The 57103-nt window shown below is 51.7% G+C and carries 56 protein-coding genes and 1 pseudogene (1 of these 57 cut by a window edge); 21 read left to right on the top strand and 36 right to left on the bottom strand.

What is annotated here, in order from left to right; translation table 11 throughout:
- From JFC11_RS11935 to JFC11_RS11910, 6 genes are all read left to right on the top strand, one after another.
- Nucleotides 1-609, top strand: partial view of an ABC transporter ATP-binding protein gene (locus JFC11_RS11935; RefSeq protein WP_198349611.1) — the 3' portion only. The gene continues 489 nt to the left of window position 1, outside the view; the window shows 609 of its 1098 coding nt (coding positions 490-1098); the start codon falls outside the window, past its left edge; it ends in the stop codon at nt 607-609.
- Nucleotides 606-1493 (top strand): carbohydrate ABC transporter permease, encoded by an 888-nt coding sequence (locus JFC11_RS11930; protein ID WP_198349610.1) that lies wholly within the window; start codon nt 606-608, stop codon nt 1491-1493. Before JFC11_RS11935 ends, JFC11_RS11930 begins: the two co-directional genes overlap by 4 nt.
- A gap of 1 nt (nt 1494) precedes the next feature.
- A complete protein-coding gene (locus JFC11_RS11925) occupies nt 1495-2391 on the top strand; it encodes a carbohydrate ABC transporter permease (protein WP_198349609.1) in 897 nt (298 codons plus the stop codon).
- Nucleotides 2392-2406: 15 nt separating this feature from the next.
- The gene (locus JFC11_RS11920; RefSeq protein WP_198349608.1) at nt 2407-2679 is read left to right on the top strand and encodes a DUF2160 domain-containing protein; all 273 of its coding nucleotides are present in this window, start codon (nt 2407-2409) and stop codon (nt 2677-2679) included.
- A 94-nt stretch (nt 2680-2773) separates the two neighbouring features.
- On the top strand, nt 2774-4513 hold the full coding sequence (locus JFC11_RS11915) for an ABC transporter substrate-binding protein (RefSeq protein ID WP_198349607.1): 1740 nt from the start codon (nt 2774-2776) through the stop codon (nt 4511-4513).
- Nucleotides 4514-4682: 169 nt separating this feature from the next.
- Nucleotides 4683-6338 (top strand): glycerol-3-phosphate dehydrogenase/oxidase, encoded by a 1656-nt coding sequence (locus tag JFC11_RS11910; RefSeq protein ID WP_038484953.1) that lies wholly within the window; start codon nt 4683-4685, stop codon nt 6336-6338.
- 76 nt (nt 6339-6414) lie between these two features.
- On the opposite strand, the gene glpK is transcribed toward JFC11_RS11910, so the two are convergent.
- The 4 genes from glpK to JFC11_RS11890 form a co-directional block, all read right to left on the bottom strand.
- Complete coding sequence (gene glpK, locus JFC11_RS11905) at nt 6415-7899, bottom strand: glycerol kinase GlpK (protein ID WP_198349606.1); 1485 nt, start codon at nt 7897-7899, stop codon at nt 6415-6417.
- A gap of 164 nt (nt 7900-8063) precedes the next feature.
- Nucleotides 8064-8822 carry a DeoR/GlpR family transcriptional regulator gene (locus JFC11_RS11900; RefSeq protein WP_193085225.1) on the bottom strand — a complete coding sequence of 253 codons (759 nt, stop codon included), beginning with the start codon at nt 8820-8822 and terminating at the stop codon, nt 8064-8066.
- A 129-nt stretch (nt 8823-8951) separates the two neighbouring features.
- Entirely contained in the window at nt 8952-10802 is a 1851-nt protein-coding gene (locus JFC11_RS11895; protein ID WP_198349605.1) for an SLC13 family permease, read from the bottom strand.
- A 250-nt stretch (nt 10803-11052) separates the two neighbouring features.
- Entirely contained in the window at nt 11053-12030 is a 978-nt protein-coding gene (locus JFC11_RS11890; RefSeq protein ID WP_198349604.1) for an NADPH:quinone reductase, read from the bottom strand.
- Between the two features lie 179 nt (nt 12031-12209).
- On the opposite strand from JFC11_RS11890, the gene JFC11_RS11885 reads away from it, so the two are divergent.
- Together JFC11_RS11885 and nfo are read left to right on the top strand one after the other, a co-directional pair.
- On the top strand, nt 12210-12977 hold the full coding sequence (locus JFC11_RS11885) for a glycerophosphodiester phosphodiesterase family protein (RefSeq protein WP_198349603.1): 768 nt from the start codon (nt 12210-12212) through the stop codon (nt 12975-12977).
- Nucleotides 12978-13012: 35 nt separating this feature from the next.
- The gene (nfo, locus tag JFC11_RS11880) at nt 13013-13903 is read left to right on the top strand and encodes a deoxyribonuclease IV (protein ID WP_198349602.1); all 891 of its coding nucleotides are present in this window, start codon (nt 13013-13015) and stop codon (nt 13901-13903) included.
- On the opposite strand, the gene JFC11_RS11875 is transcribed toward nfo, so the two are convergent.
- Nucleotides 13873-14460 carry a helix-turn-helix domain-containing protein gene (locus tag JFC11_RS11875; RefSeq protein WP_084183794.1) on the bottom strand — a complete coding sequence of 196 codons (588 nt, stop codon included), beginning with the start codon at nt 14458-14460 and terminating at the stop codon, nt 13873-13875. The two genes, nfo and JFC11_RS11875, sit on opposite strands and share 31 nt — an antisense overlap.
- Nucleotides 14461-14611: 151 nt before the next feature.
- On the opposite strand from JFC11_RS11875, the gene JFC11_RS11870 reads away from it, so the two are divergent.
- Nucleotides 14612-15820, top strand: a complete 1209-nt coding sequence (locus JFC11_RS11870) for a benzoate/H(+) symporter BenE family transporter (RefSeq protein WP_232482887.1) — start codon at nt 14612-14614, stop codon at nt 15818-15820.
- Nucleotides 15821-15954: 134 nt separating this feature from the next.
- Here the strand turns inward: JFC11_RS11870 and JFC11_RS11865 are convergent, their stop codons facing one another.
- On the bottom strand, nt 15955-16389 hold the full coding sequence (locus JFC11_RS11865) for a hypothetical protein (protein ID WP_095603072.1): 435 nt from the start codon (nt 16387-16389) through the stop codon (nt 15955-15957).
- A 243-nt stretch (nt 16390-16632) separates the two neighbouring features.
- Here JFC11_RS11865 and JFC11_RS11860 point away from each other — a divergent pair, with 243 nt between their 5' ends.
- Nucleotides 16633-18363, top strand: coding sequence for a proline--tRNA ligase (locus JFC11_RS11860; RefSeq protein WP_198349601.1), 1731 nt, complete (start codon nt 16633-16635; stop codon nt 18361-18363).
- A gap of 93 nt (nt 18364-18456) precedes the next feature.
- On the opposite strand, the gene JFC11_RS11855 is transcribed toward JFC11_RS11860, so the two are convergent.
- The 6 genes from JFC11_RS11855 to JFC11_RS11835 all read right to left on the bottom strand — a co-directional run bounded on the left by JFC11_RS11855 (nt 18457) and on the right by JFC11_RS11835 (nt 22902).
- On the bottom strand, nt 18457-19680 hold the full coding sequence (locus JFC11_RS11855) for a PqqD family peptide modification chaperone (RefSeq protein ID WP_198349600.1): 1224 nt from the start codon (nt 19678-19680) through the stop codon (nt 18457-18459).
- A gap of 50 nt (nt 19681-19730) precedes the next feature.
- Nucleotides 19731-19964 (bottom strand): hypothetical protein, encoded by a 234-nt coding sequence (locus JFC11_RS11850; protein ID WP_198349599.1) that lies wholly within the window; start codon nt 19962-19964, stop codon nt 19731-19733.
- 218 nt (nt 19965-20182) lie between these two features.
- Nucleotides 20183-21238: a GGDEF domain-containing protein gene (locus tag JFC11_RS11845; protein WP_198349598.1), complete on the bottom strand. Its 1056-nt coding sequence runs from the start codon at nt 21236-21238 to the stop codon at nt 20183-20185.
- Between the two features lie 98 nt (nt 21239-21336).
- On the bottom strand, nt 21337-21849 hold the full coding sequence (locus tag JFC11_RS11840) for a hypothetical protein (protein ID WP_198349597.1): 513 nt from the start codon (nt 21847-21849) through the stop codon (nt 21337-21339).
- Nucleotides 21850-22031: 182 nt separating this feature from the next.
- Complete coding sequence (gene ccoM, locus JFC11_RS19095; RefSeq protein WP_267900570.1) at nt 22032-22157, bottom strand: cytochrome c oxidase subunit CcoM; 126 nt, start codon at nt 22155-22157, stop codon at nt 22032-22034.
- 226 nt (nt 22158-22383) lie between these two features.
- The gene (locus JFC11_RS11835) at nt 22384-22902 is read right to left on the bottom strand and encodes an FKBP-type peptidyl-prolyl cis-trans isomerase (RefSeq protein WP_095603078.1); all 519 of its coding nucleotides are present in this window, start codon (nt 22900-22902) and stop codon (nt 22384-22386) included.
- A gap of 118 nt (nt 22903-23020) precedes the next feature.
- Here JFC11_RS11835 and JFC11_RS11830 point away from each other — a divergent pair, with 118 nt between their 5' ends.
- Nucleotides 23021-24391 (top strand): AmpG family muropeptide MFS transporter, encoded by a 1371-nt coding sequence (locus JFC11_RS11830; RefSeq protein ID WP_198349596.1) that lies wholly within the window; start codon nt 23021-23023, stop codon nt 24389-24391.
- 2 nt (nt 24392-24393) lie between these two features.
- Here the strand turns inward: JFC11_RS11830 and JFC11_RS11825 are convergent, their stop codons facing one another.
- Nucleotides 24394-26214, bottom strand: coding sequence for an SEC-C domain-containing protein (locus JFC11_RS11825; protein ID WP_198349595.1), 1821 nt, complete (start codon nt 26212-26214; stop codon nt 24394-24396).
- 82 nt (nt 26215-26296) lie between these two features.
- Nucleotides 26297-27544: an ABC1 kinase family protein gene (locus JFC11_RS11820; protein ID WP_038485007.1), complete on the bottom strand. Its 1248-nt coding sequence runs from the start codon at nt 27542-27544 to the stop codon at nt 26297-26299.
- A gap of 195 nt (nt 27545-27739) precedes the next feature.
- Here JFC11_RS11820 and JFC11_RS11815 point away from each other — a divergent pair, with 195 nt between their 5' ends.
- Nucleotides 27740-29656 carry a DNA topoisomerase III gene (locus JFC11_RS11815; protein WP_198349594.1) on the top strand — a complete coding sequence of 639 codons (1917 nt, stop codon included), beginning with the start codon at nt 27740-27742 and terminating at the stop codon, nt 29654-29656.
- Nucleotides 29657-29758: 102 nt separating this feature from the next.
- Here the strand turns inward: JFC11_RS11815 and JFC11_RS11810 are convergent, their stop codons facing one another.
- The 7 genes from JFC11_RS11810 to JFC11_RS11780 form a co-directional block, all read right to left on the bottom strand.
- Nucleotides 29759-30478, bottom strand: a complete 720-nt coding sequence (locus JFC11_RS11810) for a ZIP family metal transporter (RefSeq protein ID WP_095603081.1) — start codon at nt 30476-30478, stop codon at nt 29759-29761.
- A 53-nt stretch (nt 30479-30531) separates the two neighbouring features.
- Nucleotides 30532-32502 (bottom strand): M48 family metallopeptidase, encoded by a 1971-nt coding sequence (locus JFC11_RS11805; RefSeq protein ID WP_198349593.1) that lies wholly within the window; start codon nt 32500-32502, stop codon nt 30532-30534.
- Nucleotides 32503-32527: 25 nt separating this feature from the next.
- A complete protein-coding gene (locus JFC11_RS11800; protein ID WP_038485032.1) occupies nt 32528-33121 on the bottom strand; it encodes a LemA family protein in 594 nt (197 codons plus the stop codon).
- Nucleotides 33122-33262: 141 nt separating this feature from the next.
- Complete coding sequence (locus JFC11_RS11795; RefSeq protein ID WP_198349592.1) at nt 33263-33748, bottom strand: VOC family protein; 486 nt, start codon at nt 33746-33748, stop codon at nt 33263-33265.
- Between the two features lie 123 nt (nt 33749-33871).
- A complete protein-coding gene (map, locus tag JFC11_RS11790; RefSeq protein WP_198349591.1) occupies nt 33872-34663 on the bottom strand; it encodes a type I methionyl aminopeptidase in 792 nt (263 codons plus the stop codon).
- Entirely contained in the window at nt 34656-34862 is a 207-nt protein-coding gene (locus JFC11_RS11785) for a ParD-like family protein (RefSeq protein ID WP_038485042.1), read from the bottom strand. The genes map and JFC11_RS11785 overlap by 8 nt, the downstream gene beginning before the upstream one ends.
- 156 nt (nt 34863-35018) lie before the next feature.
- Nucleotides 35019-35429: a DUF2784 domain-containing protein gene (locus JFC11_RS11780; RefSeq protein ID WP_198349590.1), complete on the bottom strand. Its 411-nt coding sequence runs from the start codon at nt 35427-35429 to the stop codon at nt 35019-35021.
- 187 nt (nt 35430-35616) lie between these two features.
- Between JFC11_RS11780 and JFC11_RS11775 the strand changes: the two genes are divergently transcribed.
- Complete coding sequence (locus JFC11_RS11775; protein WP_120386837.1) at nt 35617-36216, top strand: cysteine hydrolase family protein; 600 nt, start codon at nt 35617-35619, stop codon at nt 36214-36216.
- A 62-nt stretch (nt 36217-36278) separates the two neighbouring features.
- Here the strand turns inward: JFC11_RS11775 and JFC11_RS11770 are convergent, their stop codons facing one another.
- The 4 genes from JFC11_RS11770 to JFC11_RS11755 all read right to left on the bottom strand — a co-directional run bounded on the left by JFC11_RS11770 (nt 36279) and on the right by JFC11_RS11755 (nt 39573).
- Nucleotides 36279-36971 carry a hypothetical protein gene (locus JFC11_RS11770; RefSeq protein ID WP_198349589.1) on the bottom strand — a complete coding sequence of 231 codons (693 nt, stop codon included), beginning with the start codon at nt 36969-36971 and terminating at the stop codon, nt 36279-36281.
- A 229-nt stretch (nt 36972-37200) separates the two neighbouring features.
- Nucleotides 37201-37800 (bottom strand): O-methyltransferase, encoded by a 600-nt coding sequence (locus JFC11_RS11765; RefSeq protein WP_198349588.1) that lies wholly within the window; start codon nt 37798-37800, stop codon nt 37201-37203.
- A gap of 254 nt (nt 37801-38054) precedes the next feature.
- Nucleotides 38055-38222, bottom strand: coding sequence for a hypothetical protein (locus tag JFC11_RS11760; protein WP_198349587.1), 168 nt, complete (start codon nt 38220-38222; stop codon nt 38055-38057).
- 388 nt (nt 38223-38610) lie between these two features.
- Nucleotides 38611-39573, bottom strand: coding sequence for a LysR family transcriptional regulator (locus JFC11_RS11755; RefSeq protein WP_479694291.1), 963 nt, complete (start codon nt 39571-39573; stop codon nt 38611-38613).
- Nucleotides 39574-39595: 22 nt separating this feature from the next.
- On the opposite strand from JFC11_RS11755, the gene JFC11_RS11750 reads away from it, so the two are divergent.
- From JFC11_RS11750 to dkgB, 4 genes are read left to right on the top strand one after another with little or no spacing between them, the layout of a single operon-like run.
- Nucleotides 39596-40768 carry an MFS transporter gene (locus JFC11_RS11750; protein ID WP_198349586.1) on the top strand — a complete coding sequence of 391 codons (1173 nt, stop codon included), beginning with the start codon at nt 39596-39598 and terminating at the stop codon, nt 40766-40768.
- 43 nt (nt 40769-40811) lie between these two features.
- Nucleotides 40812-41732: a TIGR03571 family LLM class oxidoreductase gene (locus tag JFC11_RS11745; protein ID WP_198349585.1), complete on the top strand. Its 921-nt coding sequence runs from the start codon at nt 40812-40814 to the stop codon at nt 41730-41732.
- Nucleotides 41674-42711 (top strand): alcohol dehydrogenase catalytic domain-containing protein, encoded by a 1038-nt coding sequence (locus tag JFC11_RS11740; RefSeq protein WP_332838106.1) that lies wholly within the window; start codon nt 41674-41676, stop codon nt 42709-42711. The genes JFC11_RS11745 and JFC11_RS11740 overlap by 59 nt, the downstream gene beginning before the upstream one ends.
- A 3-nt stretch (nt 42712-42714) precedes the next feature.
- Nucleotides 42715-43524, top strand: coding sequence for a 2,5-didehydrogluconate reductase DkgB (gene dkgB / locus JFC11_RS11735; protein ID WP_198349583.1), 810 nt, complete (start codon nt 42715-42717; stop codon nt 43522-43524).
- A 297-nt stretch (nt 43525-43821) separates the two neighbouring features.
- Here dkgB and JFC11_RS11730 read toward each other — a convergent pair whose 3' ends face one another.
- From JFC11_RS11730 to JFC11_RS11720, 3 genes are all read right to left on the bottom strand, one after another.
- Nucleotides 43822-44154 carry a tRNA-binding protein gene (locus JFC11_RS11730; RefSeq protein WP_198349582.1) on the bottom strand — a complete coding sequence of 111 codons (333 nt, stop codon included), beginning with the start codon at nt 44152-44154 and terminating at the stop codon, nt 43822-43824.
- Nucleotides 44155-44355: 201 nt separating this feature from the next.
- Complete coding sequence (gene yddG, locus JFC11_RS11725; RefSeq protein ID WP_319618604.1) at nt 44356-45075, bottom strand: aromatic amino acid exporter YddG; 720 nt, start codon at nt 45073-45075, stop codon at nt 44356-44358.
- Between the two features lie 84 nt (nt 45076-45159).
- Complete coding sequence (locus tag JFC11_RS11720) at nt 45160-45891, bottom strand: AraC family transcriptional regulator (RefSeq protein WP_198349581.1); 732 nt, start codon at nt 45889-45891, stop codon at nt 45160-45162.
- Between the two features lie 299 nt (nt 45892-46190).
- Between JFC11_RS11720 and JFC11_RS11715 the strand changes: the two genes are divergently transcribed.
- Nucleotides 46191-46817 (top strand): tyrosine-type recombinase/integrase, encoded by a 627-nt coding sequence (locus JFC11_RS11715; protein WP_198349580.1) that lies wholly within the window; start codon nt 46191-46193, stop codon nt 46815-46817.
- 181 nt (nt 46818-46998) lie between these two features.
- On the opposite strand, the gene JFC11_RS11710 is transcribed toward JFC11_RS11715, so the two are convergent.
- The 5 genes and pseudogenes from JFC11_RS11710 to JFC11_RS11690 all read right to left on the bottom strand — a co-directional run bounded on the left by JFC11_RS11710 (nt 46999) and on the right by JFC11_RS11690 (nt 51974).
- Nucleotides 46999-47631, bottom strand: coding sequence for a DUF6988 family protein (locus JFC11_RS11710; protein WP_198349579.1), 633 nt, complete (start codon nt 47629-47631; stop codon nt 46999-47001).
- Between the two features lie 126 nt (nt 47632-47757).
- The gene (locus tag JFC11_RS11705; protein ID WP_198349578.1) at nt 47758-48507 is read right to left on the bottom strand and encodes a hypothetical protein; all 750 of its coding nucleotides are present in this window, start codon (nt 48505-48507) and stop codon (nt 47758-47760) included.
- 105 nt (nt 48508-48612) lie between these two features.
- Complete coding sequence (locus JFC11_RS11700) at nt 48613-49044, bottom strand: acetyltransferase (protein ID WP_198349577.1); 432 nt, start codon at nt 49042-49044, stop codon at nt 48613-48615.
- 530 nt (nt 49045-49574) lie between these two features.
- Nucleotides 49575-51011 (bottom strand): annotated as a pseudogene (locus JFC11_RS11695) (IS1182 family transposase).
- A gap of 336 nt (nt 51012-51347) precedes the next feature.
- The gene (locus JFC11_RS11690) at nt 51348-51974 is read right to left on the bottom strand and encodes a LysE family translocator (protein ID WP_198349576.1); all 627 of its coding nucleotides are present in this window, start codon (nt 51972-51974) and stop codon (nt 51348-51350) included.
- Nucleotides 51975-52222: 248 nt separating this feature from the next.
- Between JFC11_RS11690 and glaH the strand changes: the two genes are divergently transcribed.
- Both glaH and lhgO read left to right on the top strand, forming a co-directional pair.
- Nucleotides 52223-53185: a glutarate dioxygenase GlaH gene (glaH, locus tag JFC11_RS11685; RefSeq protein WP_198349575.1), complete on the top strand. Its 963-nt coding sequence runs from the start codon at nt 52223-52225 to the stop codon at nt 53183-53185.
- A 64-nt stretch (nt 53186-53249) separates the two neighbouring features.
- On the top strand, nt 53250-54464 hold the full coding sequence (lhgO, locus tag JFC11_RS11680; RefSeq protein ID WP_198349574.1) for an L-2-hydroxyglutarate oxidase: 1215 nt from the start codon (nt 53250-53252) through the stop codon (nt 54462-54464).
- A 75-nt stretch (nt 54465-54539) separates the two neighbouring features.
- Here the strand turns inward: lhgO and JFC11_RS11675 are convergent, their stop codons facing one another.
- Together JFC11_RS11675 and JFC11_RS11670 are read right to left on the bottom strand one after the other, a co-directional pair.
- Nucleotides 54540-55055, bottom strand: a complete 516-nt coding sequence (locus tag JFC11_RS11675) for a GNAT family N-acetyltransferase (RefSeq protein WP_198349573.1) — start codon at nt 55053-55055, stop codon at nt 54540-54542.
- 164 nt (nt 55056-55219) lie between these two features.
- Complete coding sequence (locus JFC11_RS11670) at nt 55220-56089, bottom strand: LysR family transcriptional regulator (protein WP_198349572.1); 870 nt, start codon at nt 56087-56089, stop codon at nt 55220-55222.
- A 94-nt stretch (nt 56090-56183) separates the two neighbouring features.
- Here JFC11_RS11670 and JFC11_RS11665 point away from each other — a divergent pair, with 94 nt between their 5' ends.
- Nucleotides 56184-56684 carry a lactoylglutathione lyase family protein gene (locus JFC11_RS11665; protein WP_198349571.1) on the top strand — a complete coding sequence of 167 codons (501 nt, stop codon included), beginning with the start codon at nt 56184-56186 and terminating at the stop codon, nt 56682-56684.
- A 237-nt stretch (nt 56685-56921) separates the two neighbouring features.
- Here the strand turns inward: JFC11_RS11665 and JFC11_RS11660 are convergent, their stop codons facing one another.
- Nucleotides 56922-57068, bottom strand: coding sequence for a hypothetical protein (locus JFC11_RS11660; RefSeq protein ID WP_198349570.1), 147 nt, complete (start codon nt 57066-57068; stop codon nt 56922-56924).
- Between the last annotated feature and the right edge of the window lie 35 nt (nt 57069-57103).

Here is a 57103-nt window from a genome sequence, read left to right as displayed (position 1 = left end):
TTTGACGAGCCATTAACGGTTATCGACCCACAGCTCAAGTGGAAATTACGCCGCAAGCTGAAGGAGATTCACCAGCGCTTCAATATCACCATGATTTACGTCACCCATGACCAGCTGGAAGCGGCAACTTTTGCCGACAAAATCGCTGTGATGTATGAAGGTCAGGTGGTTCAGTTCGGCACTCCTCAAGAACTCTTTGAAACCCCCGCGCATACCTTTGTTGGCTATTTTATTGGCAGTCCCGGCATGAACATTTTGGATGTACGCCACCATGCGGGGGAAGTCATCTTTGCTGATATACCGCTCCCCATACCGCAGACGTTTGTTGACGCCATTGCCAATACCAAAAGTTCGAATATAAAAATCGGCATTCGCCCCGAGTTTGTAACTGTGCATGCCAGCAAACGTGAAGGTGCCCTGCCCGCTCGTAAACGGCAGGTGCAAGATCTAGGCACCTACTCAATTGTTACCTTTGAGTTGGGTGGTCAGGCGTTCAAGGCACGCTTGCCGGAAGGTCACCCTGAATTCGGAGACGATATTTATCTCACCTTCGACCACGATCAGTTAGGGCTGTTTGTGGACGAATACCGGGTGGAGGTTACCTCATGAATAATAAAGTCTATAACAACCGCGCTTGGTTATTAGTCCTACCAATGTTAGTGCTCGTGGCGTTTTCCGCCATTATCCCCTTGATGACAGTGGTCAACTACTCGGTACAGGACGTGCTAGGTCCCAACGCCAGCTTCTTTACCGGCACCGAGTGGTTTCGCACTATGCTCAACGATTCGGCGCTGCAAGCTGCATTTGGTCGGCAGATAATGTTTTCATTGATTATTCTGGCTATCCAGATCCCACTGGGAATAGGAATAGCGCTGATTATGCCAAAACAGGGCTGGCAGGCGTCCGCCGTACTAATTCTGATTACCCTGCCCCTGCTAATTCCTTGGAACGTCGTTGGCAGTATCTGGCAAATCTTTACCCGTGGCGATATTGGGTTAATGGGCTGGGGGCTGCGCGAGCTGGGTATTAATTACAATATTACCCGTAATGCCGGTGACGCCTGGGCGACCATTATTTTAATGGATGTTTGGCACTGGACACCGCTTGTCGCAATGCTCTGCTATAGCGGGCTGCGCTCTATTCCTGAAGCCTACTATCAAGCGGCAAGGATTGACCGTGCTTCTAAGTGGGCAGTGTTTCGCTATATTCAGCTGCCGAAGCTAACCAACGTTCTGGTCATCGCGGTACTGCTGCGCTTCATGCACTCCTTCATGATCTACGCCGAGCCCTTTGTGTTAACCGGAGGTGGACCTGGCAGTTCAACCACGTTCCTAACCCAATCGCTTGCCACCATGGCTATCGGCCAGCAAGATCTGGGGCCTTCTGCCGCCTTCTCGATCATCTACTTCCTCGTCATTCTGCTAGTCAGCTGGGTGTTCTATACCACCATCATGCATCTGCAGAAAGACAAGAATTCACAGGGAGGCGTGTAAGATGTCTTACCAACTTGAAAACACCCAGCAGGGTGAAAAATACAACACTATTTTCAGTAAGGTGCCAGCAGCTGAGCGACGCAAGCGCCACTCACGCTCTCGGCTGAGAAAGCGGCTTCTGCTTGGCACCTATATCGTGCTGCTGGTACTGCCCCTTTATTGGCTGCTCAATATGTCGCTGCAGACTAACAGCGAGATCCTCGGGTCGATGACGCTGTGGCCGCAAAACCTGACCTTTGACAACTACATCGGCATCTTCACTAACCCAAGCTGGTACATGGGGTACGTCAACTCCATCATGTATGTGGTGATGAATATGATCATCACCATGTTAGTGGCACTTCCGGCCGCCTATGCCTTCAGCCGTTACAAGTTCATCGGTGATAAGCACCTGTTCTTCTGGCTATTAACCAACTTGATGGCGCCACCCGCAGTATTTTTGCTGCCCTACTTCCAGCTTTATTACTCGGTCGGCTTATTCGATACGCACATCGCCGTAGCGCTAGCTCACTGCCTATTCAATATTCCGCTGGCCATCTGGATTCTGGAAGGTTTTATGAGCAGCGTGCCTAAGGAAATCGACGAAACTGCCTATATCGACGGCTACAGCTTTCCCAAGTTTTTCATCAAGATCTTCATTCCCATGATCAGTTCTGGCATTGGCGTGGTGCTTTTCTTCCTGTTCATGTTTTCCTGGGTTGAACTGCTGCTGGCACGCACACTGACGTCTACAGACGCTCAGCCGATCGGCATGATCATGACCAGGACCTCGACGGCATCAGGTATCGACTGGGGCACCCTTGCTGCCGCCGGTATGTTGACCATTGTTCCCGGCATTCTGGTGGTTTACTTCGTACGCAATCATATCGCCAAGGGCTTTGCCCTGGGCCGCACCTGAGTAGGAGGAAACCTTATGTCCTGGATGGTATGGACTTTACCGACGGCTATTTTCTTTTCTTCCATTGCGGCCATGCTCGCTGGCATGACGATCTGGGAACTACGCTCGCCAAGCATTGAAAGAAAGGGATTTTTACCCATTAGCACCACCCGCGGTGATCGGCTGTTTATCGGCTTGATGTCTGCCGCGTTTATTCACTTGGGCTTCATTGGGTTCACGTCGCTTTCAATTTGGATTGCACTAGCACTTTCAGCGGTATGGCTGCTGGTGTTAATGCGCTGGGGTTAGCCAATCAGCAATTCCAGGAAAACCCTGGCGTTAAGTACGGCAGTATCAAGGACGCTCAAGATATCAGGGAAGAGCACAACAAAACGAGGTCAATATGCGCAACAACAAGTTCAAACTTACTACCCTCGCCGCCAGCCTCATGCTCGCATCGGGGACACTGATGGCAGACGATCACGATGCGCGGGCAATCGCGGAGCGCTTGGTCGACGAACACTTCCAAAACTCTACCTTGAGTCGTGAAGAGCAAATCGAAGAACTTCTGTGGTTTGCAAAAGCAGCTGAGCCTTTCCGCGGTATGGATATTCAAACTGTCGCAGAAGGCTTGACCACTCACGTCTATGAAAGTGAAGTGCTCGCAGAAGCATTCAGTGAGTTAACCGGTATCAACCTTACTCATAATATTATCGGCGAAGGCGACGTCGTTGATACGATGCAAAATCAGATGCAATCAGGTAACAGCATCTACGACGGTTTTGTTAATGACACCGACGCTATCGGCACGCACATTCGTTACGGCACCACCATCAACCTCACCGAGGCGATGGAAAACGAATGGGCTGACTACACACTTCCAACGCTGGACCTAGACGACTTCATTGGCTTGCAGTACGGCACTGGCCCCGATGGCAGCCTATACCAACTACCCACTCAGCAGTTCGCCAACCTTTACTGGTTCCGTTATGACTGGTTCCAGCGCGAAGACCTGCAAGATCAGTTCCGTGAAATCTATGGCTATGATCTTGGGGTACCCACCAATTGGACGGCTTATCAAGATATTGCCGAGTTCTTTACCAAACATGTTGGTGAAATCGACGGCACTACCGTCTATGGCCACATGGACTACGGCCGTCGTGATCCGTCGCTTGGCTGGCGCTTCCACGACTCCTGGCTCTCAATGGCCGGCATGGGTAGCCCGGGCGTACCATCAGGTAATCCAGTCGATGACTGGGGTATTCGCGTTAACGAAGATAGCCAGCCGGTAGGTGCCAGCGTTAGTCGTGGCGGTGCAACCAACTCGCCAGCGTCTGTCTTTGCCATGCAAAAAGCCGTTGATTGGCTACGTGACTTCGCACCGCCTGAAGCACAGGGCATGACCTTTGGTGAAGCGGGTCCTGTGCCTGCTCAAGGTCATATTGCTCAGCAAATTTTCTGGTACACCGCCTTTACAGCAGACATGACCGATCCTGCTGTAGCAGTGACCGACGATGAAGGCAACCCACTTTGGCGCATGGCACCTTCCCCTACCGGCCCTTACTGGGAAGAAGGCATGAAAGTGGGTTATCAGGATGTAGGTGCATGGACGTTCTTTGACTCCACACCCGAAGACCGTCGAACCGCTGCTTGGCTATTTGCCCAGTTTACGGTAGCTAAAACTACCTCTCTTGAAAAACTGATGGCTGGCCTAACGCCGATTCGTGAATCTGACATTTTCTCTGAGCAGATGACCGAAATGGCACCCAAGCTTGGTGGTTTGGTTGAGTTCTACCGCAGCCCCAACGAATCCAACTGGACGCCTACCGGCACCAACGTACCCGATTATCCGCGTATGGCTCCGCTATGGTGGCAAAACCTAGCACCGGTAATGAGCGGCGAAGTTACCCCTCAAGAGGGCTTGGATAAGCTGGCGGCAGATATGGATAACACCATGTACCGCTTAGCTCGCGCAAACGTCTTCGATAGCTACGCCCCAGCGCTTAACGAAGAGCGCGACCCGCAATACTGGCTGGATCAAGAAGGCTCTCCTAAGCAAAAGCTTGATGATGAAATGCCGCAAGGAACGACCGTTCCTTACGATGAAATGATGGAAGCCTGGATGGAAGCGGGTACCCGCTAATCCAGTTGGGGCGGGCTTCGGCCCGCCCTGTTAAGGCTCAAAAACTAGGTTTCATCAGCGGCGAGCAGATAACAGCAAGGCTCGCTGGTCTACATAGGCTTATTGCTTTGTTGTCATGTTGAAACCGCTACCTAAACACGGGGCTTTTTCTTTGTTAATTGGAACCGCTATGAAACTGCGTAACCGGAATATCGAGAAATTGCACACTGACGACTTTGACGCACTAATCATCGGTGGCGGCATTAACGGCGCAGCAACTGCAGCCGCGCTTGCAGGCAAAGGCGCTAAAGTCGCCTTAATAGACCGCGGTGATTTTGCAGGAAGCACCAGTATGCACTCCTCCAACTTAGTTTGGGGAGGCATTAAGTATATGGAAAGCAAGGATTTCGCATTAGTACGCAAGTTGTGCAAAAGCCGTAATCACTTGATTAAAAGTTACCCATCTACCGTTCAGGAAATTCGCTTTCTTACTACCATCAGCAAAGGTTTCCGCCATTCACCCTGGTATTTGTGGGCAGGCACCTGGCTCTACTGGCTGATGGGAAACGGGTTTACTAAGCTGCCCCGCTTACTATCTCCCAAGAACATTAAGCAAGAAGAACCCATCATTGATATCGAAGGCTCAGTCGGTGGGTTTGAATACTCAGATGCCTACTTACACGATAACGATGCCCGATTTGTATTTAACTTTGTTCGCCATTCGCTTAACTATGGGGCGATTGCAGCCAATTATGTTGAGTCGCTTGGTGCTGAACGTGAAGGACAGCACTGGGTAACGAAAGCGCGCAATGTCATGGATGGCAGCACGTTTAATATCCGTTCCAAAGTATTGATTAATGCTGCTGGCCCCTGGGTAGACCAGCACAACGCACTTACCGGCGAGAAAACCACCCATCAACATCTTTACTCAAAAGGCATTCATCTGATCGTTCCGCAATTGACGGAAACTAAACGGGTACTGGCGTTTTTTGCCGACGATGGACGACTGTTTTTTGTTATTCCCATGGGGAATCGCACCTGCATCGGCACGACTGATACACATATGGAACATCCAGAGGTGGATGTCACCGCTGAAGATATTGAATTTGTATTGGAAAATATCAATAAGCGCCTAACATTAGAAAAGCCGCTTACCCAAGACGATATTATTTCAACACGCTGTGGTGTTCGGCCGCTGGCTATCAAAGCGGATCAAGGTAACGATCGCGATTTTCTCCAGCTGTCGCGTAAACATGTCATCGATACCAATGCGGATAGCGCCCACATTAGTATTTTTGGCGGTAAATTAACCGACTGCTTGAATGTAGGTGATGAAATCGCAGAAGAAGTGGTCCGCCTAGGTGTCAATCTCAGCGATATCAACTATCGCTGGTACGGAGAGCCACCAGAGCCTGTTAAACAGCAGTTTATGGACCAAGCTAAACGGATGAATCTAGATGCGATGACCGCACCGACGTCTACCGAGCCGCTCTCTTCCCGGCTGTGGCGGCGTTATGCAGAGCAGGCCATGCAAATGCTGGAAAAAATTCGTCAGGATCCTGCGGAAGCCGATATTCTCATTGAAGGTACCGAATATATTCGCTGCGAACTAGAGCATGCCCGAGACCACGAAATGATTACGCAACTGGAGGACTTCCTGCGCCGAAGAGCCAAAGTGTCACTGGTTGTTCACCATGAACAGCTGCGCCACTCTAAGGGGCTGAAAGAAGCTTGTCGTGTCCTATTCGGAGACCAAGCGGAAGAGCGCTTTGCTACCTACTTTGCTGAAAATCGTGACACCTCACAGCCCTTCGTTGCACAAGCAGAGCCACAGAACACTCACTGATTAACCATCAACAACATTAAAAAGCCGCTATCATCGGTAGCGGCTTTTGCCTATTGAAGTAGCCAATAAACGGTTGTTAATTACAACGCACGCGATTCACGGCATCTAGCCAACCCTGGTACAACTCCTCCCGAGTCGATTCTGGCATTTTAGGTGTAAAGCTCTTTTCGCAACGCCAGAGTTGCTCAATTTCTTCAAGTGTGTCATACCAACCCAAACGCAAGCCTGCCAAATAAGCAGCTCCAAGCGCTGTCGTTTCGAGAATAGTCGGCCTATCCACCTGGACATCGAGCATATCGGCTAAAAACTGCATCACCCAGCTGTTTTTCACCATGCCACCATCGACACGTAGGTTACCAGGCGTGGCTTCCATATCGTCGTTCATACAGTGCTGAAGGTCACGGGTCTGGTAACACACCGCCTGGAGCCCCGCCGCAACGATTTCGGCAATACCGGTATCCCGGGTGAGGCCAAAAATTGCCCCTCGCGCTTTAGGGTCCCAATGGGGCGCGCCCAAGCCAGTAAAGGCCGGTACCAAGTAAACGCTATGTCCGCTACGGGTTTCTTTAGCAAGCGCCTCTGTTTCTGACGCATCTGCAAACAGGTTCAACCCATCGCGTAGCCACTGCACAGTCGCTCCAGCAACAAAAATACTGCCTTCCATCGCATAGGTCGGCTTGCCATTAATTCGGTAACCAATGGTGGTTAGCAGGCGATTTCGTGATACCGAGGGTGTATCCCCGGTGTTAACGATCATAAAACATCCGGTGCCATAGGTGCTTTTACCCATTCCTGGCTGAAAGCACGCTTGCCCCACTAACGCGGCCTGCTGATCCCCTGCCACACCCGCAATAGGGATAGACGCCCCTAACCAATCTGCGTCAGTGGTGCCAAAATCATCGCTGGAATCTTTTACCTCGGGCAGCATGTTGGCAGGAACGTTAAACAACGCTAACAGCTCATCGTCCCATGTTTGATTATGGATATTAAAAATGGCTGTTCGCGATGCGTTGGTAGCATCAGTGACGTGTTGCTTGCCATTCGTTAATCGCCAAATCAAAAAGGTATCGATAGTGCCAAAGAGTAGCTCACCACGCTGCGCACGCTCGCGGGCCCCTGCTACATTATCGAGTATCCAGGCGAGCTTGGTGGCAGAAAAATAGGGGTCTATTAAGAGGCCTGTCTTCGCTTGTACTGCCTCTGTATGCCCTTCGTCACGGAGTGTTTGACAAAGTTCAGAGGTACGCCGATCCTGCCAGACAATCGCATTATAGAGCGGCTTACCCGTCACTCTATCCCACACCACCGTGGTTTCACGTTGGTTAGTAATGCCAATTCCATCAATCTGCTCTGGCGAAATATTCGCCTTTTCTAATACCTCACGACAGGTGGCGAGGACAGTCTCCCAAATATTTTCGGGATCATGCTCTATCCACCCATCCTGAGGGAAGTGCTGAGGAAATTCCTGTTGGGCAACCGCCTCTATTTGGCCTTGGCGGTCAAATAAAATGGCGCGCGAGCTGGTCGTACCTTGATCGATGGCGAGAATAAAGGAGGACATATCACGTTCACTTTGTTGTAGGTTCTTTCGGTTTTGTGTGTTTTGTTTCGCTTTATTATCATCCAAGGCTACTCTAGCCGCCCCAAATGCTCAAGTATGAAACTGCGCTCCTTCACTCCTAAACTCGTCGGTGGCCATCTTCTGCCTTAGCTTACGCATCATGCTTAAGCGATATGCAACGCGACACCGTGCTGCGATAACAGCTGCAGAATCGATTCAGGAGGCTTCCGATCAGTGAACAGAGCATCGAGCTGGGAAATATTCCCTTGGCGCACCACCGGATTACGATGAAATTTTGAGTAATCTGCGGCGAGATAAATGCGTCGCGAATTGGCAATGATCGCTTGAGCAACGCGTACTTCCTGGTAATCAAATTCAAGGAGCGAGCCATCCTCATCAATACCACTGATCCCGATGATTCCGTAATCCACTTTAAATTGATTGATAAAATCGATAGTGGCTTCGCCGATAATACCGCCATCGCGAGAGCGAACTTGCCCGCCAGCAATAATCACCGTGAAGTCCTCTTTGTGCTGAAGAATGGCGGCCACGTTAAGATTATTAGTAATGATTTCTAAGCCCTGGTGCTCAAGCAATGCCTGAGCGATCATCTCGTTACTGGTACCGATATTAATAAACAGTGAAGAGTGATGAGGAATTTGCTGCGCTAGGCAGTGAGCAATCCGCTCTTTCTCTTCTAAATGTAGCGTTTTACGCGTGCTGTAGGCGGTGTTAACAGTGCTCGACTCTATTCCTACACCGCCATGCACACGACGAACCCGCCCTTCGTTTGCTAGCGTATTTAAATCACGCCGAATGGTTTGTGGCGTCACTGCAAAGTGATCGGTCAGCTGCTCAATGCTCATATAGCCATGCTGGCGTACTAACTCGACGATAGCATCTTGGCGAAACTGTTGGTTCATAAGCCCGGCCTGTTCGTTATTTATTGGTGTATAAGTGCTGTTCTCTATGGGCTATAGAGTAGCAAATTTTCGAAATTCAATAATACGAACATTGGGCCTTCCCCATTTTCTCGCTAAGTACCTGCTCCATTAGAGCGGCCAGGCCCATAAAATGGCAGGAATAGCGACTACCATCACTACTAACGAAAGTGGAAGGCCGAGCTTCCAATAATCACCAAATTGATAGCCGCCCGGGCCTAACACTAGCGTATTGGACTGGTGTCCTATCGGCGTTAGAAAAGCACATGAGGCACTGACGGCCACTATCATTAAAAAGGGATCGAGTGATACATCAAAACCACTCGCAAGACTGGCGGCAATAGGCGCCATCAACAGCGCGGCTGCGGCGTTATTGACCACGTTGGAAAGTAACATTGAGAGCATAAATAGCCCTGCCAATGAAACAATAATGGGCCACTCAACGCCGAATCGTAGTAATGCATCAGCAATAATTTCAGCGCCACCGCTCGTTTCAAGCGCTTCTCCCACCGGCAGCATAGCCGCCAAGAGAACAATAACGGGACCATCAATGGCTTGGTAACCTTCTCTCAGCGGCAGTACACCAATCAGCAGTGATATCAACGCCGCGCTACTCATGGCAACAGCGGCAGGCAGAAGATCAAACAGCATTGCAATAATGGCGAGGGCAAAAATACCAATCGACAGCGCCAATTTTCGCGGTTGACCTAAGTGAAGCTCACGATTAGCCAGCGGCAAACAACCAAGGGTCGCTAAGCTATCGGCGATTTCATTTTCACTGCCTTGTAACAGCAGTACATCACCGGTTTGAAAACGAATGTCTCGAAGACGCTGCTTTAAACGCCCCCCATCCCGAGCTACCGCCACTAAATGCAGGCCGAACTGTTGATTTAACCTCAGCTGGCGTACGCTTCGATTGACCATCATTGAATCGTTACGCACCACCGCTTCAATCAGCTGCAGACCTTCCGTATCGACAGGCTGGCGCTCATCCGACGGTTGTGAAGCCCCATTCTCACTATCGGCCTCATCGCTATCTTTTTCATCTTCTTCTGGTTCCGCAATGGCGCTCAACCCTACTTTATCTTCCAGCAGCTTAAGCTCATCAGGCCCTGCTTCCAGCAGCAAAATGTCCCCCTCTCGAAGCACCCCATGAAATGAGTACCCTGCGCGGCGATTATCTTCCCGTACCACGGCAAGTACTGGGATGGTCTCTTCTAGCTCATCATGTAGTTGCTGGAGTGTCAGACCATTAGCCTTTGACTCTTCTGAGACCTTTAGCTCAACCAAATAATTAGCAGTATCAAACATTTCTTCGGTTGAAGCCTGCCCACTGCGCTTAGGCGTTAAGCGCCAGCCCACAAGCACAATAAACACCAGACCGGCTAACGCAACGGCAACCCCCACTGGGGTAAAGCTGAACATACCGAAGTTTTCACCGGTGATATTACCCCGGTATGTGGCAATAATGATGTTGGGTGGCGTGCCAATCAGCGTGGTTAAGCCTCCCAGCAATGAACCAAACGCCAACGGCATTAATAATAGCGACGGGGATGTGTTGTGCTCTCGAGCAAGCCGCATGGCAACGGGCAACAGTAACGCCAGTGCCCCTACGTTATTCATAACCCCAGAAAGCACCACGACCGTGCCGACCAACACGAGTAATTGTAGTAGCAGCCGTTCACCTACTTTGAGCACTTGATTGGCGATGATATCGACAACACCCGAGCGCTCAAACCCTCGGCTAATGACCAATACCGCGGCCACCGTAATCACGGCTGGATGCCCAAAGCCTTTAAAAGCCTCATCGCTAGGCACAAGCCCAAGCATTACCGAGCCAAGCAACGCCGCAAGCGCGACTAAGTCATAGCGAAATCGACCCCACATAAAAGCGGCAAGCGTTAATCCCAAAACGATAAAGACCAGCGTACTGGGCGCAAGCCCGATGCTTTCCATTGTCATGCGATGTCCATCTCCTTGTGTTGGGTACGCTCGGCTGATGTGCCAAATAACTAGCAACACATTAGATGATGACTATACGGCCGTATAGCCCTAGAAGAGCAGAGCAACAAAAGAACGTTAGGCCAATAAAATGCCTGGCCACGCCAGGCATTCATAAAAAGTGGTTAAAGGACCACTAAGCCACACAGCTCACTCTATGTTGCCAAAAATGGCGGCAAAGCGTGGCCATTTAACCAGGCGTGTAAACGTATTAAGGCAGTAGCACGGTCGAGCCAGTTGTTTTGCGGCTTTGCAGGGCATCTTGAGCCTTTCCTGCGTCCTGAAGCGGGTAGCGATTTGCTACGTCAATATGAAGCTTGCCGCTTTTGATCATGCCAAAAAAGTCATCGCACATCATTTCAAAGCGTTCACGGGTATCCGCATAGCCGTTCAAACTTGGGCGGGTTACAAAGAGCGCGCCTTTTTGGTTCAGAATACCTATATTAACCCCGTCTACTGGGCCAGACGCATTACCAAAGCTGACCATTAGCGAACGAGGCTTCAGGCAGTCTAACGACATTTCCCAGGTATCTTTTCCTACGGAGTCATAAACCACATCGCACATTTCGCCATTGGTTAGCTCACGTACCCGCTCTACCACATTCTCTTCGCTGTAGTTGATCGTTGCCCATGCACCGTTGGCCATCGCCAGGTCGGCTTTCTCTTTTGAGCTAACCGTTCCAATCAGTTTAACGCCTAGCGCTTTGGCCCACTGGCAGGCAATCGAGCCAACGCCTCCAGCAGCGGCATGAAAAAGAATGGTCTCACCGCCCTTTAGCGCATAAGTTTGACGCAGCAGATACTGCACGGTTAGCCCTTTCAGCATACTGGCCGCAGCGGTTTCAAAATCAATAAAGTCCGGCAGCTTAATCACCTTGGCCGCTGGCAAGGTATGCATCTCTGCATAGGCACCCAATGGCCCTTGTGCATACGCTACCCGGTCACCCTCTTTTAGATGGGTAACGCCTTCACCCACAGCGTCGACAACCCCTGCACCTTCAGTGCCTAATCCAGAAGGCATAGATGGCGCAGGATAGAGCCCTGTACGAAAGTAGATATCGATAAAATTCAGGCCCACCGCTTTATTAGCAATACGCACTTCACCGCTGCCGGGTGCCTTAGGCTCTGTGTCGACCCACTCCAATACACCTGAATCGCCCGTTTTTGAAAACTGAATACGTTTAGACATCTGGGCATACTCCCATTATTAATTACTGGACACACATTAGCAGGCTATCCAACCGCGTTGTGCGTCTCAAATCAAGCGATTAGCCAGCCATACAGGACATATTGCTGTCATGCACTCATGCTAGACTATCTGAAAATGTTGATAACAATGCTTATCGATTACTCTAAAACGGACAGACTATGACGCACCCAGCAATCTGTTTGCCTACGCTTATAGCCCATCGCGGATACTCAGCCGCCGCACCCGAAAACACCCTAACGGCAGTGCGCGCCGCTCATCAAGTGGGCACTACTTGGGTGGAATTAGACGTTCAACTACTGGGCGATGGTACCCCTGTCATCTGGCACGATAGCGATATTAGCCGCTGCTCCGATAGCCGTGGCGACCTTGCTAGCCTGACGTGGCAGCATGCACAACAGCTTGACGTCGGCAGTTGGTTTGGAGATTTGTTTGCAGGTGAAAAAATGGCCAGTCTAGAGGCCATGCTAGCGCTGTTGAACGAACTCAATATGGGGGTGAATTTAGAGATCAAGGTAAACAAAGGCCGTGACCCCATCGTCTTGGTGGATACCGTATTACCAATCGTATTAGCAACATTGCCCCCTGAACGGCTGATTGTGTCCTCGTTTGATGCCCGAGCGTTAGCTCAATGCCGCCGCTTCGCACCCAAAGAAGCCCTCGCGCTGGGCGTACTATTTGGCAGCACACCACCAACCTGGCGTGACCAGTGTGAAGCCATCGACGCCTTTAGTATTCACCCTCATTGGCCGCGCTTAAAACACACACAGGCCGCTGCCATGCGCCGAGATGGTTATGAAATTTTATGCTATACCGCCAATGACCCCAGCGCTTTTGAAAGCCGCTGGGGCTGGGGAATAGCCAGCGCGATCACTGATGAGCCTGAAGCATTTCAACGCTATTTGAATAATCGACGTCGACACGGTTAAATTCGTCAATATCAATATTCTACCTAAGGAAGACTATGCACTATCTTGGTGCCCACGTAAGCGCCGCGGGTGGCGCGGATCAAGCAGTGTTCCGTGCGGTAGAAATCGGCGCAAATGGCTTTGCTCTGTTCACCAAAAACCAGCGACAGTGGAAAGGTAAACCGCTGACCGACGAGGCTATTGCTGCGTTTAAACAAGCCTGCCAAACCCACGGGTTTGGCCCGGAACAAATTTTACCCCACGACAGTTACCTGATTAACTTAGGCCACCCAGAAACCGCTGGGCTTGAAAAATCACGCGCTGCGTTTTTAGACGAAATGCAGCGCTGTGAGCAACTAGGCCTCACGTTATTGAACTTCCACCCAGGCAGTCATCTGAACAAAATCAGCGAAGCCGATTGCCTGAAACGCATTGCAGACTCCATCAACGAAGCATTACTAGCCTCACAAGGTGTTACGGCAGTGATTGAAAACACTGCCGGGCAAGGCACCAACCTCGGTTGGCGCTTCGAGCACTTAGCGGAAATTATTGTCCACGTCGATGATAAAACCCGTGTTGGCGTTTGTATTGATACCTGCCACGCCTTCGCCGCAGGGTATGACCTACGTACCGCCGAGGCCACCAAAGCAACGTTGGACGAGCTAGGCAAGGTAGTCGGTTTTGAGTATTTACGCGGTATGCATTTAAACGATGCCATGAGTGCCTTCGCCAGCCGTGTAGACCGCCACCACAGCCTGGGTAAAGGCAATATCGGCCTGGATGCGTTCACAACGATCATGCGAGACGAACGCATTCATGACATACCGATGATTCTGGAAACCGTCGAACCCGGCATTTGGGCTGATGAAATCAACTGGCTACGTGCTCAAGTACCAGGTGCTCAAGTACCCGGTGCTCAAGTGCCTGAAGCAGCGCCTGGCAAATAGTGAATCACATCGTGAAAACGTAGCCGCGTCGTAGCGCTGTTACGCATGGCGTGGGGACGATCGGCAAAAAAACGCAGCCCCTCGCCTACTCGTAGCGTTTGCCAGCGCTCGTCAATGCGCAGCTCCATCTCGCCTTCAACAACGACGATGTGTTCTACCACACCGCTGGCGTGGGGAGACGACTCACTGATCGCCCCTGGCGCTAGCTCAATCATAAACATTTCAAAGCCCAGCAGCGGGTCGTAAGGGAAAAGCAGCCGCGCTTGCATCCCAGCGCTATCATCGCCCCAAACGGACTCCCAGCCATCTCTGTGTAGTTCGCCTAACGCAGGCTTGTCACCATCAAACAGGGTTGAAAACGACACCCGAAAACCACTCGCGATCTTCCACAGCGTTGAGATGGTAGGGCTAGACTCACCACGCTCTATCTGTCCCAACATGGCTTTACTCACACCCGTTTCACCCGCCGCGCGATCTAGGCTCCAACCACGATCTTTACGTAGCTTTTTAACGGTTCCCGCAATGTGTTCGGCAATGGTATGAGGGTCACTCACTATGTGGTTCTCCATAGAATTTAGTGTCGTAGTTTACCTATCCGAACAGCGATGAACACCGGCGATGCCAATATTGTGCGCTATAACGCACAGTGATAGTCTTGCAGCACTGTGCGCTATAGCGCACGTCACCCAATGTAAACGAGGTAACACTATGGAGGCACCACCTACCCTACAGCCCACAGGAAGCCATAGAACTCCTTTCTGGCGAGACATTAGCCTCTCGGCCGTCACAGCAGGTTTCGTTGCGGTCACTATTGGTTATACAAGCTCAGCGGCAATCATTTTCCAGGCGGCAGCCGCGGCGGGCGCCAGCACTGCGCAAATCAGCTCTTGGCTGTGGGCGCTGGGCATTGGCATGGGCATTACCTCGATAGGGCTATCGCTGCGCTACCGGATGCCTTTATTAACTGCGTGGTCAACGCCAGGCGCGGCGTTTTTGGCGACGAACCTTCCTGGCATTCCACTTGATGAAGCCATCGGTGCCTTCCTCTTCTCCGCGCTGCTCATTACGCTCTGCGGCGTAACAGGTTTATTCGAGCGCTTGATGCGCTATATCCCCAGCGCAATCGCCTCGGCTCTACTGGCAGGTATTCTGCTGCGCTTTGGCCTAGAGCTGTTTAACGTTATGGAAAGCCAATGGCTGCTACCACTGGCAATGTTGGCCGCTTGGGTAGCAGGTCGGCGCCTATGGCCAACGCTCGCAGTGCCTGGCGTGCTGTTAATCGGCATTGCTATTGCCCTTTGGCAGGGTCAACTTAACGTACACAGCATTCCGCTAGCGCCTACCGTACCGGTTTTCACTGCGCCTACCTTTTCGTTGACAACGCTGATCAGCATTGGCATCCCCCTGTTTGTCATTACCATGGCGACTCAAAATTTACCTGGCGTAGCCGTGCTACGGGCAGCAGGCTATCAGCCAAACAGTTCGCCGCTCATTAGTTGGACAGGGGGCGCAACGCTTTTGCTTGCGCCCTTCGGTGGCTATGCACTCAATATGGCAGCCATTAGCGCCGCGGTATGCATAGGGCCTGATGCCCATGCGAATCCTCTTAAACGCTATACTGCAGGCGTTGTAGCGGGCGTGTTCTATATCGCGATGGGCATCTTTGGGGGCACAGTTACCGGTATCTTCAATGCGCTCCCCAGTGTTCTAGTTATGTCGCTGGCAGGGATAGCGTTACTGGGCACATTAAGCGGTGGGTTAGCGAATGCATTTGAAAATAGCGGGCAACGAGATGCCGCCATTGTTACCTTTTTACTTACCGGCTCTGGCATCACTTTGTTAGGTATCGGCGGTGCATTTTGGGGGCTTGTGGCGGGCTTGGTGGTACTAAAGCTGACAAAGGCTCCAAATCATTAACGGTATGTTATTCATACAATAACTATTTATTTAATAACGATACGATAAAAAATGCCCCCAGAGCGTTCACTACTGGGGGCATTTTATTATTTCTGTTCAGCGCTATCTGCCTCTACATATGAGGCCATTACGCATTACATCGTAGCGAGGCGTTCTTCATCCAGTACGCCCGACATCCGCACCATGGCTAACGCTTCATCCAGGCTGGCCACTTCTTCCATCATCAATAATTCGTTTTCCAAGCTAATCGGCTGTCCCGCTTTATCTGACAGCAGCTTTTCCAGCGAAGCTACGTCCATAGCGTCGTCTAAGTGGTGAATATCTACCGACGCACTGCTCGCACTTGGTAAGTAGATAGTGCCATTAGAGAAATCCACGGCATAAGCGATAACGCCTGGCACAATAAAAAACAGTAAGCCGACACCGTTAGCGATCGCTACAACCGGGTCAACATTACCGCTCATTTGCCCTTTACGTTCAGGATGAAAAAGCGTCCCACAACCACTTAACGTTACAATGGAGACACCAACAACGGCCCCCGTTAACCAACGGCGTACTGCTTGCTGCATGAAGGTTCCCTCAAAGTCCTAACGTACCGATAGCTGAAGAAGATGCGCTTGTTTGCCCACTGCTATCGAGCCACAAAACTGGGCAAGCTTAACACATTTGATTACCAGCACACGCCAAGCTGTTAACGTAGGATTTTGCCGCCATACCCGCTTAGCCGTACAATGCCGCATTCAACGCTAGTTTAAGCGCTACGTTACTAAACGATTAAGCATCACCCCTACCAACAAGGAATGCTCACGCCCATGCGCGCCAGCCAATTATTGATTGCGACATTAAAAGAAACCCCGGCCGACGCTGAAGTCATCAGCCACCAGTTAATGCTGCGCTCCGGTATGATCCGTCGTCTTACCTCTGGCCTCTATACGTGGCTGCCGCTTGGCCTACGCACGCTGCGCAAGGTTGAAGCCATTGTCCGCGAAGAGATGAACCGTGCCGGCGCTCAGGAAGTATTGATGCCCGCCGTGCAACCAGCAGACCTGTGGCAAGAGTCTGGCCGCTGGGAGCAGTACGGCCCGGAGCTACTACGCCTGAAAGATCGCCACGAGCGTGACTACTGCGTAGGCCCGACCCATGAAGAAGTCATTACCGATTTGGTGCGCAAAGAGATTGCCAGCTACAAGCAGCTGCCGGTTAATTTTTACCAAATCCAAACCAAGTTCCGTGACGAAATTCGCCCGCGCTTTGGGGTGATGCGTTCTCGCGAATTCATTATGAAGGATGCTTACTCCTTCCACCTGGACGAAGCTTCCCTCAAAGAGACTTACCAGACGATGTATGATGCCTATACACGCATCTTCACCCGCCTGGGTCTCGATTTCCGTCCTGTGATTGCTGATAACGGCTCGATTGGCGGCACTGGTTCTCACGAATTCCACGTGCTAGCAGAATCCGGCGAAGATGATATCGTGTTCTCCAACGCCTCCGATTACGCCGCTAATATGGAAAAAGCTGAGGCTCTGCCCGCGCCGCTAGGCAGCAACGCCGAGCGTGCAGCCCCCAGCGAAGAGATGCACCTGGTCGATACGCCCAACGCTAAGACAATTGCCGCCCTGGTAGAGCAGCATGGCCTGCCGATTGAGAAAACCATCAAGACACTGATGGTGCATGCCGCTGAAGGTGGTTTGATTGCCCTGCTAATCCGTGGTGACCATGAGCTTAATGAAGTCAAAGCTGAAAACCTGCCCCAGGTAGCCGCTCCGCTCACCATGGCGAACGAAGAAGAAATCCGCGCCGTGGTTGGCGCTGGCCCAGGCTCACTTGGCCCCGTTGGCCTAAACATGCCGATCATTATTGATCACAGCGTGGCGCTTATGAGTGACTTTGGTGCGGGTGCAAACATCGATGGCAAGCACTACTTCGGCATTAACTGGGAGCGTGACGTGGCGCTGCCCCAAGTTGCCGATCTACGTAACGTTGTCGAAGGTGACCCTTCGCCAGACGGCAAAGGCACGCTGTCTATCAAGCGCGGTATTGAAGTAGGCCACGTCTTCCAGCTTGGACAAAAGTACTCCGAAGCAATGAACGCGACGGTGCTGGGCGACAACGGCAAAACCAGCCATCCGTGGATGGGCTGCTATGGCATCGGTGTTACCCGTGTGGTCGCTGCCGCCATTGAGCAAAACCATGATGATTCAGGCATTATCTGGCCAAACGCTATCGCACCGTTCCAAGTAGCGTTGGTGCCGATGAATGCCCACAAATCACAACGTGTGCGCGAAGAGTCCGAACGTCTCTATCAAGCGCTAACAGCTGCAGGGTTAGATGTACTGCTTGATGACCGCGACACGCGTCCCGGCGTCAAGTTTGCTGACCTGGAGCTTATGGGTGTGCCCCACCGTTTAGTGATTGGTGATCGTGGTTTGGATAACGGCGAACTGGAATACAAAGGCCGCAGGGATAGCGAAGCGACCATGGTTCCTGCTGACACAATTGTTGATTTCCTACGCGAAAAAGCAGGACTGATCAGCGCCTAACCGTTTATAACAGCCACGACTAGAACCGCGTCGTGGCCAATAAAAGAGACACTGGCAGGCATCATCAGTTAGGTTGCCTCGCCAGTGCCAGCGCTAATCGGCGACAGGCTGCACTAACCCTAAGCTGATCAATTGGCCTAATAAATGGCAGATATCCCGCCTGATACTTTGCCTACTGGCGCCCGTAAAAAAAGCCATTAAGGTATCAATAATTTCCTCTTGGCATAGAGCCTCATGCTGCAGCAGCGCCCACACGGCTCTACTCGTCACATTCAAACGATGAATTTCGCCGCCCTCTTTCGCAATGACGAACAGCTCTTCACCCAATGGGAACTCATGCGCCACCGGGCTGATTTGCCACTTGCGCGCGTCGTTTGCTGCCAGTGCCTGGTTCTGCTTCAACGCCTCCGGCTCCGTTTGGCGGCGATACGAATTCATCGCCACACCACCGTCAAGAAACCCATCGCTATTTATCTCAGTTGCTAGCCACGTTGCCGCTTCGTAAGCATCTCGGTAACGCATTAAAAAACACGGTAAATCTTTTAAGAGTGGCAAAAAGCGTTCAATCAACGCCTGATCCGACTCATGCTCGGCGAAATTCTGCTGCAACAACTGCCATAATCCATCTCCCGGCTGCAGACGAACCAGCTGTGGCTCACTGAGCGATTCATCGCGCTCAATAAGCAGTACGGCGCCTAGCGGACAACGCATCCCATGCGATGCCAGTTGCTGCTCATTTAACGCCAGATAGCCATAGCGATCATCATGAGGCCCTAGGTGGTTGGCAACAAACTGATGAAACTCCGGCGCAAGGGTTTCTGGCAACGGCAAGCGCAATCTAGGTGCAACGCCCAGCGCTATCCCTTCACCACAACTATTGAGTGCCAGCACATCATCGCCAAACACCCGATAACCCGCCGCGGCGAACGCCCCCGTGAGCGTGCTTTTACCCGCTCGATGACTATCCGGAAATATTACTAGCTGTTGATTAACCTCTACCGCCCCACAGTGAAGCCCAATATGCTCAGGATGATGTCGAAGATAAGCCCCCGCTAAATCAGCAATCACGTTGCATGCGGTTCCTGCCGGTGTATCTAATAACATGCCTCCCGGCAGGGCCGGCGCTTCCTGCCAGTAACCATTAGGATGCCGCCAAACACAAATAGAGGGTGCGTGCTGTTGAGCCTCACAGGGCGTTAGCCGCCAGCCTGGCATGGCTTGATGAATCACTGGCAATAGCCGCTCTGCATCAATCAAGCGTATGCAAGGGCCAACATTTTCCAACGCATAATCGACAGCAATCGAAGTGGTAGACACGGCACCCACCCCTTACCAGCGAGGTAATAAGCGGCTTATGCGAATCTCAATCACAGCGTCTCCATCCCAACGGGAGCGCTGTGGGCGAGCGTAGTAAGGACGTGAATAATGGGGACGTGAATGGCTGGATTTAGAATAACGGGGTCTTGAATAGCTGGGTCTTGAATAACGGGGCCTTGAATAGCTGGGCCGCGAGTAACATGAACGGGAATGGTGATGTTCGCGCGCTTCAGCTTGCCCCATGGAAAACAGCGTAGGGGCAACGTAAAGTGCAGCGGCGCCAAGGCCTAAACTTGCTAACACTTGTCGGCGTGAACGCCGTTTATTCAGCAGGGAATCGGCTTCATTGCTCATATCAGCACTCCGGATTAATCGCTAGAAAGGTTATGAAACACTGTTTTAAAAACAATCCTAGCCCCGAAGTACACATCAAACCACTGACTGAGCGTCACTTTCCCATTGTTTACTTTTTTTAACTATACTTCAGCGTTTTGTGAAAACATTATGCAGCTGCAGTAATTTGCCAATCATTACGGCCGGCGCTCTTTACTCGGTAAAGCGCCTTATCAGCAGCTTTGTAGGCATCTGGAAAAGTGGCTTCCCCTGCGGTAAAGCGCACTGCCCCAATACTCAAGGTGACCCTTTCATTATGCGGATGCGTGGGGTGTTTGAAATCAGCCTGCTCTAAAACAGACGTCAATTGATCACAGTAGCCAATCAATAACGCGTCATTATCACAAGGCAATACTGCGGCAAACTCATCCCCGCCTAATCGGTACAGTTTTGCTTTTGCTCCAAGTACATATTTCAATAGACTGGCTAGGCGCCGTAACAGTTGATCACCCTCTGGATGCCCCAATGAATCGTTGTACTGCTTAAAGAAGTCGATATCGACCAAGATCAAAGCAAGCGCAGCCCCTTTTTTGGCAGCGACATCCTGATGAAGCGCACTGCGGTTACCTATCCCCGTCAGCGGATCGCGCATCGCATGCTGCATCCAGGCTATGGTTTGCTTAGTAGCGCGCTCTGTACGCCGCAACTGACGCTCATGCATTCCCCAAAACAGCAACCCTAGTGCAAAAATCACCATACTCGAATAAGTGAGAATCTGATTATGCCGCCGAGTGCTTTCAGAAAACTCATTAATTGCCATGCCACGCAGGTCGAGCTGGTTCATCTCAATGCTCGTTAAACAATCAATTGGGCCCAACAGTTCAGCTGCGGTATCAAACGGTGTCACGGCATTTTCTTCAAGGCGCTCTGTTAGTAAATTGAGGGTTTGTAAACTCGGCTGGGTACAGCGGTACCTTTGACGATATACCTCGACATCAATTAGCCCATAGGCAAGATCGAGATTAAGCCTAACCGTTTGTCGTTGTTCATCATCAAAGGGCTGCTCGCCTAACAAATGTTGCTGGGCAATCTGTAAATATCCCCGTGATCTGGTAGCCAATTGCTGCCCTGTCAAATTGCCTGTCTGGCTGAAGTAAGCCTGTATTTCGGGGTATACCCAGCGCGCCTCATAAACAATAACCACCATCAATGCCATAAAACTCATGAGGCTCAATGATAACCACGTTACATAGCGGCGCTTCCTAGCGAAAGGAGCGGGTGGTGGCAGTGGTACGGCAGGTTGAGAAGGTGGCGGTTCAATGATCACCAACGGGCCTCAATACTTCGAATCATCCATATCCAGTCATTGAATTCGCGTAAATTCTCGATATCACGCTGATCATTATAAGCCTGATCAACCAGCCGCAATGGCCCTCGCGAACGCAATGTGAGTAGCTCTCCATCCTCTTCCGTTACCATTAACCACTTAGGATCATTCCAGCCACTTAATGTCACTTCGTAATCATCCCATGCCGTAAAGTGCAATGCAGGGGGAACTTCGCCAAACTGATTAACTAGAAAGCGACGGAACTCAAGTCCGTGCATATCTACTTCTCGCCCTTGAAAAGGATCAAATACTGACAAGATAATCGTAGACTGTTGGCGCAACTCGTTAAGAGAGAGCGTTGTGGTTTTTTCACCATTAATTACGCTTAATGCCTGAGCATAGACCGGCATTGATAGCCAGCTAAGTAATAGTAGGATGCAGGCAACAATGGCTTTGGGATAATGATAAGCGCAACAGCGTATGACAACGATTAAATTAACAGCATTCATGGCAAATGGCTTCCTAGCGGTACAATGCCTTATTGTGCTGCCAGATACTTTACCAGACGGTTAATGCGAATACTCGGAAACAGTTTTTAATCAACAAAAAAAGCCGGCCCAAATGGGCCGGCAACAGGAAGCTCGTTGTTAAAAGCAAGCTCCCTCCCCTGACGACGGTCACCACAACGGCGTTAATGCTTTTTACGTTCATCCTTACGGAGGTGGTCGCGTACAATAAAACCTACCCAACCAATCATAAAAGCAATCATTAACGCGACAGTAACTAGACCGAAAATAACAGCATCATCCCAGTACATGGTGATCCCCTCCTGCCGTGATGTATGACACCATCCTAGTGCGTTAATCGTGGCAGGAAGCTGACCTGGGTCAAGCTTTTCAGCGGGGTTATTTGCGGCCTGTCAGGAACTTGATATGGGTCAGTTTTTAACGCTCAAAATACGCTTCAGCATTAAAATACGCTGTCAATTTTGAGCACGCCGAAGATCTAAAGCCTGTAAAACTTGCAGCCCCTAAAACTTGCTGCTAAAGCACTTTTCGATCTTCTACTTTGCTGTGTTCGGTTCCCGGCGGTAGAGGGTGGCCTTTCGCCAGCTCTGCACGGGTTGCATCACGCACATCCAGCACGTTGACTTGATAGCGAAGCGTGTGGCCTGCCAGCGGATGATTTGTATCGACCGTTACCATGTCCCCATCAATACTCATCACCGTGACAATTTGCGGGCCTGCTTCACCTTCTGTTTGGAAACGGCTACCGGGTTCAAGTGCTGCGCTGCCAAATGAGGCACGACTCACTTGTTGCACCAAGTCTTCATTACGGATGCCGTAGGCATCAGCAGGCGCAAGCGTGACACGCAGCTCATCTCCAGCGGCTTTATCTTCCAGAGCACTCTCTAAACCGGGCAAAATATTATCGTGTCCATGAAGGTACTCTAAGGGCTTATCACGCGCGTTGGAGTCATCTAGCACGCGGGTACTGCCATCGCTAAGCACATCGCTTAACACGTAGTGTAAAGTGACTACTTGATGGGCTGTAATCGACATTGAAAACTCCTCTCCGGTAAGCTATCGGCTTTGTCATGGATATCAGGCCTAGTCTACCACTGAGCGGTTTTTAGCGGGCCTCGATGCAGACGTTTTCTTTCCTGGAGTGTTAACCAATATGCCCACCCCTACTCCCCAGCGCAGCTGGCTGGATGCGTTAGGTATTTACTGTCGTGCGCCTGTCATCACCATGCTGTTTCTAGGTTTTTCAGCAGGCTTACCTTTTTTGCTGGTGTTTTCCACTCTGTCTGCATGGCTACGCAGTGACGGCGTTGAAGTGGCCGCCATTGGCTTCTTCGCCTGGATTGGCATGCTCTACTCAATCAAGTTTTTTTGGGCGCCTATCGTTGACCGACTTGCCCTGCCAATCCTGACACGCACGTTTGGCCAACGACGTGGCTGGATGCTGCTTGCCCAGGGGATGATTGCGGCAGGGCTAATTGGCTTAGCGGGAGTCAGTCCAGTAGGTAACCTAGGCTGGGTAGCAGCCTTTGCGCTGCTGATAGCCTTTGGCTCGGCCACTCAGGATATCGCCATTGACGCGTATCGCATCGAATCCGCAGATGACGATGTACAAGCAGCGATGGCCTCTACTTACATTATCGGTTACCGCGGTGGGCTATTAGCGGCAGGTGCCGGGGCGCTGTATGTGGCATCAGCGATTTCCTGGAACGCAGCGTACCTCTGCATGGCCGCGCTTGTGGGCATTGGCGTGCTCACCGTGCTGATTCGACCTGAACCAAAGCGCGCATCGTTGACGGTTCAGCTCATTCACGAACCCAAGGTACGCGCCTTCATTCGTGCCAGCCGTGGCCAACCGAAAGTTTTGCGACGTCTAGGTGCTTGGGTGATTGGTGCCATTGTGTGCCCTTTTACCGACTTCTTCCGCCGCTACGGGGTGAAGGCGTTGGGCATTTTAGTGTTTATCGCGGTGTTCCGAATTAGCGACCTTGCCATGGCCTCTATGGCAAATCCGCTATATATCGATTTAGGCTTTTCGCTGGCCACCATCGCCAACGTCACCAATATTTTTGGTATTGCCATGAGTATAACGGGGGGCATTCTTGGCGGCTTGCTGGTTGCTCGCTACGGCATTGGGCCACTGCTGGTCATTGGCGCTGGCTTTGTCATGGTGACCAACCTGCTGTTTGCCGCGTTAGCGTTGATAGGCAACCAACTTCCCATGCTGGTCGTCACCATTATTGGCGATAATCTTGCCAATGGCTTAGCCAGTGCCGTCTTTATTGCATTTCTTTCCAGCTTAACGTCGCGGGCTTATACCGCCACCCAATACGCACTGTTTTCGTCGCTGATGACGTTACCAGGGAAGTTTCTGAGCGGTTTTGGCGGGCTGGTCGTCACGGCCCAGGGATACGCCACTTTCTTCATAGTGGCCACCCTACTCGGTTTGCCCGCCATTCTGCTAGCCATCTGGATCAGCCGAGATAAGCAGTTGGTGCCTACCCCAGTGATCGCAGAGGCAAAATAAAGCTAGCGGTGATCCGCCAACCACGCCAGCGCGCCTGGCGTGGTGCGCCACTGGTCACGCATCAAGGTACGATACTGCCACGCTTCCGCACGGGAGCCAGGATCGACTTGCCCATCCGCGTGAGGCATTGAAGGCCGCGGGTTCTCGGCACATAACAACTCTATCGCATAGCGATTATGAGCGACCACATCCACCAGCGCTGCTTCAGCGGCATCGTGCTTTTCCAATCGATAAAGCGCCAGCGTACGGCCCATTAATAAACCCAACTCTAAAGAGCCATCATCTTTTTGGGGCTCATCAGTGAGCGCTAGCGCTTCTTCATTGCGGTCATCACGCAGCAATTGATCAAGTACTAACTCTCTTAAGCCAAGACTATCTTCCTGGTCTATGGCTAGCAGCTCTTCAGCCAACTCACGGGAGTGCTGGCGCGCGCCGCGCTCCATGCCCACCACCAGCGCAAGGCCGGTACGCAGCAGCATGGCGTTATCGGCATCATCCCAACACAGGCTACCGTCACCAGCTGCACGGGCCTGCTCAAGCCAGCGAGAAAGGCGCAGTGCCAGCGGTTCCAGCAGGCTCGGCGCCATCCATGGCAGGCTACCAAAGCGGCTGGTCAGTGCTAACGTTACATCTTGCACTACCTGGGGGGCATCTAACCATTCTGGGTGAGCACATAGCTCAGACATCCACTCTATCGCGTTGCCCCACGGATCATCGCGAAAGCCCAAGGCGACCTCTTCATCGACCATGACCTGAAACTGTTCGTGCCAAGCCGCAAACAGGGTTTCTTCACGAGCAGTGGTGGTGTAGTGCAACCTACCGGAATCGGCATCTTGTTCAATGGTCAGCTTCGGTGCGATTGGGAGTGCAGCCAACAGCGCCTGTAGCGATACTAGCGGCGTCGCCATATCTTCTTCGGCGCTCAACAGCTGGTCGGCCAAAGTGGCACCAGGATTTTCAGCCAGAGCTGCCAGGAATTCGAGCTGCTCTTCATCCAAGTCGCCCTGGCGAACCAAGCGGCGGTACCAGAAGTTAGCTCGCTCTTTGGCCTCTTCCTCATGACCTTCATGCAGCAGCAACATGGCTTCAATGTAGGCTAGCGTCGGAGAATCCGGTAGCGCCTGCTGGGCTTTTACGAACGCAGCGCGGGCGCTGTCCAAGTCGTCGTTATCCAGGTGCATGAGGCACAACCGCTCAAGCGCCACGCCGCGCAAAAACAGTGGGCCGCGCTCCATAACATCATCAAGCAGGTCAGCACGCTTACGGGTAAAGCCACGCTCTTGATAGATATCTAACAGAATTTCAAACGCAGGCTCGGCCTGCTCCGGCAAGCGCGACCAATCACTACCGTCGAACAGTGACTCAAGAATCTGCATTGAACGACCGGTTTGACCGCTTTCAGCAGCAATTAGCCCGGCTTCTAATAACGCCTGGGCAGGTGCTTGCTGACTTTCCAGCGCTGCTTTCAACGTAGCGCCTTTCCACTCACGCAGGGAAAGCATCCACATCATCTGCTCAGGAATATCCGTGGGGAAGTCAACGCGGTAGCAGCACTGTTTGAATTTACGCCCTGAATCACACCAGCAAGGCTCGTTACGCCCTGGTGTGGCCAATGGTTCGTTCGCAAAATTAAGCCGCTCTAGCGGCGTTTGCGACCATAAAATAGGCGCAAGCGCCTGAGCAGTTGCCACATCGCCATTAAACGAATCTGCGCCTTCGGCACGTACCCAGGTCATAAAATCGGGGTAGTGTTCCTGTTTCCTAATTGCCGAGAGTGCCCCAGAGGCAAATCCCAGCAGTTGATCGACCCATACCGCCAGCATTGCCGTCTCCACTGTCTTCAAAACGCGATTGAAAAGCGCAATAGTCTAGCATGACAGGCAGCTCTCCCGCAGCGGCAATTAGTTAGGGTCTACGCGCCCAGGCTAGCAGCGGCTCGGTGCGCGTATGCATATCCAGACGCGCTTTCAGACGCACCAAGTTCCAATAGTGCCCATTCAGCGCCCGGGAGAGCAGCAAGGTATCCGCAGGCGGTTGCAGCCGATCCATGGCAGCCCACACTTTGGGCGTTAGCTCGCGCAGGCGGCGGTGTACCCGCACATCGCTGAAATCCTGCTCACCAGGGAAAAATAGTGGCGACACGCACTCAGCGGACTCTCGATAAAGTGCCAGCGGCGCGCCCTGCCCCTGGCGGCCGCCCATTTTCATTAACGCATCATCCATTGCCATTGGGTCTTGCGCAAGGGTGGCATCTAATAGCTGCATCATGGCTTTTAGCCGCGCTTCAGGCACGGGTATGACCGCACCGAAATCGTAGATGACCAAGCGCCCTTCAGCATCCGCCGCAAAGTTACCGGCGTGGGGGTCGGCATGCAACTCTCGATAGGTAAACAGCTCCTCGGTAATCCAATCAGCCAACGCCACGGCCACTTTCTGACGAGTGCCATCATCGGTGCTTTCTAAATCCCGCAGCGGTGTACCGTCTACAAAGCGCATAGCAAGGACATGCTGGCCAGATAGCTCAAACAGTGGCTCAGGTATGACCAACTGAGGGTTATCCTGATACCGCTCGCGATAGCGAGCCAGCGCTCGTGCTTCGGCGTGATAATCCAACTCTTCACGCAGCCCCGCCGCCAACTCTTCAAACAGCGCATCCAAACGCGCTTGGGGTACTTTGAACCAGCGGCCCAAGCTCATTATCCGTTTGACCTGCTTAAGATCGCTTTCCAACACATCCGCAAGCCCAGGGTACTGCACTTTTAGCACCACGGTTTCACCCTCATGGGTGACGGCTTTATGCACCTGCCCCATGGAAGCACTGGCAAACGGACGCTCTTCTATATCGCTAAAGTACTGATCAATATCGCCGTACTGCAGTAGCAGCGCTTCACGAATACGCGGCCAAGGCATTGGCTCTGCTTGACGCTGCAAGCGAGCAAGTTCATTTGCCAGGTCTGGGGGCAGCAGGTCATCCCACTGGGACATAATTTGCGCTAGCTTCATGGCCGGACCTTTCAGCTCCGAAAGCCCTTCAAACAGCGCTTCACCAAGCGCCCGCCAATCAGCTTGACCACCTAGACGAGTTTTCAGCAGCGCCCCGCCAGTGCGGGCACCCAGACCCAATAAACGTCGTGTTCTGCCGCGCTCGCGCATGGAAATCGCCTCATTAATTGCTTTTTGACAGCTTACTTAATTTGTTAATTTTATACAAAAACTATACACAGAAATAAATTCATCCATTTACAAAACAACTCACTAGCCATCTAACACACAAGCCAGACGCTAACCTGTTGCGGGTTCTGCTAAGATGGCAACTTGTTGTTTCCAGACGCCAGGGTCAGACACTGTATGCGCTTGATTATCGCCGAGAAACCCAGCCTTGCACGGGCCATAGCCGACGCGCTGCCCGGCAGCGCAAAACGCCAGGATGGCGCTATGGTCTGCGGCGACACCACTGTCACTTGGTGCCTGGGCCACTTGCTAGAACAAGCCCCGCCCGAAGCCTACGATCCTGCCGATAAACAGTGGCGACTAGACCGGCTACCCATTGTGCCGCAGCAGTGGAAACTGATGCCGCGCCCCAAGGCGCGAGGACAACTGGCAGTGATTCGCAAGCTGATTAAGCAGGCCACTAGCGTGGTGCACGCTGGCGATCCAGATCGCGAAGGCCAGCTACTGGTGCAGGAAGTAATTGAGTACATGAAGTATCGCGGCCCCGTTCAGAGGCTGCTGATCAGTGACCTTAACAAACCCGCCGTGAGCCGTGCACTTGCCAAGCTGCGCTCCAATATAGAATACCAGCCGCTGTTTCAAGCGGCCCAGGCGCGCTCGCGTGCTGACTGGCTTTACGGCATTAATTTAACCCGCGCCTGGACGCTAACCGGCCGCCAAGCGGGACATGACGGCGTGCTTTCCGTTGGCCGTGTGCAAACACCAGTACTCGGGTTGATCGTGCGCCGCGACAATGCCATTCGTGATTTCAAGCCTCACCCGTTCTACCCGCTATGGGTGGATTTACAGGTGGCCCAAGGTCAGCTGCGCGCCTGGTGGGCACCCAAAGAGCACCAGCCCTTAGATGAACAAGGGCGGCTGATCGATCGCACTCCCGCCGATGCCTTAGCAGCACAGCTTCCCGGCGCACGGGGCACCCTAACCACCCTCGATCAACAGGAAAAGCGCCAAGCGCCGCCGCTACCCTATTCGCTTTCCGCGTTACAAGTAGACGCCGCGCGCCGCCACGGGCTCTCCGCACAGATGGTGCTGGATATTTGCCAGCGGCTTTATGAACAGCACAAGTTAATCACCTACCCTCGCTCCGACTGCCGCTACCTGCCCGAAGAGCATCTAGCGCTGGCCCAGCGTAGCTTGAGCAGCGCCTGCCAAAACGATGACACGCTGCGTCAGTGGCTGGGTGGTGCTGACTTTACCCTGCGCTCAAAAGCCTGGAACGACAAACAGGTAGGCGCGCACCATGCCCTAGCGCCCACCGGCAAGCCTGCAGACTTTAGCCAACTTTCCGCCACTGAAGGCCATGTATTTCGGTTAATTGTGCGCAATGTGATGGCGCAGTTTTATCGGCCGCTGCGCACCTTTGAGGTGAAAGCAGAGTTCACCCTGCTAGATGAAGCTTTCCGTGCCCGCGGCCAGAGCATTCTTGATCACGGTTGGAAGCCACTCTTCACCACCCGCGACGAAACTCCGCCGCTACCGCCGCTCACTCAGGGGGAAGCCTGCCAAGCGCTTGGCGCAGGCGTTGAGGAGAAAGAAACTCGCCCGCCGGAACCATTCACTGATGCCAGCTTGATTAAAGCGATGATGAACATTGGCCGCTACGTAGATGACCCTAACGTGCGCCGCACGCTGCGTGACACCGATGGCCTTGGCACCGAAGCAACCCGTGCAGGTATTATTGAAACGCTGGTGCAGCGTGGCTACTTAGCGCGGCAGCAAAAAGCCCTGCGTGCCACTAAACTCGGCTGCGCGCTGATCGCCGCCTTGCCCAGCGCCGTAAGCACGCCAGAACGCACCGCCCTTTGGGAACAGCGGCTTCGGGCGATCTCAGAACAGCAGGATGACCCCGGCGCGTTTCAGCAAGCACTCCTGGATGATCTACGTGGCCTACTCACCCACAGCGATGCGGCCAAGCTGAGACACAGCCTACAAACTGCCCAAGGTGAGGCCGGAGGCCCAGCAAAACGTGCAACTAAGCCAAGAAAAAGTTATCCGAAAAGGAAAAATGCTGGGGCCAGAAAGAAGACAAGCTAAAAGCAAGCTTATAAGCGCACATTGCTTACTTGACGCTGATAGATGAGTGGCAGGAGACGGCTTGAGATCATCTCAATTGATCACAACTCATAGCTGACTTTATTAGCCACCAGCAATCATCATATTGCCGACTAAACCGAGCAAGAAGCCAGTAACTGCTCCCACTGCGGGCATGCTTTGATGTACAAGCTTAGATTCTGGTGCAATATCCTGGAAAACTAAGTAAAGAATTCCCGCACTGGCGAACAGCATTAAAGCGCCCATCAACTCGTCATACTGGGACAGCAAATAATACCCTGTGGCGGCAGAGGCAGGACCTACTAACGCTAAACCGCTAAAAGCTAGCACGATTTTATTTGGTGAGAGTTGAGAGTTACTACTTAACTCCTCAAAGGCATTAAACCCTTCCGGTAAGTTTTGCAAAACCATTAGCAGCGCCAGCAATAAGCCAGCGCTTCCTCCAGCGGCGAAAGCTGCGCCTAAAGCAATGGCTTCTGGAACAAAATCAGAAAGCATCGCAACCAGTTGACCAACAGAGCTGTTCAGCCTACTTAAAAAAGCATCCAAAAGATAAAAGCACACCCCTCCCGCGGCAAAGCACAACGCGGCCAATAAAGGAGACAGCTTGCTCGCTCCCTCAGGAACTAGCACCAAAGCGACTGCCGATATAAGCGCACCCCCGCCAAAAGCAATGATGAAATGCCGCCAAGAAGCACCCAAGAAATAGGGGTGCACAAGATCAAGCCGAGCGAGCAATGCCCCCGTGGGCATTGCCGCGCCAGCCAGCAATGATAATAATAAGATATACGTAATTTCAGTCATCGATATTGGGTATCACTTTTCTTATAGACCTTAATCTTCAAACAATACTCTCTCTACTTTACAGCACTTGATAGCTCATCTGACAGCAGTGGCGGCATCGGGCAGTCGAGGATATCTGCCATTACCCGAAATAACTCAGCTTCGGCTGGGCGAATATGTCCGCTATGCTCAATGCAGCGCGCCATGGCTTGCAGAAGAACGGGCTTTTGCAACGGCTTTAAGCGCCGTAAACGTTCCACGGCCAAGCTTAATGCCCGCATATCACTTACTTCGTCAGTGGCAGACAAGGCGAACGGCAGCTCGCTTTCCGCTGCATTCAGCGCTGCGCTAATCTCTTCAGAATTATCCTGGCCAGCTGCTGCCAACACACTGAGCAGGTGCTGGCACTCTCGCTGTAAATCACTGAGTTTAAGATGTGCGAGCCCGCTGTTTTTTTCGCCCAGATTGTTCAACAGCAGTTGATACAGCGCCCATTCAAACAAGCTGACGTGGCCATCCGCGTTGATTAATTGCTCCATACAGAGGCGAAAGTGCTGAGCCTGATCAACGGACAGCAACTTTAAGGCTGGTAGTGCCAACTCAACCAGCGGTAGACGTAACTCGATATTCAGCCTCAATACATCGGAGCCAATGTCCATCAGCGCTTGATAAGTATCTGGCAAGGCAATTTGTTGTAATGCATCTAACTGCTGCTCACGAACTGACGGTTCATCACTTAGCAGTAGTGCATAAATTAACGCACGGGCGGTATAGGGTTCTTGGGCCGCGGTTTTGATTCGTTCTGGCAGCGCATTTAGCGTTGCTCTGGCTTGCGCCAGGTGGCGTTGACTGGGCTGGCCGATGGCGCTAATGGCCGTTTGAGCAGAAGCCGCGGTTAATACAGCAGCCAACGTCCCTCTGCTTAGCTTCGCATCAGAACGGTCTTCACTGCCATCTTTACTATCATCTTCATTATCTACTGAACCAGGGGCGTCATGATCAGCGTGCTGCGGGGGCCAGCGAACCTCGAAGCGACCATCCCAGTCTGGCATTACCCGCTGAATACGCTCTTTTAGTGGCGGGTGGGTCGCCATCATACGCGTAAATCCCAGCTTGATGCCCTGGCCGAAAAACAGGTGGCTGAATTCGGCCGTCTGTGGCGCTTTCAAGTAGGAACCCTGGCTATGCGAGCCAATCTTAACCAGCGCATTACCAATGCCATAGGGATTACGGGTGAACTGTACTGCGGAAGCATCCGCCAGATATTCGCGCTGACGACTGACCGCTGACTTAATCAGGTTGCCAAAAAAGGTGCCCGCATAGCCGACCACCATTAGCGCCGCTCCCAACCCCAAAATTACCGCCGCTGAGTTGTTACGTTTACTGCCCCCAGCACGCCGATAGCGCATGCTACGTAGCAAAGTACCGCCCAATAGCCCAATCAGCAGAATACCGTGGAGGATGCTGACCAAGCGTATGTTTAGCCGCATGTCGCCGTACAGAATATGGCTAAACTCATGCGCGACGACCCCCTGCAACTCTTCCCGTGTCAGGTTGCGAATGGTGCCACGGGTAATACCGATCACCGCATCGCTGGTTTGGTACCCTGCCGCAAAAGCATTAATGCCCTCTTCCTCTACGACATAAACGGAAGGCACCGGCGTGCCCGATGCAATGGCCATTTCTTCAACGACATTGAGAATGCGGCGTTCATCGGGATCGTGGGTAGTTAGATTAATCTCGCGCCCACCGAGCGCTTCTGCGACTGCCCGGCCACCACCACTTAGCTGACGTTGTTTGAATAGACCGCCTAGCACCACAACAGCTAGCACCCCGACAGCCACACCAGCAACTAGCTGGAATGAGAGCGCGGACCACACTCCCTGCGCCGAAAGGCTGGTTTGTTCTGCGCCACTCATCAGCTGCAAGGCGATGGCAACCACCAATGTCGTCACGGCAACCAACGCCAGCACTGCTAGTACCAGCAAGACAACCAGATGCCAAGTTTTGCGCCGAGCGTGTTCCTGAGCAGTGAAAAAATCCATCTAATCCTGGCTCCTGCGCAGTAGCTTAGAACGACACTTTGGGTGCCACCTGGATCTGGGCGCTGTCTTCAAATTCTAGCAATGAGGCATCTTGGCCATGCCCAAACATGCCAGCCACCGCCACTGGAGGGAAGCTCTGTCGATAAGTGTTGTAGTGCATCACCGCATCGTTAAATGACTGACGCGCAAAAGCCACCTTGTTTTCCGTGCTGGTGAGCTCTTCTGACAACTGCATCATATTTTGCGAAGCTTTTAGGTCTGGATAAGCTTCCATGACGACATTGAGCCGTCCCATCGCTTGAGTTAGCGCACCTTCAGCACCACCAAGATCAGCAATCGCTTTGGCGCTACCAGGGTTCGCCGCCGCCGCTTTAAGTCCGGCCACTGCCGTGTTGCGAGCCTCAATGACCGACTGCAGCGTTTCCCGCTCATGGCTCAGGTAGCCTTTGGCGGTCTCTACCAGGTTAGGAATTAGGTCATGCCGCCGCTTAAGTTGTACTTCAATCTGGGCAAAGGCATTCTCAAAGCGATTTTTCAACGAAACAAGACGGTTGTAGATTCCGATAACGTAAAACGCGATAACGGCGACGACTACCAAAACAATGATGAGTGTCAGCATTTGAGTCCATCCTTAGAGTTAGCGGGAAAGTGCTTGCGAAAAAATAATAGCATTTGAGCTTCAGATGCGTATTAACGAAAGCGCACATTTAGCCGTAAAACAGACGTGCTGCCAGCCATTCGATCGGCCATCGCAAACTCATCACCCCTTAAGCGCTGCCTCAATCTCAGCAATGTTGATTTTTCTCATTTGCATCATCGCATCAAAGGCACGCTTAGCGGTATTAGGGTCGGGATTGGTAATCGCGTTCATTAGTACCGCCGGTGTTATCTGCCAAGATACGCCCCATTTGTCCTTACACCAGCCACAGGCACTTTCTTCACCACCGTTGCTAACAATGGCATGCCAATAGTGATCCGTCTCGGCTTGGTCATTCGTTGAGACTTGAAAAGAGAACGCCTCATTGTGTGTGACCGCTGGCCCACCGTTGAGCCCAAGGCACGGAATGCCCATCACGGAAAACTCGACGGTTAATACATCCCCTTGTTTACCCGACGGAAAGTCTCCCGGTGCATAATGAACGGCCTTAATGAACGAATCAGGAAAGGTATCAGCGTAAAAGCGTGCTGCCTCTTCTGCGCGACCATCGTACCAAAGGCAAATAGTGTTCTTTGCGAAGGTTGTCATGAGGTTTCTCCAAGATATGCGTACCTAATAGCACCTACGTTTTCAGCTTAACGCACCTGATATGCTTCGCCAGAAGGGATTTGAGAGGATGAAATACGGTGGTGAATGGCGAATGGCGAAGAGTTATTGGTTAATAGGCGTAGGGATGGTTTCATCGTCGCGAAGTGTTAACACTTCAAAACCGGATGAGGTGACCGCAATCGTGTGCTCCCACTGTGCAGACAACTTCTTGTCACTGGTAACCACTGTCCAGCCATCTTTCTTGGTTTTTATCTTGGCTTTCCCCTGGTTAACCATCGGTTCTATGGTAAATACCATACCCTCTTGTAAAACAAGCCCTTTGCCCTTCCTCCCATAATGCAACACCTGGGGCTCTTCGTGCATTTCTCGGCCAATTCCATGCCCACAATACTCACGAACGATAGAGTAGCCCTGTTTTTCGGCATACTGCTGAATCGCGTAACCTACATCACCTAATGTTGCGCCAGGCTTAACCGCTTGTATCCCTTGCCACATGGACTCGTAGGTTTTATCGACCAGCCGCTTGGCATAGGGCTTTACATCTCCAAGAAGGTACATCTTGCTTGAATCTGCGATAAACCCGCCCTTCTCTAAGGTAATATCGACATTAACAATATCGCCTGACTTAAGTTTTTGCGTTTCAGATGGAATGCCATGACAAACCACATGGTTAACTGACGCGTTCAACACATACTGATAGCCATACTGCCCCTTGCTGGCAGGACGAGCCTGTAACTGGTCAACGATATAACGCTCGGCCCAATGATTAATATCCATCGTGGAGATGCCGGGCACTATTTGTTTATCGAGATAACTGAAAACTGATGCCAGTAGCCGCCCAGCCTCGCGCATTACGCGCAGTTCCTCTGCACTTTTCAGCGTTACCTTAGCCACCAATCACCTTCCTTAAATCGACATCGGCTTGCTGCATTTGGTCACGCATAATTTCAGAGAAGGTCATGCCCGGATTAGCCTCCGCAAGCATACCTACTTTTATCCAATATTCAGCCTGCGCATTGATGGAACGCACCATCACCGAACTAGCCTTGCGCACGTCTTCGTGTAACTGATCATTAATTTTCACGATCCCCATAGCGCCCTCTCAAAACATACAAAACGAATATGAAACATATACGAATCATATATCACCAAACATTGAGCGACAAGCTTCCCTGCCATTAGCGCAGCAGGCCCCACCAATGCATAGCACTTGGTTAGCCGGGTTCGAAGATATCAGGATCTGAAAAAACTAACGAAAGCGCGCATTTGGCCGCACAACAAACCAGCTAGCCAGCACCAAGCTCCCAAACAGGGTATAAACCACGATAAATACCCATTCCGGCAACGTGAAATAGAGCAGGCTCTGCAACCAGTATTGAACAAAAGAGCCCGCATAAGTGCCCACCCCAGCCTTGGCTCGTAGCGCCATTTCCCACGTAGTTAATGGGCAAACGATGCCAAACCACGCCTGCACGACCACATAACCAATGGCACACAGATGAATGACCCGGAATGTCCGATGTCGCACCCACCGCCATTGCAGGAAATACCCTGCGTAGATGGCTAACAAGCCGACGACAACAAACGCCACAAACAGCACATGGAGAACCAGTACCGAATCCGCCAGAAGCAAGAGTAACGTTTGTTGAGACATAGTCATCCACGTCATCCTCAAAAAGTGATCAACCTCCCTATCGACAAATGGCTAATTAAATTAGCCGATATTGAATAACGAACCCATGTACGCTGTGACCTGTATCATCGACTGTGGCCATAAGCCTGTCGTTATTACACTGACGCCACTCTCTTTTTTTTAAACAACAATCAATAGCATCAAGGAGTTATTAATGACCACACCTGTCACACTACGTGAACTTTCAGGGCTTGAGCTCACCCCTAGCAAACTTTCTGAGTCTGCATTAATCCTTATCGATTGCCAAAATACCTACCGGGAAGGCGTCATGCAGTTAGAAGGCGTGGAAGAAGCCCTGGTAGAAGCCAAAAAACTCCTTGAAAAAGCGCGCGAGGCTGGTACTCCGATCATTCATATTCAGCATAATAGCGGGGAAGGATCGCCTTACGATATTAATGCGCCCATTGGACAGATCGCGGATATAGTGAAGCCGATAGACGGCGAGCCGGTTATCACTAAAGCGTTTCCCAACTCCTTCGTGCAAACCGACCTTGAAGCTCAGTTAAAAGAGATCGGCTGCAACAAACTGGTGCTGGCTGGTTTCATGACCCATATGTGCGTCAACTCCACTGCTCACGGTGCATTCAACCTTGGGTTTGAAGTAACAGTAGTTGCCAGCGCGACAGCTACCCGCTCGCTTCAAGCTGACCAAGGCAAGATGTTATCAGCTCAAGCGGTTCATGAGGGGGCGTTAGCGTCAACGCGAGATCTGTATGCCGCAGTGGTGGATACCGTCGACGACCTCCCCGTTTAATAAGCGGGGAGATCGTTTAACTTGATGCGCGGCGAGGAGGAGGTGTTATAGCGCCTAACTTGTTAGGGCGTTTGCGCTTCGTCGCGTATCACTCTGAGCGAAGTGATTTCAATGGTAAGCGCATCACGCGTTTTTTCTAAGTCACTTACCTGTTCACTGAGCACGGCGAGCTGGGCATTGGCCTCTTCAGTCTCAGCGTTGAGTGCTTCAAGGTCTTCTTCAGCCTGTCTACGGGCCTTATCTGCATCTTCTCGAGACTGCTGCGCAGCATCTCGGGCGGCTTCAGCCTCATTTTTCTCAGCTTCGATCTCAGCATATGCCTCATTCAGCTCTTCAAGAAGGCTCTGCCTTTCATCTATCTGCTCATTGAGGGCATCTAACTCTTCATCGCGGGTTTCACGCTCACCCCGTAAAGTGGTCAAATCGTCTTCAGCATTGGCAATATCCGCTCGCGTTGAAGCAAGCTCGGCTTCAGCTTCGGCTTGCTCAACCTCTAGCGCGTTCATTCTCTGCTGTAAGGTTGCTAGATCAAGCTCTGCGGCTTCGACCTCAGACATCTGCGCCTGAATCTGCTGATGCTCTCGCTCAGTTTCGGCCAAGCGCGCTTCGAGCGCTTCCTTACTGTCTTGTCGCGACCCTGCAATGGTGTGCGCAACGATAGCCCAGACCACCGCAATAATGGCGATGGCTAAGATCACCTTTACACGGTTGTCGCTCAACAGTTCAATCGTTGATGGTTTAGTAGTCCCTGTCATTGGTGCATTCCTCTCGCTTAAGGGCTATCGCTACTATGATGGCTAACATATGAACGCTAGCGGGTCTTTAACTGATCCATTGTTAATATGAAGGAAAGTTCATGGTTCGGCTAGGAGCGACCATTCAACACATACCAATTTAGCATTTGAATTAACTGCCCCAATTATCTCAATACGCCTAGCGGGCACTTCCCACTCATTGCGATCATTGAGCGCCAGCACCACCTCGTCAGGCGGAAAAACCAAAACAGCGCGTTGCCAGAAACTCCCCCTTACCAACAGGGACGGTACATGTGGTGAATTCTGGATCTGCCAACACCAGCGCCATAAAACTAGCCATTTCATCGGCATGAGAAGTGGCGTTATCCACCACAAGAAGCCCACCTTCTCTCAAGACCCGCTTAATATTCGGCCACCACTGCACATACTCAGAACGGTTAGAATCGAGAAAGAGCAGATCGAATGAAGAATCGTCTACGCTTTCCAGCAACTTGCCAGCATTACATTGCAGCAGGGTAATGTAGTCAGAAAGCCCCGAGCGCTCAAAATTCGTGGCGGCCAGATCGAACTTGTATTCGGAAAGCTCTACTGTCGTGACGTGCCCGGAAATCTTCTGAGCTGCCTGGGCAAACCACAACGTGGAATAGCCATTAGAGGTACCAATCTCCAGCACTCGTTTTGCATCCGTGGTTTGGGTAAGTACTGAAAGAAACTCCCCCGTATCACGGGTGATATTCAGCATACGATGCGGGCGATCAGCAATGGCAGCATCGTTTTCCTGGCCAAATTGCTCTAACTCAGTTAGCAACTCGCGTAATGGTTCGTCCACACTTGCCCCCTAGCAATCTAAACAGCTTTAAACGAGAGCCGACTAGTCAGGCTCAGAAGATGGTAAAACATCATGCCCACTTAGCTTAGAAACGTAACGTTTTTAGCTTAACGCACATCATGCACTTCACCAGATTGATCGAAGGCCTGAAACTGGCCAGGAGCGGATGTTAAAGAGTTTTCAGATTAATGATGTTCACAACATCTATTCCACGCCCCCTTCCCTAAAACGCGGAGCGTGGCGGTCTGGAAATGTCAGTTTCCGTCCTTAAATTTTGCTTTACAATTGCCGCTCATGCACATGGTACAGTAGTGCTCTCTATCCTCATGCGGGGTACCCTCAGCGATGATAATGCCGCAGCCGTTGCAGAACAGGGTGCCAATCCCCTCTTCGAATTTCACAATTGCATGTTCGTAGTCCATAAAGTTCTCCGCGAAGACCCCATCCTGCAAGAACGGGTAGTAATAGCTTGTCAGCAAAAGCCGATATTTATCTGATATTTCCTTCGATGGCGCTATCAGGCGTCAGTTCAATTTCCTCTCGACCATCAGGTTGATACAGATAATAACAACGCACCTAAACAGCAAAGGCTAAGCAATTCTCTCCCTGGCAACAGATGCATTCAGTGCCATGATTCTCGGATATGCAACTCTGCATCACCAAAGTTGGCTTGGCCGCTATCGGCCAAAAGTGGACCTTTTTTGTCGCCGAGATTCCGGGAGCTTAAGCATGCTGAGGTCGCAAAGCGAACCTTCGATGGCATGCCCCAGCGCAAGCGATTCCCGTCGACTTACTCGGCTGAAAAGTCCCTCAAAGACTTCGCCAACGATGAGTAAAGAAATCCAGGAACACTTGAATACGTGACGCCAACGTGGTGTTTCGGTAGTAAACCGCGTTGACCAACTCTCTCGGGTTTGGGCGGGCAAGGTAATCATCTAGCATTTCCACCAAGCTTCCCTTCCCGAGATCCTCGGCAATCATGAAACGAGAGAGATAGGCTATTCCATTGCCTTGCAGGCAAAGTTGGCGAACAGCTTCACCACTACTCGCTCGAATCGTCGGCCTCATCCTCATTCCCTCGCCCAGATGCCAAATATTCAACGACTCAGGAGCGGTAAAGCCAATGATGTCGTGTTCTTGGAGGTCGGCAGGCGAGTCACAATCACCTTTACGTTTCAGATACTCCGGTGATGCAACTACTGACAGTGGAGAACGACCGAGTACCCGGGCGTGCAAAGTTGAGTCATCCAGTGGGCCGATCCGTATTGCGATGTCGATCCGGCGTTCCAAGAGATCCACGATCTGGTCACTGGCCGTCAGTTCGAGCTCAATGTCCGGATAGGCCTCCCTGAATTCGCGCACGTGCGGAACGATCTGATGTAACAGGAACGGATTTGCGGCATCCACTCTTAACCGTCCGGCTGGCCGTTGCTTGCGAATAGCTAACTGCTCCTCAGCTTCCTCAAGCGCGGCCAAACCACCCCGCACCTTCTCTACAAACAAATGTCCTTCCTCTGTCAGCGCCACTTTTCGAGTCGTTCGATTCAAAAGTGTGGTGTTCAAGGACGCCTCTAATCGTGTAACCGCTCGGGAAACCCGAGTCACGGACACCTCCAGCTGCTCCGCTGCGCCACTGAAGCTGCCACTGTCCACCACTGAGAGCAGAAAAAAGAGATCATCCGACCGGCTTTTCATTTTCACTATCCGCAAAAGTATTTTTCTTAAAGTGTTGTTTATCGCAAAAGTATGAAAGAGGACACTAGGCAGCGTCAATCAACTCCAATGGAGAACCGTTATGCCTATTGCATTATTTGCGCTGACATTAAGCGCCTTTGCAATCGGGACCACCGAATTCGTGATTGTCGGTCTGGTCCCGACCATCGCCCAAGATTTGGGCGTTACCCTGCCTTCAGCTGGCCTCTTGGTCAGCTTGTATGCCCTTGGTGTCGCCGTTGGCGCGCCTGTCCTGACTGCACTCACAGGACGCTGGAATCGGAAGTGGGTTCTGCTGTCCCTGATGAGTCTTTTCATCATCGGTAATGTACTTGCCTGGATGGCCCCGAATTACGCCTCTCTGATGACCGCTCGAATCCTGACGGGGCTCGCCCACGGTGTGTTCTTCTCAATTGGCTCAACGATTGCGACCAGTCTTGTTTCAAAAGACAAGGAGGCCAGCGCAATAGCCATCATGTTTACCGGGCTGACGGTGGCTCTGGTTACAGGCGTCCCTCTGGGCACGTTTATCGGGCAGACCTTTGGCTGGCGCGCAACCTTCCTGACCGTGGCTGCGCTTGGCGCAATCGCTCTGGTCGGCAGCGCCTTGCTTGTGCCCAAAAACCTGAAGCAATCTGCTCCAGCGACACTACGCCAACAGCTTGAGGTCATTACACATCCCAGACTGCTGCTCGTGTACGCAATGACCGCAGTCGGCTATGGCGGCACCTTTACCGCATTCACTTACCTCACGCCCATTCTGGAGGACGTCACCGGGTTTGCTTCTGGCATCGTTAGTATCTTGCTGCTGGTTTATGGCGTGTCCGTAGCAACCGGCAACATCTGGGGAGGCAAGTTAGCAGACCGCCTTGGGCCGACCTCAGCCCTGTACATCATCTTTGGCGGCCTCGCGGTCATCCTGTTTGCACTCACGTTCAGCGCCTACAACCCCATCGCAGCCGTCATCACGCTACTGGTTTGGGGGGCCTTCGCGTTCGGTAATGTGCCTGGCTTGCAGGTCTATGTCGTGCAACTGGCCGAGCGTTATACCCCGCACTCTGTCGATGTTGCATCCGGCTTGAACATCGCTGCATTCAACATCGGCATTGCAGGTGGCGCATGGCTTGGCGGCCATGTTGTCGAAGACATGGGGTTGATGAATACGCCCTGGATAGGTGGCGTCATCGTTCTCAGTGCGCTTCTCCTGACACGGCTTTCAGCCTCGTTGGACAATCGTCAGACAGCAACCGCATAAGACGTGAAAGGCCTCCCGAGAGGGAGGCCCAAAGAGGTTTGTTATGACCATTTCAAAGTTGACTTCAGGGCCATTGACCGTTGGCCTTGAATTGCCCTTGGATAATGATTGGACTCAGGAAGGCCAGCGCCAACGGATGCTGGACAAGCGACCTTTTGGTGTGCCGAATCTCAGCGAGCATCAATCGCTGGCCAGACTGGCCGATGAACTGGGATTCCGGGCACTGTGGATTCGAGATGTTCCCCTATACGACCCGTCGTTCGGCGATGCCGCCCAGGTATTCGATCCACTGGTGTATCTTGGATTCCTGTCGGGAGTAACCCGGAACATTCTGCTTGGCACGGCGGCCGTCGTTCTACCGCTGCGCAGCCCATGGATCGTGCGCAAATCCGCGGCCTCGGTTCAGGCACTGAGTCATGACCGATTGATGCTCGGCGTAGCAAGCGGAGACCGTCCCTCGGAATACCCATTGTTTGGTGCGGACTATGAAAATCGTGGACAAGCCTTCCGGCACAGTGTGGAGATCTTGACCGGCAAACAGGATTCGCGATTGTCACCAGGCCAAGCGATCCTACCCGATACTCGAACACCCCCGCTGTTATCTGCCGGGTTATCACAGCAGTCGCCGGAATGGATCGGTCAGCATATGAGTGGCTGGCTGGCATATCCGGGAACGCCGGAGGAGCACGTTCATCGCGTCAACCTGTGGCGCAACGTCGCCGGTGACAAGCCCTATGTGTCCTTTATTCACTTGGACTACCTCAACGATCCCAAGGCGCCCCGTAAACGTCATCGCTTCGGTCTTCAAACCGGGCGGGATGGCCTGGTCCGGGAGCTGGAGGAAATGCAGAGTGCTGGCGTGAACCACGTTGGACTTCATTTCCGGCGTAATCAGGCGCAGGTGGATGAGTCACTACGACTCGTTGCCCAAGATGTTCTGGGAGTGTTTCATGAAACAAACTGAGAGACCAATAGCTTGGGGCGTGGTGGGAAAAGACAGACCCGCCATCGCCCTTCAACGGAAGAATCTGAATTCTACACCGACCCCAGGCCCGGAAGATGTGGTCATCCGGAATGAATACATCGGCCTGAACCCGGTTGATTGGAAAATGATCCGGAACTGGCCGGCGAATTGGAATATCGGTCACGTACCCGGCGTTGACGGCGCAGGCACTGTGCTCAGATTGGGCGAAAACGTGAAGGGCCTTGTACCCGGACAAAGGGTGGCCTACCACCAGGATCTATGCCGGGACGGCAGCTTTGCCAGCCACACCGTGGTCGATAACAGGGCTCTATTGAAAGTTCCGGACACCCTGCCGCTGTTACTGGCAGCTTCTCTGCCCTGCCCATTGATGACGGCCTGGCAGGCGATCGAAAAAGTCCCGCGTCAACCGGAAGCCAATGTCCTGATTACAGGAGCTGGGGGCATGGTTGGACGCTTTCTGATTCAGCTGGCCGCGCAGCGGAATTACCGCGTGACAGCCATGGCTTCGCCACGCCATCACAAGACGCTTCGTCAGTTGGGAGCCGAAAGCGTGGTCGCCTGGGACACCCATTCGCTTAAAACCCAGTTTTTCGCCGTGTTTGACACCGTGAACGCCCAGCATGCTTCGTCGATGGCCGACTGGATTGAAGCCAATGGCCACCTAGTTTGTATTCAGGATCGTCTGAAAACACCGCCGGTGCCAGCGTTTGATAAGGCCATCTCTCTGCACGAAGTCGCTCTGAACGCACTGTTTCGCGTTGGCACTGATCGCCAATGGGCTCAATTCCGCCAAGCCGGAGAGGACCTTCTCACCATGGTGGCCCATGAAAACCTGCGAGCCCCAGAACCTCACACCGAAGATATGGCAACACTTCCTGACGCGCTGGAAGAACTCACAACTCAGGATCGCCCACTTAAGACGGTCATCGACGTCCATCACTTTGCAAATGGGGAGTAAACCATGACAACTGCTATTCCAAATCCCGGTCTTGGCACCTTCCGCCTGAAAGGCGACGACCTGAAGTCTGCTGTCACCGAAGCGCTTGATCTGGGTTACCGTCACATCGACACGGCTCAGATTTACGAAAATGAAGGTGAAATCGGGGACCTGCTTTCTGCCTCCGGCATTGATCGGTCGGAGCTGTTCATCACCACCAAGGTTTGGTACGAGAATTTGGCACGTGACAAGTTCATTCCCTGTGTGCGCGAGAGCCTCACCAAATTGAGGACAAACTACGTTGATTTATTGCTGATCCACTGGCCATCGCCGGATGAGGAAGTCCCGATGCAGGAGTACATCGCCAAGCTGGTCGAAGCCAAGAAACAGGGTCTTGCGAGAGAGATCGGAATCTCCAACTTCACCATCGAACAGATCAGACGTGCTATCGGCATTGCCGGAAAGGGCGAGATTTTGACTAACCAGGTGGAGGTCCATCCTTTCCTACAGAATGATGCGGTAGTCGAGTTCTGCCAACGAAATGGCATTGAGGTAACAGGTTTCATGCCATTGGCAGTCGGCAAAGTTCTGGAAGACGAGACCCTGCACAGAATTGCTGAAAGCCACAACGCAAGAATCCCAGAAGTAGTGCTTGCCTGGTTAAGACAAAGGGATATTGTGGCGATTCCCTCATCTACCAAACGAGCGCACCTGGCATCGAATCTGAAGGGGATGGAATTGGTTTTATCTGACAAGGAACTGTCTGAAATAGCAACGTTGGATAGTAATCATCGAATAGCAGATCCGGACTTTGCTCCGACCTGGGATCAGTAGAATCTGCGGTGAGCAGCGGCCACGTACGTTAAATCTTCTGCGTGGTCGCTGATTGCTTTATGTTCGCTTTTTGTTTAGCTGAGGTCCTGGGTAGCGGTCGCAAAGCGGACATTTGGATTTGACGATTACGCGGAGCTTTGCGGCTAATTTGGAGCCGCGAATCGGAGGGAAGTGCATTGGAGCGCTGCAACGGTGAGCTTTCCGCTCACCATTGCCAGCACAAGAGACTTTGTCCCATGCATCACCCTCACTTGGACTCGAATACCGGTTGGCCTGTGATGTGTAAGCCGCCAAAACTCAGAACAAGCGTTCCCCGTTATCCACCTGCGCGTCCGGTCTTACCAAGGTAACTGCGCCCTTCTCCGTCTGCACGCCAGTGACCAGACACTCCGACAAAAAAGGTCCGATCTGTTTGGGCGGGAAATTGGTGACGGCAAGAACCTGCTTGCCGATGAGATCCTCCTTGCCATATAGGTCCGTAAGCTGTGCACTCGATTTACGAATACCAATGTCCGACCCGAAATCCACTCGCAATTTATAAGCAGGTTTGCGCGCCTCGGGAAAATCCGTCACGTCAATGATGGTCCCGATCCGCAGTTCAACCTCCTCGAAATCGTCCCAAGTAATCATCTCACTGCTCCTTCGAAGTAGTTAGTCTGTTAACAATTCTGGCTCGGCGACCGTCCGGCTTTTCGCACGACCCGCGATCAAAGAACCAATGACGATCAGAATGCTGGCACTCAACACCGCAACCGTAGCCTCGCCGAATCCGGCAAGGATCAAAAGGATTACTGAAATGAGTGGCGCACTGTATGCCAGGGTTCCCAGTAACTAGATGTTTCCGTGTTTTACACCATGGTCCCAGGTGAAGAATGCTACGCCCACCGGTCCGAGGCCCAGTCCGACCACGCCAATCCATTGAAGTACGCTTTCTGGCCATACCGTTTCCTCCCACAAAAGGTGGCAAATCAACGCCAGAATGGCCGTAACACCGCAGAACCAGCCCACTGCATCGGTCGGTACCGAGCGAACCAGTCTACTGAGAACGGAATAAGATGACCAGATCAGAGCACAGGACAGAGCCACCAGGTAACCCGGCAGGTTCTCCCAGGCAAATCCGTCGGCATTACGGCTGATCAACAACCAACAACCTGCCAGGGCAACCAGGGCCCCAACGATGTACTGAGCTCGTAGTTTCTCGCCCGGCAGGAAGGCCGAAAGCAGGACGATCAGCAGCGGCCAGAGGTAAGCCAGCAGGCTGACTTCAACGGCCGGGGCCAGTGTCATGGCCTTGAAGTAGGCAAAGTGATAACCGAACAAACCAACGATGCCGATACACCATGCAAGCGGCGATTGCCGTAAATAATGCGCACCGGAATGTCCCGAAAAGACCCAACGGCCGCCCATCAACAGGAAAGCGATGCCGAAGGTCATGGCCATGAGCTGGAACTCTGGAATCTCGCCACCAGAAAGCTTGGTCAGCAATGCCAAAGTGCCCCATAACAGAACGGAAATCGACCCGATCCAGGTTGCGGCGTTAACGGATGCCATGAACCCCTCCCGAAATTCTCACGTGTGAATGATTTCAGAAGGGTATCCAGTACGAAGGAGAAGAACTTTCAAATCCTGGCGGAACTATTTCGAAATACGGCGGAAGTGGCTGGGCGCTTTGCCAAAGTGGGTTCTGAACCGGTCGCTAAAGGCCGATAACGATGAATAGCCGACAGCGTCGGCAACTCGCTGGACGCTGAGCCCCGACTGCTCCAAAAGCCGCCAAGCTTCTTTCATTCGTAACTCTGTGAGGTATTGATGCGGCGTCATGCCGACCTGGCGCCGAAACAGATCGTTCAACTGCCGAATGCTCAGATATGCCACGGCAGCCGCCTCGGCCAAGGACAGCGGTCGGTTGAAGTGTTCGTCCAGAAATTGTTTCGCGGCGTGGACTCTGCGGTCCAGCTTCAGCTGACTTCCATGGCGTTCTTGAAGCAACTGAATCAGCAGGAGTAGCATTTGATGCTGGGTAAAATCCGACTCAGTCCCATTATGGAGCTGTGCGTGAAGGAACTGGACGTAGTGGAGCAATGCTGGATCCAAGTTTACGAAACAAGGTAGTTTGTCCAGCGCCGGGGCCAAGCCTTCGGGCACGTCTGCAACCAAAAACCGGTTATCGTCGGTCGCAGCATACCCATGGCCAATTCCCGCGGGAATAATTGCCGCTCGCTGCTGAGCCACTTCCCCTTCGATGGCATCTACCGAAAGAGATAACGTTCCCACCAAGGGCAATACCAGTTGATGATGGTCGTGGGAGTGGCTTTTTCCCTCGTCCTCGTAGGTTCGTATATGCAAGCCGATCTCAGAATGCTTCATGCGACCAGTATAATCAGAAACACATGATAGTCATCACAGAACCACTCTTTCATCCATCTCTCATCCGGGATCCGACCGGTTCATAGTGAAAACGCGGGAAATTGGCAGTGACGAAGTATCTCGTGAACCACGCCTAAACGATTTATGGCTCGAATGTCCGCTTTTGTTTAAGAGCTTGAGCTTAACTGAACGTCCAGAAGGGTCCGCTCAGGGTCGACCCCCGACTGTAAATTAACCTTAGCACATGTCGAGCTTGTATTGAGCCATTCTTTGACCTCCACCCGATGGAGGAAAATGCCATGAACGTCTCGACAGAAATCTCCTGTACACCCACACCTTGGAATAAAGGCAAGTTGGTTGGGCAGAAGGCGCCTCTGCGTCTTCGAGATATCTGGGCCATCCGTGTTCGCCTACAGCTTGCCCAAAAGACGAGAGACCTCGCCCTCTTCAATTTAGCCATCGATAGCAAATTACGAGGCTGCGACCTCGTCAATTTACGAATACGGGATATAGCCCATGGTACGTGCATATCCCCAAGAGCCATTGTGATGCAGCAAAAGACACATCGACCTGTCCAATTCGAAATTACCGAGCAAACTCGCATCGCTATTATCGACTGGATACAGCTTGCTCAGCTCGGGAGCGGGGACTTCTTGTTTCCCAGTCGAATCAATAGCGCAAAGCATCTCTCAACGCGGCAATATGCCCGTATTGTGAAAGCCTGGGTTACCGAAATAGGTCTAGATGCATCAATTTATGGCACGCACACGATGCGTCGTACAAAAGCTTCGCTGATATACCGCCGCACGAAAAACTTGAGGGCAGTGCAACTGCTCCTGGGACACACGAACCTGGAAAGCACCGTCAGGTATCTAGGGATAGAGGTAGATGATGCGTTGGAAATGGCAGAACAGACAGAAGTTTGATGAGGATAAACGACGGCCTATTTCGGGCCGTCGTTACCCGGCCAGAAGCGGTCTTTTAGATGACTCAGATATAGCGGTCTAACGCCCGCAACAGCGGAATATTTGTAGTGGATTGTTTTACGGTAGCGTAGCGAAAACCGCAAAACAAGGAATGGAAAATATTTCCGGCTGATTGCGATTGTTATTTTTTAGTTTCAGCGAAATTGAATTTTTCCAACACCTTCCCTAGCTGATCATTTTTTCCTTGAACAGCAAATAGCAACATAGCAAAAGTTAGAAACATTCCTTTCGCTGTTTCTATTACATCGGAAATCTGTTCGCTAGTAAAACTAATCTTTCCATTCTTGTAGAAAGCTTTTACATACTCTCCACTACCGTGACTAAAAAAAGAGAACTTTTCGTAACTAGCCAATTGGCTTTTGGTAAGTTGAGAGAAAAAGTTATCGAAAGTGTCTCCAGAAGTAGATTCGAACTCACCTAATTCTTTAACCATGGCAAAAAAACTAGGGTACTTTATTTTTACATCAAGATAATCCATCACTTCTTCGCTTTTGTTCTTTGCAATAAACTCTAAATAAAAGCTTTTTACATATAACTCCAGCATGCTCCTCATAAGTAAGATGCCAGAACTAAAGTGATTAGATCTTAGTAGAATGTAGAACGACTCATAATGAGTTGAAAACATTTGAAAATAAGTAAGGTTAACCTTTTCGTAGTCTGTCGTTGGATTTACTTTCGCTTCTTCAAGAAGATCATGTATGAAGCAAAAATCCTCATTAATTTCATTCATTTGTTGTTCTAAAGATGTACTCATACGTCCTCGATTCTAGATTTACAACATAACGCCGCCAGCACGCGCGGCTTAGTAGTGAAGGCGAAGCCGCAACGAAAAAGCCGTCGCCGTGCCTGGCCTGGCCTGGCCTGGCCTGGCCTGGCCTTGTTAAAATTTTGCCCTAAGTACTTGCCGAGTGTATTCACTACACACCCCAGAAACCTGTGACAATAGCTTTGGTTGATGCTCTCCGTAGAGGACCACATAAGGTTGCAGCCGTTGTTTTATGGCTAGGGGATATAGTAGCGCCTCATAATATAGCCTGCCCAGAAGCCAAATTGTCCGGATTCGAAGACGGCCAAGGCCGTCTAAATTCTCAACACCGGACAAAAGCAATCGCTCTTCATGTTCCTTAAACATCATTTCCACGGGAGTGATATCAGAGGTGGGGGCTTTTTCGGCGTAGCCTAACAGCGATTCATGGTCCCATAAGTGAGAGAATTTATTCCTAACCTTTCTCAGCGAATCCATATCCTTGAGTATATCTTCACTCATCCATCCAAAGGCGCAGGCAACTTGTATTCTTTTAGACAGACTTGAGAATGGCCCATAGCCAGAGAAGAGGCTATCTCTGCCTCCTGGGACACCCTTGGGTATTTCACGTTTGTACATCTCATCAAGAGCTTCATCAGCGAATGCGCAAGCTATTACCGGAATAAGCCGTTCATCATCAGACGCTATTGCATCACATACCTTTTCCAGTCTCGAAACATCGTGGTATTCGGAGTTAACTTCGGCGGCAAATTTTTTTGCCTGTTCCCTTTCGAACGCCTTCGTATAGTTTCGATAAACCTGCAGGCCATTTTTCTCTACGTCGCTCATATCTAGCGCCGCGATATCTTCATCCCATTCGGACATTCTCACGAACTCCAAGGAAATTTAACGCCGCCAGCACGCGCGACTTTGTAGTGAAGGCGAAGCCGCAACGGAAAAGACGTCGCCGTGCCTGGCCTTGTTAAATTTTTATAGTGCCATATGCAATAGCGGAAAAGGCTTACCCTGACCATCGACTGGTGACCGATCTGCCACTTTAAAGCCAATATGCTGATAAAAACCTACCGCCTGTTCATTCTGCTCGTTTACATCGACCTTTGATGCTCCCTGCTTTTTGATAGCATGGGCCGCCAACATGGCACCAATGCCTTTTCCGCGTGCATCAGGTGAGATGAACAACATCTCAACATTACCGTCATGTACTCCACAGAATCCCTGAATTTCACCGTTACCGTTTTTAGCGCACCTTAAATCAACTGCGTCAAAATACTGCTCCAGAATTAACGGCTTTAACTCCTGTAGATCATCTTCAGCCAGAAAATCATGCGTTGCCCTGACCGACGCTTCCCAGACTTCTATCAGCTTAAGGTGATCTGCTTTTTCTACGATCTCAATATTCATCACTAAACCTGATTGAAAATTTAACAGTTTTATTCATGCGCATGCGCGTTTTTCTGGGAAGCCTCATCTTGCCAAAAGATCTCTAACCTACTGATACAAAAGGATACATACTATTTTTTCTCGTAAGGGCTCGCTAGAGTAATGCGCATGCGCGTTAACTTTATGACCAGTTTTTCAGGATGGCGCATAAGCATACAACGCCATTTTATAAACCATTGTTTTACCAACACTCACAGCATACTTTTCCAGAAATATGCGCACTTATATTATAACCGTCACCAGAAAAACTCGCATCGCGAGCTAAAGTCCCCTGTGAATATTCAATTCCTCTGAGCGTCCGCTCAGGGTCCTGGCCGTGTGAAAACAGAAAAATCTGGCCCGACTCAAGAACCTTTGCCTTCAGCTGCCCGTTAGCCTCATCTTAGCCTTGGCTCCTATAATTGCCGACCACTGATGTTGAAGATCATTGAGCTATCAGAAACCAGCTACAGTCGCTATCACAGCCCTAAAATAAAGAGAAAAAAGGGCTGTTACGCCCTCGTAGCCCTCATTATCTCATTGACTCCCAAAATCTTTATGACGCGCTTCAAGTTGTACGCCAGCACATGAAGACTCATTTCCGTGCCCACATTTCTAAAACGCTTTGTCGCGAAGTGTGTCGCACCCATCCACGCCTTTAGCGTGCCGAACGGATGCTCCACGGTTTGTCGCCTTAGACGCATCACCTCTGGATTCCAATCGAGACGTGACTGTGCGGATTCAAGCACATCTTCATGCTCCCAGCGTCTGATCCGTCGTTGCTTGCCAGTCGTGCATTTTTCTTTCATAGCGCAGCTTGCACATGCTGAGCTCCAGTAAGTATGTAGCTTCATTCCCTTTTCTATCGTTTCATATCGCCATATCAGCAGCTGACCAGCAGGACAGGAATATTCATTGCTTTCAGGAAAGTATCGGAATGCGTCTCTTGGGAAAAAGCCCTTTGCCTGGTTTGGAGATGTCATCGGCTTGGGGAGATAGGTCGTTATCCCTTCTTTATGGCAGGCGAGAATTTCTTCACCTTTGAAGTAGCCTCTGTCAGCTACGACCTTCAGCTCCTTGATTCCAGTGGCTTCCCGAGCTTGCTTCGCCATATTGAAGAGCTGCCCACGGTCATGCCCGACGTTGGTCACCTCATGAGCCACAATCAAATGGTGCTGACTGTCGACTGCTGTCTGCACGTTGTAGCCTACTGTCCCGGTGCCTCTGCCACTGGTGGCCATCGACCTAGCATCTGGATCCGTCAAAGATACTTGCTGATCCGGAGATTGCAGCCGCTGTTCCTCAACAGATTGTAATCGTGCCGTTTCTTCCTTCAGCTTTATAATTTTCTCCTTTAAGTGTTTCGTCTTGGCCTCGGCCAGGGCGGGCTCCGTGTGATCGGCTGTATCTAGCTAACTGAGATATCGGTTGAAGCTTTCTTCGATCTGCTCAAGGCGACGCTTCATCTTGGTCGCTGTGAAATTGCGATTACGGTTGTTGACGGCTTTGAACTTGCTGCCATCGATGGCCACGATGGCTTGGGAGAACAGCTCCAGTCGCCGGCAAAGCAAGATAAACTCTCGACACACGCGGCGGATGGCATCGCCATTGTCCTTTCGAAAATCGGCAATCGTCTTGAAATCGGGAGTTAAACGCTCAGTCAGCCACATTAGCTCGACATTACGCTGGGTCTCGCGCTCTAATCGGCGGCTTGATTGAATACGATTGAGATAACCATAGATGTAGAGCTTCAGAAGAACAGCCGGATGATAAGCCGGTCTCCCGGTAGCGTGCGGATCAACACCTTTGAAGCCCATATCTTTAAGGTCGAGCCCCTCAACAAATGCCTCAAGGGCACGAACCGGGTTATCCTCGGCGATGAAGTCGTCCAAAAGCGTAGGGAATAACGTGCTTTGGTCTCGGGCCTCGCCTACCACGAATCGCTTCATCACCATTTCCTCTGGGGACCTTGGCAAAGTATAGCGGCCACTACGTTTTCACACAGCCTCGGTCGAAAACGGACTTCTAGCAAGGTGTCTAATCGCAGTAACCGACTCCGCTTACTTTTATTCAACAACCTGCAAATATCAAAATCCACTTAGCCTCAAAGCCAGCAGATAATAAGTGCTGCCGTCATTAGAAATTAGTCATCTAGCTTTGGTCTCACCATGGACAGGCGCGTGATGCCGCCACTTATTGTGAATGCCGGCATCCCTGATCATGGTTAATTCCGGTGGTTTCCTGCCAGCCTAAATTCACCAAACGCCTATTACGCAGGCCGCTTATTATGCAGGTCGTTTGGCCAGCAATGCCCACACACCTGCCGAAGAAAGTAACGTTCCGCCGACAATATTGAAACGGCGCTGGGCGCGGCGTGAGGCAAGCATCTTGCGCACGGATGAGGCAAACACCGCGTAAAGCGTGGCATTGAGTGTCGCTAACGCCACGAACGTGACTGCCAAAATCCACAACTGCTGCCCCGCATTAGCGCCCGGGCTAACAAATTGCGGCAAAAAAGCGACGAAGAAGATGATGCCCTTGGGGTTCAGTGCCGTTACCAAATAGGTATTGGTGAACAGCTTCCAGCGCGACCCTGATACCACAGGCGTTACCGGCTGAACCGACGATATCCCGGCACGCAAAAGCTTTATACCCATATAGAGCAGGTATAAACCGCCAATCCATTTGATAACGGTGAACCAAAACGCCGAAGCGGCCAACACAGCTCCCAAGCCAAGTAGCGAAAAAACCAGCGCCGTGGAATCGCCTAGAGCAACCGCAGCGACAAGCGGAATATTAGCGCGTCGGCCTTGGGCGATGGAGTAGCTGACAACCGTCAAAATCGTCGGCCCAGGAATAGCGAGCAAGGCCACGGATGCAAGCGCAAAGGCAAACCAAATTTCGATAGACATGGGACAGCACCTTAGACGTGATAACGACTAAGTTAGCATAAGCCGCAATAAGCTGGAGTCCCCCATTAGTCCCCCTGAGCCCCCTCATTACTTTGACGATATGATCGCCCCTGACGGTCGTTCTCGCACTATTTTTAACTAAATAAACATAAAACGTTGACGAAATATAAAAATGTAGATATTTTTTAAGCGTAGGTTCTCTGTTTGATTCAGTTCTTTTTCACCCTTTTGCTAAAGAGAGGCGTCCAATGAACGCTCCAGCCACTATCCCCGCACAGCAGCATCATGGTTTCACCCTTGGCCGCTCACCGCAGTCGGACCGCTTACTGCAACTGAGCTTCCCTAAGGAAACAGTGAAAGCGTTTCTTGACGCCGTGTCGGAATGGCCGGTTCAGGCACTGGAATATAAGTCTTTCCTGCGTTTTCGAGTGGCCAAGATTCTTGATGACCTGTGTAAGAACACCTTACAGCCGGTGTTGATCGAAACCATGGTGGATCGGGATACAGGGGCGTTTCTGGTGACGCCAGAGGGGCTGGATCAGGTTGAGCAGGCCGACGACATGGTGATATTCGCCACGGCAGTGTCTCACCTAATGGGACGCTCAAATTACGATGCCATGAGCGGCCAGTACTATGCGCGGTTTGTGGTGAAGAACGTCGATAACTCAGACAGTTACCTACGTCAGCCGCACCGCGTGATGGAGCTGCATAACGACGGCACATTCGTGGAGCAGGACACCGACTACGTGCTGATGATGAAAGTTGACGAACAGAACATGCAAGGCGGCAACTCGTTACTGTTGCACCTCGATGACTGGGAAGGGTTAGACAGTTTCTACTCCCACCCACTGGCGCGTCGTGACATGCGCTGGACCGCGCCGCCCAGTAAGAATGTTGATCGCGACATCTACCACCCCGTGTTCGATGTGGATACCGAGGGTCGCCCGATCATGGCCTATATTGACCAATTTGTTCAGCCGAAGAACTTTGAAGAAGGTAACTGGCTAGCTGATCTGTCTGATTCACTGGAAGGTAGCCAACATCAGTTATCGATTCCGGTTGCTACCGGTAGCTTCCTGCTGATTAACAATCACTTCTGGCTGCATGGGCGTGATCGCTTCACTCCGCACCCTGATCTGCGTCGTGAGTTGATGCGTCAGCGTGGCTATTTCACCCATGCCAAAACACTACGTCAGCCGCGTCAGGTATAATTATTTAGAATAAGCTGGCCACCGCCATGACGGTGGCCATTTTCCCTTGGCTACCGAGACGCCTATGTACGACTACATTATTATCGGGGGCGGCATTCTTGGGCTGTCGACTGCCATGCAGCTTATCCGTGCCTATCCTGACAAGAAGATGCTGCTGGTTGAGAAAGAGGATGGCCCAGCCCGCCATCAAACAGGCCACAATAGTGGCGTGATTCATGCGGGGGTTTACTACACGCCTGGCAGCTTAAAGGCGCGTTTTTGTTTAGAGGGCAACCTCGCCACCAAAGCGTTTTGTGACGAACATAGCATTGCCTACGACGAATGCGGCAAGCTGCTGGTCGCCACGAATGACCTCGAACTCCAGCGTATGAAAGCACTGTGGGAGCGCACGGAGGCTAATGGCTTGGAGCGGTATTGGCTGACGGCAGAAGAACTGAACGAACGTGAGCCTAACATCACCGGCGTCGGCGGTATCTTTGTCCCCTCCAGCGGTATCGTCAATTATGCTGAAGTGGCTGCCGCCATGGGCCGCGACTTCGAAGCCGCTGGCGGTGAGATCCGCTACACCACGTCAGTCACCGGCTTAAGTGAGCAAACCAATGAGGTAGTGGTATCCACCAGCCAGGGTGATTTCTCTACCCGCTATATGGTGTCCTGCTCTGGCCTGATGGCAGACCGAGTGGTACGCATGCTGGGTATCGAGCCAGACTTCACCATCTGCCCGTTCCGCGGCGAGTACTTCCGCCTGCCCACGCAGCACAATCAAATCGTTAATCACCTGATCTACCCGATTCCTGACCCTTCGATGCCGTTTCTTGGCGTTCACCTGACGCGCATGATTGACGGCAGCGTAACGGTCGGCCCCAACGCGGTGCTGGCCTGGAAACGTGAAGGCTATCGAAAGACCGACATCTCGTTTTCCGACACGCTCGCCATGCTGCGCCACCGCGGCATCCGCCAAGTGCTGAAAGACAACTTGCGTCCAGGGCTTTCCGAGTTTAAGAACTCACTCTATAAAAAAGGCTACCTTCAGCAAGTGCGTAAGTACTGCCCAAGCTTAACACTGGCAGATCTTGAGCCTTACCCGGCTGGCGTGCGCGCCCAGGCGGTGTCCAACGATGGCAAGCTGGTCGATGACTTCCTGTTCGTCAACACGCCGCGTACTGTCAACGTGTGTAACGCACCCTCGCCTGCGGCGACGTCTGCTATTCCCATTGGGGCGTATATCGTAGAGAAAGTTAAGCAGCAGGTTGGCGATAGCGCCGCCGTAGTATGCTAGGAACTCACGAAGCTGCTTAGTAACGAGCCTGTTTCGGGCGCATAGTTTGCGTCCGAAATATTATTGAGCGGTTACTTAGCCAAAACTACGTAACGCCCTCACCATAGGCTGCATCATAAGAAATGAATCACTCCTAAGCGGCATCGGCTGCCCCTTCGCCATAAATCCAGACGACCGATACAAGCAAACTGCTGCCTCATTGCTGGTTGTAACGTCAAGCGCGAGACAATCGCACTCTTTATCTATCGCCCAGGTTTTAATTTCACCCAGAAGCGCCTTGGCGATGCCTTTCCCTCTTGCCGCAGGCGAAACCCACATTTGGTAGATGTGAGCGGTTTCCACCTCTGGCGCATGTACCACACCCCAAGCAAGCCCTACCGCCCAGCCCCCCTGCTCGGCCACTAACGGAAAAGCCACAAGCCCCCGTGCGCTAAGATCTAAGCGCGCCCGCCAATCAGCATCCGACAATACAGATTCCTGCTCGTAAGTGGCACCAAACGAGTCAGGGGAATCCTTGAGCGATTCCAGCCTAGCGGACTTGTACAACGTCCAATTCTCAGGGGTTAGTACTTTGATGTTGAAGTTTTTCATATAGGGGACTTGCTGCATGGTGCAGAGGTTTCGGGTGATTTAATAAGTTTGTTACCAGTCGCTTTGGTCAGTATCCGGGTAAAAGCGAACTTTCGGATACTTCTAATGTAATGCCATACTCAGTGGCTTGTTCGCTGCAATGCTTTGTTAAATATCAATCGGACTCAGAGCCAGCATCTAGCTTCCGCTATTACCGTTTCAATTCTCTTCTGATGTCCCCGGTGACGCTGGACGCAAAGGTATAGTGTCTCACTCACCGGGTTAGGAAGTCGGTGAGCCTTTATTTGTTCGGGCTTGTGAAACGCCTCAACCGCATGAGCCGGTAATGCTGTAAACCCCAGCCCGATGCTGACAGGCTCCAGAATCAACCCGATCTGGTTTGAGTACCCCTTTCTTAGAAACTGATGACTGTGCTGGAACTCAGGATAATTTTTGCTAAGCAGCAGGTTGGCGTGGTGACTTCCATCAGGATGGTCAATAAAACCGAGGGCCATCAACGTCTCCCAAGATGGCTCCTCAATGGTCTCAGGGGTCACCAATAACAATGATTCTTCCGCGATAGGCTTGCAACTGACCTCGGCCAGGGTAGATTTTGACGTCATGAAGCCAATATCCACAGAAGATTCGGCGATGGCGGTTTCTACGTCGGAGTTGGGTGCAAAGCGGTAATCAATTATGAGTTTTGGATACTTACTCTGCAGCGCCAATAAGCGTGGATATAGCTTAAGCCCAACACTCCCGGGTGACATCACCCGAACTACCCCTTCGTAAGGCGAATCTTCTTGGACTGCCTGCTCCAAACTCGATAACGCCTGCAGAATGTTCTGCGCTTCGATGTATAGCCTTTCGCCTGCCTGCGAGAGTGAGAATTTCTTCCCCTCCCGGATTAGCAACTCAACACCAAGTTGCTCTTCCAACTTACGCACATGCTGGCTCACCCCTGACTGAGTCATGTGGAGACGTTCGGCCGTACGGGTGAAATGTCCTACATCAACGAGGGTGCAAAAGGTAGTTAACCAGGTGGTGTTTATCATCACTATCCATAATTATCACAATCAAAAATGATAATTTTAAGTAATTAAAGGCGTTCTGTAACCTACTATCAGTCACACCAGAGGAGGACAGGCAATGCCCAACGTTTACCCAAGAAGTTTCTCACACATCGGTATTTCTGTACCGGATCTTGAGCGAGCCGTACAGTTCTACACCGAAGTGATGGGCTGGTATCTGATCATGGAACCCACCGAGATCAAAGAGGACGATAGCGCCATCGGAGAGATGTGCACGGATGTCTTCGGAGCCGGGTGGGAAAGCTTCAGAATCGCACATCTATCTACCGGAGACCGGATAGGTATCGAGCTTTTTCAGTTCAAGAATCAGACCAACCCGGAGGATAACTTTGAATACTGGAAAACCGGCGTCTTTCACTTCTCTGTGCAAGACCCCAATTTGGAAGAACTTGTTGACCGTATCGTAGCCGCTGGTGGTAAGCGGCGCATGAAAAAGCCACGCTACTACTATCCAGGTGAGAAGCCCTATCGCATGATTTACATGGAAGATCCATTCGGAAATATTGTGGAAATCTATAGCCATAGCTACGAACTGACCTACAGCGAAGGCGCCTACTAAATTATTAGCGATTAGAATTCGAGCAGGCTTGATAAGCCTGCTTTAAAAACGCCAGTTTCATTAACTTTTTATAAGTTAATTAAAATTAGGTAGCATTTCCAAACTTAGCGCCTTGCTGTATTTCCTAGCACGTTCGCTTAGGCTCGGTTACCCACCATTCAGCACAGTCCCGCTTTTTCTTAAGCCCCTCATCCTGCACGTAGTCAGCCAGCTCGTTACGGCTCAGCGTCACATGGTTCACGGCATCTCCATATGCACTGCAATGATGGTCGCATCAGGAGCCGCCCGATGGGTATTCAGTATGTCTTCTATACCCATAATTGGGTGGCGCCAGTATTCAACACGACTACTTCGGGGTGCCTGTTGAATCGCCCCAGGTTTCATAGACACCTCCAGGCCCTATACTAAAGGTATCTAGG

The organism is Vreelandella alkaliphila (assembly GCF_016107625.1).
Classification (GTDB): domain Bacteria; phylum Pseudomonadota; class Gammaproteobacteria; order Pseudomonadales; family Halomonadaceae; genus Vreelandella; species Vreelandella alkaliphila.
Note: the sequence above shows the minus strand (reverse complement) of the source record. Positions and strands in the feature narration are given on the sequence as shown.

Excerpts from the sequence above, each read along its gene's own strand:
- JFC11_RS11825 (WP_198349595.1), bottom strand. The coding sequence starts at position 26,214 with ATGCTGGCGGTATGGGTCGATCAACTGCTGGGATTTGCCTCTGGGGCA.
- JFC11_RS11930 (WP_198349610.1), top strand. The coding sequence starts at position 606 with ATGAATAATAAAGTCTATAACAACCGCGCTTGGTTATTAGTCCTACCA.
- JFC11_RS11860 (WP_198349601.1), top strand. The coding sequence starts at position 16,633 with ATGCGCGCCAGCCAATTATTGATTGCGACATTAAAAGAAACCCCGGCC.
- JFC11_RS11810 (WP_095603081.1), bottom strand. The coding sequence starts at position 30,478 with ATGACTGAAATTACGTATATCTTATTATTATCATTGCTGGCTGGCGCG.
- JFC11_RS11675 (WP_198349573.1), bottom strand. The coding sequence starts at position 55,055 with ATGAAAAACTTCAACATCAAAGTACTAACCCCTGAGAATTGGACGTTG.
- JFC11_RS11815 (WP_198349594.1), top strand. The coding sequence starts at position 27,740 with ATGCGCTTGATTATCGCCGAGAAACCCAGCCTTGCACGGGCCATAGCC.
- JFC11_RS11870 (WP_232482887.1), top strand. The coding sequence starts at position 14,612 with ATGGAGGCACCACCTACCCTACAGCCCACAGGAAGCCATAGAACTCCT.
- JFC11_RS11740 (WP_332838106.1), top strand. The coding sequence starts at position 41,674 with ATGAGTCACTACGACTCGTTGCCCAAGATGTTCTGGGAGTGTTTCATG.
- JFC11_RS11920 (WP_198349608.1), top strand. The coding sequence starts at position 2,407 with ATGTCCTGGATGGTATGGACTTTACCGACGGCTATTTTCTTTTCTTCC.
- JFC11_RS11845 (WP_198349598.1), bottom strand. The coding sequence starts at position 21,238 with ATGAGTTTTATGGCATTGATGGTGGTTATTGTTTATGAGGCGCGCTGG.
- JFC11_RS11830 (WP_198349596.1), top strand. The coding sequence starts at position 23,021 with ATGCCCACCCCTACTCCCCAGCGCAGCTGGCTGGATGCGTTAGGTATT.
- JFC11_RS11900 (WP_193085225.1), bottom strand. The coding sequence starts at position 8,822 with ATGAACCAACAGTTTCGCCAAGATGCTATCGTCGAGTTAGTACGCCAG.
- JFC11_RS11885 (WP_198349603.1), top strand. The coding sequence starts at position 12,210 with ATGACGCACCCAGCAATCTGTTTGCCTACGCTTATAGCCCATCGCGGA.
- JFC11_RS11710 (WP_198349579.1), bottom strand. The coding sequence starts at position 47,631 with ATGAGTACATCTTTAGAACAACAAATGAATGAAATTAATGAGGATTTT.
- JFC11_RS11760 (WP_198349587.1), bottom strand. The coding sequence starts at position 38,222 with ATGGACTACGAACATGCAATTGTGAAATTCGAAGAGGGGATTGGCACC.
- JFC11_RS11720 (WP_198349581.1), bottom strand. The coding sequence starts at position 45,891 with ATGAAGCATTCTGAGATCGGCTTGCATATACGAACCTACGAGGACGAG.
- JFC11_RS11670 (WP_198349572.1), bottom strand. The coding sequence starts at position 56,089 with ATGATAAACACCACCTGGTTAACTACCTTTTGCACCCTCGTTGATGTA.
- JFC11_RS11865 (WP_095603072.1), bottom strand. The coding sequence starts at position 16,389 with ATGCAGCAAGCAGTACGCCGTTGGTTAACGGGGGCCGTTGTTGGTGTC.
- JFC11_RS11775 (WP_120386837.1), top strand. The coding sequence starts at position 35,617 with ATGACCACACCTGTCACACTACGTGAACTTTCAGGGCTTGAGCTCACC.
- JFC11_RS11820 (WP_038485007.1), bottom strand. The coding sequence starts at position 27,544 with ATGCGCGAGCGCGGCAGAACACGACGTTTATTGGGTCTGGGTGCCCGC.
- JFC11_RS11890 (WP_198349604.1), bottom strand. The coding sequence starts at position 12,030 with ATGTCTAAACGTATTCAGTTTTCAAAAACGGGCGATTCAGGTGTATTG.
- JFC11_RS11800 (WP_038485032.1), bottom strand. The coding sequence starts at position 33,121 with ATGCTGACACTCATCATTGTTTTGGTAGTCGTCGCCGTTATCGCGTTT.
- JFC11_RS11915 (WP_198349607.1), top strand. The coding sequence starts at position 2,774 with ATGCGCAACAACAAGTTCAAACTTACTACCCTCGCCGCCAGCCTCATG.
- JFC11_RS11805 (WP_198349593.1), bottom strand. The coding sequence starts at position 32,502 with ATGGATTTTTTCACTGCTCAGGAACACGCTCGGCGCAAAACTTGGCAT.
- JFC11_RS11750 (WP_198349586.1), top strand. The coding sequence starts at position 39,596 with ATGCCTATTGCATTATTTGCGCTGACATTAAGCGCCTTTGCAATCGGG.
- yddG (WP_319618604.1), bottom strand. The coding sequence starts at position 45,075 with ATGGCATCCGTTAACGCCGCAACCTGGATCGGGTCGATTTCCGTTCTG.
- ccoM (WP_267900570.1), bottom strand. The coding sequence starts at position 22,157 with ATGTACTGGGATGATGCTGTTATTTTCGGTCTAGTTACTGTCGCGTTA.
- JFC11_RS11925 (WP_198349609.1), top strand. The coding sequence starts at position 1,495 with ATGTCTTACCAACTTGAAAACACCCAGCAGGGTGAAAAATACAACACT.
- JFC11_RS11770 (WP_198349589.1), bottom strand. The coding sequence starts at position 36,971 with ATGACAGGGACTACTAAACCATCAACGATTGAACTGTTGAGCGACAAC.
- JFC11_RS11715 (WP_198349580.1), top strand. The coding sequence starts at position 46,191 with ATGAACGTCTCGACAGAAATCTCCTGTACACCCACACCTTGGAATAAA.
- JFC11_RS11745 (WP_198349585.1), top strand. The coding sequence starts at position 40,812 with ATGACCATTTCAAAGTTGACTTCAGGGCCATTGACCGTTGGCCTTGAA.
- JFC11_RS11895 (WP_198349605.1), bottom strand. The coding sequence starts at position 10,802 with ATGACAATGGAAAGCATCGGGCTTGCGCCCAGTACGCTGGTCTTTATC.
- glpK (WP_198349606.1), bottom strand. The coding sequence starts at position 7,899 with ATGTCCTCCTTTATTCTCGCCATCGATCAAGGTACGACCAGCTCGCGC.
- JFC11_RS11785 (WP_038485042.1), bottom strand. The coding sequence starts at position 34,862 with ATGGGGATCGTGAAAATTAATGATCAGTTACACGAAGACGTGCGCAAG.
- JFC11_RS11705 (WP_198349578.1), bottom strand. The coding sequence starts at position 48,507 with ATGTCCGAATGGGATGAAGATATCGCGGCGCTAGATATGAGCGACGTA.
- dkgB (WP_198349583.1), top strand. The coding sequence starts at position 42,715 with ATGACAACTGCTATTCCAAATCCCGGTCTTGGCACCTTCCGCCTGAAA.
- JFC11_RS11840 (WP_198349597.1), bottom strand. The coding sequence starts at position 21,849 with ATGAATGCTGTTAATTTAATCGTTGTCATACGCTGTTGCGCTTATCAT.
- JFC11_RS11795 (WP_198349592.1), bottom strand. The coding sequence starts at position 33,748 with ATGACAACCTTCGCAAAGAACACTATTTGCCTTTGGTACGATGGTCGC.
- JFC11_RS11910 (WP_038484953.1), top strand. The coding sequence starts at position 4,683 with ATGAAACTGCGTAACCGGAATATCGAGAAATTGCACACTGACGACTTT.
- JFC11_RS11690 (WP_198349576.1), bottom strand. The coding sequence starts at position 51,974 with ATGTCTATCGAAATTTGGTTTGCCTTTGCGCTTGCATCCGTGGCCTTG.
- glaH (WP_198349575.1), top strand. The coding sequence starts at position 52,223 with ATGAACGCTCCAGCCACTATCCCCGCACAGCAGCATCATGGTTTCACC.
- JFC11_RS11730 (WP_198349582.1), bottom strand. The coding sequence starts at position 44,154 with ATGATTACTTGGGACGATTTCGAGGAGGTTGAACTGCGGATCGGGACC.
- JFC11_RS11660 (WP_198349570.1), bottom strand. The coding sequence starts at position 57,068 with ATGAAACCTGGGGCGATTCAACAGGCACCCCGAAGTAGTCGTGTTGAA.
- lhgO (WP_198349574.1), top strand. The coding sequence starts at position 53,250 with ATGTACGACTACATTATTATCGGGGGCGGCATTCTTGGGCTGTCGACT.
- JFC11_RS11700 (WP_198349577.1), bottom strand. The coding sequence starts at position 49,044 with ATGAATATTGAGATCGTAGAAAAAGCAGATCACCTTAAGCTGATAGAA.
- JFC11_RS11835 (WP_095603078.1), bottom strand. The coding sequence starts at position 22,902 with ATGTCGATTACAGCCCATCAAGTAGTCACTTTACACTACGTGTTAAGC.
- JFC11_RS11665 (WP_198349571.1), top strand. The coding sequence starts at position 56,184 with ATGCCCAACGTTTACCCAAGAAGTTTCTCACACATCGGTATTTCTGTA.
- nfo (WP_198349602.1), top strand. The coding sequence starts at position 13,013 with ATGCACTATCTTGGTGCCCACGTAAGCGCCGCGGGTGGCGCGGATCAA.
- JFC11_RS11780 (WP_198349590.1), bottom strand. The coding sequence starts at position 35,429 with ATGACTATGTCTCAACAAACGTTACTCTTGCTTCTGGCGGATTCGGTA.